Here is a 57,671-nt window from a genome sequence, read left to right as displayed (position 1 = left end):
CTGCCCCTCATAGACCCACAGCAGGCTGTCGCGCATCGGCGTGCGGAAGTCGGGCGTCCACAGGTCCGCGCCGCGGCGGTACTTGCCGTCCCAGCTGTGGGTGAACTCGTGCGGCAGCAGGTTGCGGTCGAGCGCCTTGTCCTTCCACTCCTTGAAATAGCCGAGGTCGACGCCGTCCTCGGAGCTGCGGTGATGCTCCAGGCCGTTGCCGCCCATCTCGTCGCTGATCGACAGCAGGAAGTGGTAGTTGTCGTAATGCTGTGCGCCGAACAGCTTCACCGCCTGGTCGACCAGCGCCTTGTGCTGGGCGATCATCTCGGGTGTGGCGGCGTCGATCTCCGCCTGGTTGTCGGCGACGACGTCGAGGTGGACGCGCGGGGACAGCGGCCAGGACTTGGCGTAGCGCCCGGCGATGGTGGGCGAATCCTGCAGCACGTCGTAGGTCGTCTGCTGATAGCTGTAGGTCGACCCGTTCGCCGTCGACGGCAGGCCCGAATAGGCGGTCCAGCCCGCCGGATACTTGACCGTCGCCTGGATGGGGATGCGCCGCGTGTAATAGCCCGCCGGATAGAGGCTCACCGCCTCCCACTGGATGTTGAGCATGTTCGGCGCGACGACGATGCGGCCCTGGTTGGGCGCGGTCGCGGAGAGGAACTGGAACGAGACGTCGAGCTGCTTCGCGCCCTCCGGCACGTCGAGGTGGAAGGCATAGACGTCGACCGGATCGCGCTTCCACGGGATCACCTTCCCACCCGCGGTGACCTTGAGGCCCGCGAGCTTCTCGATCTGCCCGCGCGGCGCATGGTTGCCGGGCAGCCATTTCGGCATGAGCAGCACGAAATGGCCGGCCTGAGCGACCGGCACCGTCTCCTTGACGCGATAGATCCCCTGCTCGGTATCGGTCGCGTCGACCTCCAGCCTGATGACGCCGCCCGGATAGTCGACGTCGCGCGCCTCGGGGATGGTGTCGGTGAACGGGGCGGTGGCGACCGGCGCCGAGTTCCTGATCTGGGCGACAGCGGACGGGGCGGCGGAGGCGAGGAGGAGAATCGCGAGCGGACGGAGCATCGAGAAACTTTCATATGAAACGGGATGCGCCGTTTCTTAGAGCAAGCTAGCCATGTTGCAATATCACCTGCCTCACCTCCTCTGGTCGTCACCCCGGCCTTGTGGCGGGGTCCACTGCACCGCAGGCATTGCAGCAGGAGGTTCGAGCTCTGGATGAGCCGCCCGGTGGACCCCGGCACAAGGCCGGGGTGACGATGGGGCAAGCGGCGTCCGCTTCAAAGGTTCACGGCTTGCTTACCATTCCGCGGCTAGAGCGGCGGCCATGTACCACGACGCCACGCTCGCCGCCCGCGCCAAGGCCGATCCGCGGCCCAAGTCGGCGGTCAGCACCGGCGTCGGCCTGGCGGGTCTCGCGGGATTGCTGGCCTGGACCGCGGTAGCGCTGTATTTCGAGATGCCTGGGCCGCTGTCGGCGCTCACCAACGTGGTCGCTGCCGGCGTCCCCATGGTGCTGTGGTCGATCTTCGTCGACAAGGTCCACCGCAACCCCTCGACCGGCATCGACTGGGACAATCCCCGCCCGCTCAGCGAGACGATCGACGTCAGCCTCGCCAAGATCGCCGGCCTGTGGCTCACCTGGGGCGGCATCGCCTGCGTCTATGCGCTCTCCCGCTTCTATTGGCAGGGGCCCTATGTCTTTTCGATGTGGTGCTTCGCGATGGCGGCGCCGGTGCTGTTCCTTGGCGCGATCCCCTGGGTGATCTGGTCGGACCGCTACCTCAAGCAGCCGCGCGACGGCGCCTGGACGCTCGGCGCCTGGCTGCTCAACCTCGACGAGCCCTATGAGCGCGAGGCGATCTACGCCCATCTGCGTGCCTGGGCGGTGAAGGGCTTCTTCCTCGCCTTCATGCTCGCGATCGTACCGGCCGGTTTCGGTGACTTCATCCGTGGCGACACCGCCAACCTCTGGCGCGATCCCGTGGCGCTGGCGCAATGGCTGATCACTTTCATGTTCCTGGTCGACGTCGCCTTTGCGACGGTCGGCTATATCCTCACCTTCCGCGCGCTCGATTCGCACATCCGCAGCGCGACCCCGCTCGCCGCCGGCTGGACCGCGGCGCTGATCTGCTATCCGCCGTTCGTGCTGATGGCCGACGGCGGCCCGCTCGACTATCACCCCGGCACGTCGGATTTTGTCCATTGGCTCTCCGGTCATCCCACGCTGATGGCGATCGTCGCCTTCGTCCTGGTCGGCCTCACCGCCATCTATGCCTGGGCGACGGTGGCGTTCGGTCTGCGCTTCTCCAACCTCACCCATCGCGGCATCCTGACGCACGGGCCCTATGCCTTCAGCCGCCACCCGGCCTATCTCAGCAAGAATCTGTTCTGGCTGATCTCGACCATGCCGATGCTGGCGACGACCGGCAGCTGGGTCGACGCGATGCGCAACACCGCGCTGATGCTGGCCGTGGCCGGTGTCTATTACTGGCGCGCCAAGACCGAGGAAGCGCATCTCGGCATGGATCCGGCCTACCGCGAATACAGCGAATGGATGGAACGCAACGCGCCGGTGCCCCGCTTCTTCGCCTGGATCACGGGCCGCAGCAAAACCCCTCTCCCATCGGGAGAGGAAGGGGCCCGCTCGGCATAGCCGAGTGGGAGGGTGAGGGTGACGTATCACCACCCGGTCACCCTCACCCTTCCGCCGCTACGCGGCTCCCTCCCTCTCCCGATGGGAGAGGGATTTTCAGTAGCTGAGCTCTCCGTACACCCCGCGCACGTCGCCGCCCCAGGCGCCGTGATAATGCTCCAACAGCATCTCGGCCGGCACCTTGCCGGTACGGACGATCTCGCGCAGCGGATCGAGGAAGCCGGTCTCGTTCGACCCCGACGCATCGAGCCGCGCCCTTGCCGACAGGCCGGCGCTGGCGATGTCGAGCACCTCGCCGGCGATGTCGCGCAGCCTGCCGCCGCCCGGCAGCGGCGCATCGAGCGCGAGCTTCGGCACCGCGTTCCGCAGCGCGTGCCGGTCCTCCATCGACCAGTGCTTGACCAAGTCCCACGCCGCATCGAGCGCGCCTTGGTCGTACAGCAGCCCCACCCACAGCGCCGGCAGCGCACAGATGCGGTCCCAGGGGCCCCCATCGGCACCACGCATCTCGAGGAAGGTCTTGAGCCTGACTTCAGGGAAGGCGGTCGAGAGATGATCCGACCAATCCTCGATCGTCGGCCGCTCGCCCGGCAGCACCTCGAGCTTGCCTTCGAGGAAATCGCGGAAGCTGAGCCCCGCCGCGTCGATGTACTTGCCCTCGCGGTAGACGAAGTACATCGGCACATCGAGCGCATAGTCGGCATAGCGCTCGTAGCCGAAGCCGTCCTCGAACACGAACGGCAGCATCCCCGTCCGCGCCGGATCGGTATCCGACCAGATATGGCTGCGGTAGGAGAGATAGCCGTTGGGCTTGCCTTCGGTGAACGGCGAGTTGGCGAACAGCGCGGTGCCGAGCGGCTGCAGCGCCAGCGCGACGCGGAACTTCTGCGCCATGTCCGCCTCGCTCGCATAGTCGAGGTTGGTCTGGATGGTGCAGGTCCTGAGCATCATGTCGAGGCCGAGGTTGCCGACCCGCGGCATGTGCCGCAGCATGATCGCATAGCGGCCCTTGGGCATGATCGGCAGCTCGGCGCGCGCCTTGTCCGGCCACATGCCGAGTCCGAGGAAGCCGAGCCCGAGCCGGTCGCCGACCGTCTTGACCTGGCGGAGGTGCCGCCCGGTCTCGGCGCAGGTCTCATGGAGATTGTCGAGCGGCGCGCCGGACAGCTCGAACTGGCCGGCAGGCTCCAGGCTGATCGAGCCGTCCCTACCGGTCAGCGCGATGACGTTGTCGCCCTCGATCACGGGCTGCCAGCCGAACTCGGTAAGCCCGTTCAACAGGTCGCGGATGCCGCCCGGCTCGTCATAGCTCGGTGCGCGATGGTCGCTGAGGCGGAATACGAACTTCTCGTGCTCCGTCCCGATCCGCCAGTGCGCCTTCGGCTTCTCGCCGCGCGCGAAGAACGCCGTCAGCTGATCCCTGCACTCGATCACGGGCGAGTTGCTGCTCGAAACGGTCTTCGTCGTCATGGCCGGGCATTACTCGGGGGCGAGGGTATGCGCTAGAGGCCGCAGCAGCGCTCATCGGAGGTTCAGCGAGAGGAGATGAAGCTGCGCCGTGAATGCTACGGGAGGACGGCAATGCGGTTCGAAGCGATCGCCCTGTGCGTGCTGCTGGTGCCGACCGGGGTATCGGCACAATCGGTCTACGGTCCGCCGCCACCGGGCGCGCGACTGCCCGGCATCTCGACGGCGACCCAGCCATCGATCGAGCGTGAGACGAGCCGAATCCGCAGCGACATCCGCCACGGGCGCGACAGCGGCGCCTTGACGAAAAGGGAGTCGCGCCATCTTCGCCGCGAGGCCGATCAGATCGACACGCTTGCCGGCCGCTATGGCGCCGACGGCCTTTCCGATTCGGAGAGCCGCGAGCTCGACATGCGCGTGCGCGCCTTGCGCGACATCACCAATGCCCAGCGGACCATGGGATCGGGCAGCAAGCGCTAAGGCAGACCGGCCGGGTTCAGGCGGCGGTGCCCCAATCGCCGGCCGCCGCCATCCACAGGCTCACCGCCGCCGCCGCCGCCGTATCGGCGCGGAGGATCCGCGGGCCAAGCCCGATCCCCACCGCGTCCGGCAGCGCCCGGATCGCTTCGCGTTCCTCGGGATCGAAACCACCTTCGGGCCCGATCAGGATCGCCGCTGGACCGGGCCGGCTCCGCATCGCCTCGACCGCCGGCACGCCGCCGGTCTCGTCGGCGAAGAACAGCGCTCGCGCCGCCGGCCAGTCGCGCAGCAGCGCGGGCAGCTTCACCGGCTCGGCGAGCTCCGGCACCGCGGTCCGCCCGCATTGTTCGGCGGCCTCGATCATGTGCGTGCCCAGGCGCTCCAGGTTGAGCCGGTCCACCACCGTCCGCCGCGTCACCACCGGCACCAGCCGGGCGACGCCGAGCTCGCACGCCTTCTCGGCGACCCAGTCGATCCGGCCCTTCTTGAGCGGCGCCGCGCACAGCCACAGGTCCGGCACCGTCTCCGCCTCGCGCAGCCGCTCGCGCACCGCCAGCGTCAGGTCACGCTTGCCGGGGCTCTCCGCCACCGCCAGCCATTCGCCCGAGACGCCGTCGAACAGCTTGACCGGATCGCCCGCCTTCAGCCGCATCACCGACAGGAGGTAATGCGCTTGCGCCCCCTCGACGCGCACGGCGGCGCCTTCGGAGAGCGGCGTCTCGACGAACAGTCGCGGCGTGGACTGCGGCGGCCAGGCGGGGGTGGCGGGCATGGATGCGGCTTAGCGCGCCTCGCAGTGCCGCCGCCAGCCCGATCAGGGCTTTCCTAAAGGGATTTGGTTTGGCAGCAGGACGGGCGATGACCGCCGAGATCGTCCCCGATACGGAGCACCGCGGCCTGGTCGGCGCGCTGCCGCCCGCCTTGCGCAACTTCGCGCTGCTGGCGCGGCTCGACCGGCCGATCGGCTGGTGGCTGCTGTTCTGGCCGGGAGCCTGGGCGGTGGCGCTGGCCGGCGGGGCGGTGGCGCGCTGGGACCTGATCCTGTGGCTGCTCCTCGGCAGCATCGCGATGCGCGGCGCCGGCTGCGTCTACAACGACATCGTCGACCGCGACCTCGACCGCCAGGTGGCGCGCACCGCCGTCCGTCCGCTGGCGAGCGGCGCGGTCTCGCTCAAGGCAGCCTGGGCCTGGCTCGGCCTCCTGTGTCTGATCGGCCTGGTCGTGCTGCTCCAGCTCCACTTGTCCGCGGCGGCGGTCGCGCTGGCCAGCCTCGCGCTGGTCGCCGCCTATCCCTTCATGAAGCGCATCACCTGGTGGCCGCAGGCGTGGCTCGGCCTGGTGTTCAGCTGGGCCGCGCTGGTCGGCTGGTTCGAGGTGGCGGGACGGCTCTCGGCGGGAGGGCTGCTGCTCTATGCCGGCAGCATCGCCTGGGTGATCGGCTACGACACCATCTACGCCCTGCAGGACATGGAGGACGACGCGCTGGTCGGCGTGCGCTCCTCCGCGCGGCGGCTGGGGCGGGCGGTGAAGCCCGGCGTCGCCGGCTTCTACGCGGTCGCGCTGCTGCTCTGGGGCGCGGCGATCTGGCAGGTGCGGCCCGATCCGCTGGCGCTGCTCGCGCTGCTGCCGGCGGCGCTGCACTTCGCATGGCAGGTCGCGACATTGGTGCCGGCCGACGGCGCCAACGCGCTCGCCCGCTTCCGGTCGAACCGCAACGTCGGCTTCCTGGTGTTCGCCGCCTGCCTCGTGGTCGGAACGGCGCTTTGACCTTCCGCGGCGCACTCCCCAGGGTCCAGACCGATAAACGGCAATGGCCGTGATCGCCCGGAGAGCTTCGCTGGCAAGGAGCGCGGCGCAGACGCGTAGCTGAAGCTACGCGCAAGCAAGCGACGTAGCCAGCGAGGCTCTCCGGGCGACCCCGAAGGGGCGGGCGGATTTTGGCGCATGGCGTCGTCCTTCGTCGGTCACGATGCTACCAGCATCGCTCCCTCCTCACTCCTAGCCCTGCACCAAAATTCGCTCCGTCACGGCCGTTGCCGTTTATCGGTCTGGACCCTAAGTCGCGTCGATGTTGAGTCCCAAGCAAGCCGCCGATCGCGCCGCCCAGGCCGTGGAGCGCGCCCGCGCCGCCGGCGCCGATGCCGCCGATGCCGTCTATGCCGGCGATGTCGCCAGCTCGGTCCAGGTGCGCATGGGCGCGCTCGAGGACGTCAGCCGGTCCGAGAATGCCGAGCTCGGCCTGCGCGTCTTCGTCGGCCAGCGGTCGGCGAGCGTCGCCACCTCCGATCTGTCGGACGATGCCCTCGCCGCATTGGTCGAGCGTGCGGTGGCGATGGCGCGGCTGGCACCGGAGGATCCGTGGGCCGGCCTCGCCCCCGCCGACCGGCTGATGAAGGGCACGCCGCCCGATCTCGACCTCGACGACGGCGGCGATCCCGCGCCCGACACGCTCAAGGCACAGGCGCTGGCGGTGGAGGAGGCGGCTCGCGCCGTCTCCGGCGTCTCGCAGAGCGACGGCGCCGGCGCGTCGGCATCGCGCTCGACGGTGGCGATCGCGACCAGTCACGGCTTCGCCGGCGGCTATCGGGTCAGCGGCTACAGCCTCTCCGCCTCGATGCTGGCGGGCGAGGGCGGGGCGATGCAGCGCGACTGGGCGAGCCATTCGGCGCGCCACGCCGCGCAGCTGGAGGCGCCCGAGCTGGTCGGCACCCGCGCCGGCGAGCGCGCGGTCGCCCGGCTCGATCCGGGCCGGATCGAGAGCGGCGCGATGCCGGTGGTCTTCGACCCGCGCGTCGCCAATGGTCTCGTCGGCCATCTCGTGGGAGCCATCGGCGGCGCCGCGATCGCCCGGCGCACCAGCTTCCTGCTCGACGCGCTCGGCACGCGCGTGTTCGCGCCCGGTGTCGTGATCGAGGACGACCCGCACCGCCCGCGCGGCCTGCGCTCCCGGCCGTTCGACGGCGAGGGGCTGCCGGTGTCGCCGACCCGCATCGTCGAGGACGGGATGCTCGAGACCTGGCTGCTCGATTCGGCCTCGGCGCGCCAGCTCGGACTCGAGCCGACCGGCCACGCCGCGCGCGGCGTCTCCGGCGCGCCGGGCGTGTCGACCAGCAACCTGGCGATGCTGCCGGGCAAGCTGCCGCCCGAGACGCTGATCGGCGAGATCGAGCGCGGCGTTTACGTCATCGAGCTGATCGGCCAGGGCGTAAACGGCGTCACCGGCGACTACAGCCGCGGCGCCTTCGGTTTCCTGATCGAGCAGGGCGAGATCACCCGCCCGGTGGCGGAGTTCACGATCGCCGGCAACCTCAAGGCCATGTTCCTGAACCTCACGCCCGCCAACGACCTCGAATACCGCTACGGCACCAATGCGCCGACGGTGCGGATCGACGGAATGACGATCGCCGGTGGCTGAGCTCGCCGACGCGGTCGCGGCGATCGCCGCGGAGGCGGGCGCACTCGCGCTCCGGCGGTGGAAGACCGACTTCCGCCGCTGGGAGAAGACGCCGGGCAGCCCGGTGTGCGAGGTCGACCTGGAGGTCGACGCATTGCTCCGCCGCCGGCTGGAGGCGCTGCTCCCCGACGCTGCCTGGCTGTCGGAGGAAACCGCGGACGACCGCGAGCGGCTGGCGGCACGGCGGGTGTGGGTGGTCGATCCGATCGACGGCACCCGCGACTATATCCGCGGCCGCCCGGGCTGGGCGGTGTCGGTGGCGCTGGTCGAGGACGGCCAGCCGGTGATCGCCGCGCTCGACGCCCCTGCCCGCAGCGAGACGTGGCGCGCCGAGGCCGGCCAGGGCGCACGCCGCAACGGCGCGGCGATCCGTGCCGCCGACCGCGCGGAGCTCGCCGGCGCCCGCGTGCCCGCCGACAGCTTGTCCAGGGTCGACCGCGACCTGGTGATGGTCGACAAGCCCAATTCGATCGCGCTGCGCATCGCCATGGTCGCCGCCGGCCGGGCCGACCTGCTCGCGACGATCCGCTGGGGCCATGAATGGGACATCGCCGCCGCGGTGCTGATCGCCCGGGAAGCGGGGGCGACCGTCACCGACGCGCTCGGCCGTCCGCTCGCCTTCAACACGCCGTCGAGCCAGGCCTTCGGCGTGCTCGCCACCGCGCCCGGCATCCACGCCGCCGCCGTCGACCGCCTCGCCGAACGGGCGAAAGCGGCGGTCGGGAGCTAGCGGCGGTCGACATTCAGCCTATGCCCTCTCCCCTCCTACAGGAGGGGAGAGGGTTGCGCAGACTTAGCGGCTGCGGAGCAGGCGCTTAGTCGGAGCTGGGAGAGGGGTGGGCGCTTGCGCAGCAAGCGCGCGAGGCTACGCCTCGCTCTACCCCTCTCCCAACCTCCGCTAGGCGCTAAAGCGCCAAGCTGCGGTATCCCTCTCCCCTATCAAGGGGAGAGGGCACGAGGCCCGATGTCGATGCCTCAACCGATCCGGATCGACAGCTCGACATCCTCGCCGAACGGCATCGACAGATACCCGTTCTCGGGCGCACACACATGCGCCAGATAATCCGGGCTGTAGTCGGCATTGTCGGCGACGATGAACGCGCCGGGCCTGAGGCGGCTCTCCACCAGGGCGAGGATGTCCGGATAGAGCCCCTTGGCACCATCGAGCAGCAGCAGGTCGATCGTGTCGGGAAGGCCGGTGCTCAGCGTCTGCAGCGCATCGCCTTCCCGGATCTCGACCAGGTCGATCAGCCCGCCCGCCGTCAGGTTCGCCCGCGCCCGCGCCACCTTGGACGGCTCGAACTCGCTGGTGATCAGCCGGCCGCCGCCATTGTCCCTGAGCGCCGCGGCGAGATACAGCGTCGAGAGGCCGAACGACGTCCCGAACTCGACGATCGTCCGCGCGCCGCCGCCCCGCGCCAGCATGTAGAGCAGCAGGCCGGTCTCGCGCGAGACGGCGAGGGGAAGGTCCTTCAGGCGCCCATAGAAATCGAGATAGTCGGTCTTGCTGCGCATCAGCCGCGACCGCTCCTCGTGCGAGAGCTCCGCCACGATTGGATTCGCCGCCGGCGACGTCTCGGCCGCCTCCTCGAACAGGCGATCCAGCAGCGGGGCGAGCGGAGGGATGGTAAGGATAGTCATCGAAGTCTCCAGTCCGGGGAAAGCGCAACCTTGCGCCGGAGGCAAAAATACGAATAATTCGTCAGGTTACCTATTCGCATTCCCAGGACGTCCGATGACCGATCGCCGAACCGCCTCGATCTCCTCGCGAAAACAGCCCAAGCAGGCGCGCTCGACCGAGCTCGTCGCCACGATCCTGGAGGCGGCGGTTCAGGTTCTGGCGAAGGAAGGCGCGCACCGCTTCACCACGGCGCGGGTGGCGGAGAAGGCGGGCGTCAGCGTCGGCTCGCTCTATCAATATTTCCCGAACAAGGCGGCGATCCTCTTCCGCCTCCAGAGCGACGAATGGCGGCAGACGACCGAGCTGCTGCGGCGCATCCTCGAGGATGCCGAACGGCCGCCGTTCGAGCGGCTGCGCTCGCTCGTCCATGCCTTCGTCCGCTCGGAGTGCGAGGAAGCGGAGATGCGTGTGGCGCTCGACGACGCCGCCCCGCTCTATCGCGACGCGCCCGAAGCGCGGGAGGCGAAGGCATCGGGCCGAGGCATCGTCAGGGCTTTCATGCAGGAAGCCCTGCCCGAGGCTTCGGACGCGACGCGCGCGCTGGCCGGCGACCTGATCACGACGACGCTGAGCACGGTGGGGAAGCGGTTCTCGGAAACCCCACGGACCCCGGCGGAGATCGCGGCCTATGCCGAGGCCATGGCCGACATGTTCTGCGCCTATCTCGAGCAGCTTCAGCGCCGCTGAAGCATGGCCTTCCTTTGGTCGATCCCATGCGCTGCGAGCCGGACCATCTGCCGGCAGAGCGCGGCCGACCATCGCCCCGCTTCTTCGCTTGGGGCGCTTCCTGCGTTCGTCAGAACCAGGCCCTGATCCCCAGAACGAGGTCGACACCGCCGGTATCGTCGCCGCGCGCACGGGCGAAATCGGCGGTCCGGCCGAGCCGGCGTTCCCAGGAGACGCCGACATAAGGCGCGAACTCGCGGATGCGTTCGTAGCGCAGGCGCAGGCCGAGCTCGGCGGTCGACAGCCCCGATCCGATCGCATTCTCGGGCACGTCCTGGAAAGCGAAGTCGAGCTCGGCGCGGGGCTGCAGGACCAGGTCCTGGGTGATGCGCTGGTCGTAATAACCCTCGGCCCGCGCCAGCACGTCGCCCTTGTCCGAGAGGAACAGACTGCCGCCGAGCTCGAACCAGTAAGGCGCAAGACCCTCGACGCCAATAACCGCATAGGTGCGCCGCGGACCCGGCCCGAGGTCCTGGCGGACGCCGGCCTGCAGGTTCCAATAGGGATCGATGGCGCGGCTGTAGAGCGCCTGCGCGTCGGCGCTCTCGACGCGGTCGCCGAAGCGCCCTTCGCCCTCGCTCTTGAGCCGGAAGCGATCGATGTCGCCGCCGATCCAGGCTCCGCCGTCCCAGCGATAGCCGTCGCCGCCCCGGCGCGGCTGGTACTCGGCGATGTCGATCATGACCTGGTGGAAGGTCCCGCCGCCATGCTCGCGGCGCAGGCCGCGCTCGGCGGCCGCCATCGCCTCGGCGCCGTAATAGCGGTCCGCCGCGCGATCGGCCGCCGGAGCGGGGGCCGGAGCGTTGCCCGGCGGCAGGTCCGTGCCCGACGGCGCCCGTTCCTCAGCAGACATCGCCGGCACGGGATGCCCCTGGTGGACATCGTCTCCGGCCGGCGTGGCGGGGGCGTCGGAGCCCTGCGTCGACGGCATGGCGTGACCGGCATGGGGGTCCTGCTCCGGCTGGGCGGCAGGCTTCGCGGGCATCTCCATGTCGGGCATGTCGTGGCCCGAATGGTCTTGCGCGCGCGCCGGAGCGGCAAGCGCCAGCGGCGCGAGGGTCAGCAGCAGCGCCTTTCTCACGCCCCGTCTCCCGCGAGCGGGCGCACGCGCACGACCTGCATCATCCCGGCATGCATGTGGTAGAGGAGGTGGCAGTGGAACGCCCAGTCGCCGGGCTCCGCCGTCACGTCCCAGCTGACCTTGCCGCCCGGCAGCACGTTGACCGTGTGCTTGCGCGGAGCATGGTCGCCATGCCCGGTGACGAGCTCGAAGAAATGCCCGTGCAGATGGATCGGGTGCGCCATCATCGAATCGTTGACCAGCGTCACCCGCACCCGCTCGCCGGCCCGCATCGCGATCGGGGCCTTCACCTCGGAGAATTTCTCCCCGTCGAACGACCACATGAAGCGCTCCATGTTGCCGGTCAGGTGGATCTCGACCTCGCGCGCCGGCGCCCGCACGTCGGGATTGCGCTCGAGCGCGACGAGGTCGCGATAGGTGAGCACCCGGTGATCGACGCTCTCCAGCCCCTGGCCGGGCTCGCCGGTGCGGTCGACCGGCATCGGCGAGATCGTCTGGACGCCGGGGCCTATCCTCACCTGCGGCGCGTTGGCGGGATCGCGCATCGCCATGCTCATCCCGGCCATGGCGGCATCCGGCGCCGATCCCGAATGATCCATGCCCGCCATGTCGCCGTGATCCATTCCGGCCATGCCGTCGTGGCTCATCGCGCCGTGGCTCATCCCGGACATGTCCATGCCCATGTCCTTCATCGTCGCGATCGGGCGTTTGCGCAGCGGCGGGACCTCGGCGGTCATGCCGGGACGTGGGGCGAGCGTCGCGCGCGCCATGCCCGACCGATCCGCCGCCTCGGCGACGAGCGTGTAGGCGCGGTCGTCGGTCGGCGTGACCACGACGTCATAGGTTTCTGCGACCGTGATCTGGAGCTCGTCGACCTCGACCGGCCGGACGTTCTGCCCGTCGGCCTGCACCACCGTCATCCGGAGGCCGGGGATGCGCAGGTTGAAGATGGTCATCGCCGAGGCGTTGACGAACCTGAGCCGCACCCGCTCGCCGGGTTTGAACAGCGCGGTCCAATTGTCCTTCGGCCCATGCCCGTTGACGAGATAGGTGTAGGTCGACCCGGTCACGTCGGAAATGTCGGTCGGGTCCATCCGCATGGCGCCCCATTCCAGCCGCTCCTTGAGCGGCTGGTCCTTCCCCGCGAGCAGGCCCGACAGCGTCTGGCGCTGCCGGTTGAAATAGCCGGGCTGCTGCTTGAGCTTCATGAAGATCGCATGCGGGTGCAGCTGGCTGTGGTCGGAGAGCACGATCACATGCTGCCGGTCATAGGCGACCGGATCGGGGCCCTCGGGCTCGATCAGGACCGGACCGTAATGGCCGAGCTGCTCCTGAAGGCCGGAATGGCTGTGGTACCAATAGGTCCCCGACTGGACGATCGGGAACTCATAGGCGAAGGTCGAGCGCGGCCCGATGCCCGGGAAGGAGATGCCCGGCACGCCGTCCATCTGGAACGGCAGGATCAGCCCGTGCCAGTGGACCGACGTCTCCTCGTCGAGATCGTTGACCACATGGAGCCGCACGTCCTGGCCCTCGCGCAGGCGGATCAGCGGGGCGGGAACCGTGCCGTTGATGCCGATCGCATGGCTCCGGCGGCCGTCGATCGTCATCATCTGGTGCGCGACGCGCAGCGTGATGTCCTCGCCCGAGACTTCCGGAAGCGATGCGGCGATCCCCGGCGCGTTGGTCCGGGCCCAGGCCGGCATCCAGGCGGCCAGCGCCAGTCCGCCGCCCATGCGACCGGCGCCCCGCAACAGCCGGCGCCGGTCCATCGTCATGTCCATTCCCGTTCCTCCGAGCGCCGGCGACGGCGGCCTCTCATTCCGGAGTCCGTCGATACGGTCTGACACAGTGTCAAGGTCAAGCGCCGCCCGGCCCTTGACCTTGACATGATGTCAATCCCTAGATCGGCCGGCATCGGAGGAATGCGATGACCCATGCCCACGTCCGCGATGCCCATGCCGGCCATTCCCGCTGCAGCGGGTCAAGGAACGTAGCGCCCGATGCACCGCCGGGAACGATCTACACCTGCCCGATGCACCCCGAGATCCGCCAGGTCGGCCCCGGCACCTGCCCGATCTGCGGCATGGCGCTGGAGCCGGAGACGGTCACGCTCGACAGCGGTCCCAATCCCGAGCTCGCCGACATGACGCGGCGCTTCTGGATCGGCCTCATGCTGACGCTGCCGGTGTTCGTCTTGGAGATGGGCGGGCACCTGACCGGCCTCGCCATGATGCTCGGCCGTCAGACCTCCAACTGGATCCAGCTCGCGCTCGCCGCGCCGGTGGTGCTCTGGGCCGGCGGGCCGTTCTTCGAGCGCGGCTGGGCGTCGCTCCGGTCGCGCAACCTCAACATGTTCACGCTGATCGCGATGGGCGTGGGCGTGGCCTTCGCCTACAGCCTCGTCGCCGTGCTCGCCCCCGACGTGTTCCCGGCCGCGTTCCGCGACGCGGGCGGTGCGGTGCCCGTCTATTTCGAGGCGGCCGCGGTCATCACCGTGCTGGTGCTGCTCGGCCAGGTCCTCGAGCTGCGCGCCCGCGAGCGCACCTCCGGCGCGATCAAGGCGCTGCTCGGCCTCGCGCCCAGGACGGCGCGGCGCATCCGCGACGACGGCAGCGACGAGGAGGTCACGCTCGACCGCATCCAAGTCGGCGACCGCCTGCGCGTGCGCCCCGGCGAGAAGGTGCCGGTCGACGGCGAACTGCTCGAAGGGCGCGTCGCGATCGACGAATCGCTGGTCACCGGCGAATCGATGCCGGTGACCAAGGAGCCCGGCGCCCAGGTGATCGCCGGCTCGCTCAACCGGACCGGTTCGTTCGTGATGCGCGCGGACAAGGTCGGCGCCGACACGCTGCTGTCGCGGATCGTCCAGATGGTCGCCGAGGCGCAGCGCAGCCGCGCGCCCATCCAGCGCATGGCCGACCGCGTCTCGGCCTGGTTCGTGCCGGCGGTGATCGCGGTGGCGGTGGTCGCCGCGGTCGCCTGGGCGCTGGTCGGCCCCGATCCGCGCCTCGGCCATGCGCTGATCGCCGCCGTCTCGGTGCTGATCATCGCCTGTCCCTGCGCGCTCGGCCTCGCCACGCCGATGTCGATCATGGTCGGCGTCGGGCGCGGCGCCCACGCCGGCGTGCTGATCAGGAATGCCGAGGCGCTCGAGCGGTTCGAGACGATCGACACGCTGATCGTCGACAAGACCGGCACGCTGACGGAGGGCAAGCCCGCGGTCACCCTGATCCGGCCCGCGCCGGGCGTCGACGAGGCCGAGCTGCTGCGGCTCGCCGCGAGCGTCGAACGCGCGAGCCAGCATCCGCTGGGCGAAGCCGTGGTACGTGCGGCCACCGATCGCGGGCTGGCGCTGGCGGAGGTCCGCGACTTCGACGCGCCGATCGGCCGCGGCGTGACCGGCATCGTCGAGGGCAGGCACCTGCGTCTCGGCGGACCCCGGTTCATGACCGAGCAGGGGATCGACACCGCCTCGCTCGCCGAGGAGGCCGAGCGGCTGCGCGGCGACGGCGCGACCGCGATCTTCGTCGCCGTGGACGGCGCGCTTGCCGGCCTGATCGGCATCGCCGACCCGATCAAGCCGAGCACCCCCGACGCCGTGCGGGCGCTCAAGGCCGAGGGCGTGCGCGTCGTGATGCTGACCGGCGACAACCGCACCACGGCCCGGGCGGTGGCGGCGCGGATCGGCATCGACGAGGTCGAGGCCGAGGTGCTGCCCGAGGACAAGGCCGCGGTCGTCCGGAGGCTGCGGACCGAAGGCCGCGCCGTGGCGATGGCCGGCGACGGCGTGAACGACGCGCCCGCGCTGGCCGCCGCCGACGTCGGCATCGCGATGGGCACCGGCGCGGATGTCGCGATCGAGAGCGCGGGCGTCACCCTGCTCAAGGGCGACCTCACCGGGCTGGTGCGCGCGCGGCGCCTGTCGCGTGCGGTGATGCGCAACATCCGCCAGAACCTGATCTTCGCCTTCGCCTACAACGCCGCCGGCGTGCCGATCGCCGCCGGTCTGCTCTACCCGCTGACGGGCATGCTGCTGTCGCCCGCAATCGCCGCGCTGGCGATGGCGCTGTCGTCGGTCAGCGTGATCGCCAACGCGCTCCGCCTGCGGCTGGTGCAGCTCTGAGCGCGGGAGTAGAAGCCGCCCCATGAACATCGGCCAGGCAGCGGAAGCGAGCGGCGTCTCGCAGCGGATGATCCGGCACTACGAGAAGATCGGCCTGATCCCGCCGGCACCGCGCCGGGACAGCGGCTATCGCGACTATTCCGATGCCGACGTGCACCGGCTGCGCTTCATCGCCAATGCCCGAGACCTCGGCTTCCCGATCGAGGAGATCGGAACGCTGCTCGACCTCTGGAACAACCGCGACCGGTCGAGCGCGGAAGTGAAGGCGCTCGCCATCGCGCGGGCCGATGCGCTGAAGCGCAAGGCGGCCGCGATCGAGGCGATGCGCCGCACGCTGGAGGACCTCGCCCGGCGCTGCCACGGCGACGGCCGCCCCGACTGCCCGATCCTGGAGACGCTCGCCGGGGAGTGATCCCGACCGCCGCCCTCGAGACCGTCTAGAGCGGCGGTCAGAAACCTGAGTCGTCATGCCGGACTTGTTCCGGCATCCACCTCTCCACGAAGACTGGCGCTGAGATTTCAGCTCGAATCTCGAAACCGGCGCTTGGCTGCCCGGTGGACCCCGGAACAAGTCCGGGGTGACAAACGATGGATCAGATTTCCGCAATCCGCTCCATTCTCACCCGAGCTTCCGGGCCCGCTCCCAGAAGCGCGCATTCGGCGTCACGCCGAGGCCCGGGCCCTCCGGCAGCAGAAAATAGCCTTCGCGGCAATCGAGCCGACCATCCATCAGGCTCGCCGAATGGTGGAAGATGCTGTGCTGATACTCGTGCCAGGGCAGGCTCAGCACGGTCGAGGAGGCGTGCAGGCTGGCCACGGCGAAGATGCCGGCGCCGATCGTCGCGTGGGGGATGACCTTGGCATGATGCGCCTCAGCCAGATGCGCGATCCGCATGAACTGGGTGATGCCGGTATGCCCCATCTCGGGCTGCACGATCGAGACGGCGCGCCGCTCGAGCCGGGCGAGCGCGTCATAGCTGGTGCGCCATTCCTCGCCCGCCGCCACCGGGATCGGCGAGCGCGCGGCGATGCTCGCCAGGCCGGCCACGTCCTCGGTCTTGCACGGCGCCTCGATGAAGGCGAGGTCGTAAGGCGCGAGACGCTCGGCCAGCGCGATCGCCTCGGCCGGCGTGTAGATCCAGTGGCAGTCGACCATCAGCGCGACGTCGGGCCCGAGCCCTTCGCGCAGCGCCGCGATCTCGCGCTCGACGCCGTCGTAGCTGACCACCGCGGCGATCTTCACCGCGCGATAGCCCCGGTCGACGAGGCTCTTCGCCAGATCGACCTTCTCCTTGAGCGTCGGCCGCGGCAGCCCCGAGGCATAGGCGGGGATGCGGTCGCGATGCCGGCCGCCCAGCAGCTGGTGGAGCGGCAGATCGGTCAGCTTGCCCATCAGATCCCACAGCGCGATGTCGACCGCCGCCATCGCGTCGAGCCAGAAGCCGCCGGTATAGCCGCGCACGCGCATCAGGTCGTAGAGGTCCTCCCAGATCGCCTGGACCTCGAACGGCGAGCGGCCCGCGACGAACGGCGCGATGAGATCGTCGACCAGCGCGAAGATCGCGCCGGGAGCGACCAGGCCATAGGTCTCGCCCCAGCCTTCCTCGCCCGACTCTAGCGTCACCCGCACCACGGCCGAGCGCATCTCGGTAGGGTAGATCGTCCGGTTGCCGCGGCGGACGACATAGCCGCGCGCGTTGACGCTCTCGCCCGGTCCGAGGCCGCCCAGGTAGGAATCGTCCTGCGGTATCGTGACCGAGAACACGTCGATCGCCTTGATGGCAGGTGCTTCGGTCACGTCGCTCTCCCCTTTTATCGCTGTCACGCTGAGGCTTTATTAGCAACATTCACGTTGTTCAACCAACTATGTAATCCATCCTCCGTCATTCCCGCGAAGGCGGGAATCCATTGTCGCTGAAGTCGGTGAGTCCCACCATGGTCAGCCAGAATGGATTCCCGCCTTCGCGGGAATGACGAATAGAGAGAGGCGCGCTTCCCCGTCTTTTAGCAAAGCATGTTGACATTGCAGGGCCCGGCCCGCCACTCCAGCTAGCGCTTCCTAAGCAACGACGGTGACGGCGACGAGAATGACGAGGAGAGCCAATCTGAAGGCGTCGGCCGGCGCGCAGCCGAACCAGAGCCTGATCGACGGGATCACCGTGCTCCAGGCGTTGGCGACCTCGACCGAGCCGGTCGGCTGCCGCGAGCTGGCGCGCCGGGTCGACCTCGAGACGACGCGCGTCAACCGGCTGCTCAAGACGCTGACCTATCTCGGCATCGCTCGCCAGACCAGCGACCGCAAGTACCGCCCCGGCTCCGGCATGACCGTGCTGGCGGCGCAGAGCCTGTTCGCCTCCGGCCTGTTGCGCCGGGCCTTGCCCGCGCTCGAGGAACTGCGCCGGTACGGCCATACGGTGGCGATGGGCGTGCTGTGGCGCGACAACGTCAGCTACTTGTTCCACGCGCCGCCCAACATGCCGGAGACCGACGCGGTCGGCCGCATCGGCCTCTATCCCGCGACGCAAGGCGGGATCGGCATGGCGCTGCTGGCGGCGCAGGACGATCTCGAGATCGAGGAGACCTACGACGGTCACGCCATCCCCGGCTATGCGAGCCTCGCCGATCTGCTCGCCGCGCTGAACCAGGTACGCGCCGCCGGCTATGCGCGCCTCCGGGTCAAGCAGGATTTCGAGCAGCACACGGTGGCGATCACGATCGGCACGCCGGTCCATGCCGCGATCGGCCTGTCGGGCTGGATCCCCGAGGCGGCGATGCCGGAGATGCTCGACGCGCTCCGCCGTGCCGCGCAGCGCATCGAGGAGAGCAGCGACGCGCGCGGCGTCGATCATGGACCGGTGGTGCCGGTGCTGGATTATCGGACGGCGGTTTAAGGCGGGTCGACATCCAACCTCATTACGCGAGCCAGCTAAGCCCCTCCCCTTCAGGGGAGGGGTTGGGGGTGGGGGAGTGCGGCAGGCTCTATCGCTTGAGGCAGGCCCCACCCCAACCCCTCCCCTGAAGGGGAGGGGCTTAGAATGTGATCGTGCGACCTGCTTGCTGCTTGAATTCGATCGGACCCGCCACCGGCCGAACCGGACAGCCCTTCAGCCTGTCGCCGCCCTTGCAATGTAGGATTTCGCCTGCTTGGCTCGCCCGGTCCGAGCCGCGCGAGCGCCGGTCCGCTCTTTGACCTCGTCGATTTCGTCCATGTCGCCCGGCCGTCGCGCCACTGTCGCGTTGGTGTCGCCTCGGTGTCGCGTCGGTGTCGCGCCTGTGCCGCGTTGCTGTCGCGTCCTTGGCGCGTCGCCGTCGCGATCTCGTCGCGTTAGCGCAGCGTCCAGACGGACCAGCTCGCAAACACGTGACTTGAGTCAATTTAGTCAACTTTTTTTGGAGATCACGACACCGGCGTCCTCGTCCGGACGGAGCCGTTTCTACCTATGACTTTCGTGACCTTCGACTGTTTTCCGCGGGTTTCCGGCACCTATCGTGAAGCCTCCAGAAAATGCCCCTCCAGCCGCGCAAGCACACGCGTCAACTCCGCATGATCCCCGGCATCGAACGCCGGCCCCGGCGCGCGGGTGAAGCAGCTTTCGATCACGCCGCGCCGCCGCAGCACTTCCTTGGTCAGCCGCCAGCGGAACACCGCCTGCATCATCAGGATCGGCAGCATCGCCTCATAGAGGTCGCGGACGCCGGCTTCGTCCCCGGCGCGATGCGCGGCGAACAGCGCAACGTGGATCTCCGGCGTCTCGGCGGCCGGCATCGTCCCGATCGCGCCGCGGGTCAGCTCGTCGGTGATGTAGCGCCCGCCCGCGCCGCCGAAGATGCCGGCGAGGTTCGGCGGCCGGTCGCCGAGCAGCGCGCTGATCCGCTGGCCGCACGGCATGTTCTCCTCCTTGACCCAGCGGATCGCGTCGGTCGAGCGCACGATCGCGCCGACCTGCTCGGTCGAGAGGCCGAGCCCCATCGGCGACGGGGCGTTCTGCACCATGATCGGCAGCGCTGCCCGTTCCCCCAGCGCGGCGTAGAAATCATGCTGGGCGGCGAGGTCGGCGCCGACCGCCGCCGGCGTCATCACCATCGCCGCGCGCGCGCCGGCTGCGGCGCCGGCGGTCGCCAGCCGCGCGCTCTCCTCGGGATCGGCGGTACTGGCGCCGACGATGAAGCCGGCGCGTCCGGCCACCGCCTCGCCGACCACCGCGATGAGCTGCTCGCGCTCCGCCAGCGTCAGCGTGTCGTACTCGCTCGCCAGGCCGGGGAAGACGACCCCGTCGACGCCGGCGGCGACCGCGAAATCGACGACGCGGCGCAGGCCGTCGGGGTCGATCGCGCCGTTGTCATGGAAGATCGTTGGCAACACCGGGAACACGCCGCCGATTTCTTCCGTCATTCTTCCTCCTTGATGCATTGGGGGCGCCGGCCGGTCAGAATTTGGCGCTGAAGCCGGCCGAGAAACGGCGGCCCTGGATGCCGTAGAAGGACGTGGCCTCCGACGATTCGACGTAGCGGCGCTGGACTTCGTTGGTCAGGTTCGCCGCATCGGCGAAGATGGTGAAGGGTCCGAACTCGTAGCGGATCGATGCATCAAGCGTGCGGTAGGGCGCATAGTAGATCGCCGTGCTGCCGGGTCCCACGCTGTCGAAGAACTTGTCGCGGTAGTTGTATGCGACGCGGACGCCGAAGCCGTATTTCTCGTAATAGCCGACCAGGTTGTAGTTGACCTTCGACAGCCCCTGGAACGGCAGCGACTGGCCGCGCCGGTCGAGCAGCGAGGTCGAGCTGTCGATGTAGGAGAAGTTGGCGATCACGCCGAACCCGTCGAGCGGCGAGGGGAGGAAGTAGAACGGCGCCTGCAGCAGCACCTCCACGCCCTTCACCTTGCCGCCTTCGCCATTGTAGGGGCGGGTGATGAGGAAGCCCTGGCCGGCGGGGTCGGCCGCGACCTCGCCCGGCGGGATCTCATAGGCCGCGCGGCTGTAGATGAACGACTTCACGTCCTTGTAGAAGCCGCCGACGGTCAGCGCCGCGCCGGGCGCGAAATACCATTCGAGCGCGGCGTCATACTGGTCGGCGCGCAGCGGCTCGAGCTCCGGATTGCCGGCGCTGCCGTTGAACGGCGTGAGCCGGTTGAGCGTCAGGTTCGGCGACAGATCGATGGTGTCGGGCAGGCCGAGCACCTTCGCATAGCCCAGGCGGAACACCAGCTTGTCGGTGATGCCGAGCTTGGCGACCGCGCTCGGCAGCCAGTCGGTGAAGCGCTTGTGCACGGTCAGCGGGTCGACCGCGCCGCTCGCCCGGCGGATCGATCCCAGCGCGCTGCGCGCGGTGTCGGTGTAGCGCAGGCCGATGTTGCCCGACAGCGGCATCGATCCGATCGAGGTCTCGAAGTTGAGCTTGGCATAGGCGGCCATCGTGTCCTCGATGACCTCGAACGTCTGGAGCGGATCGACTACGCGCGGCGTGCACAGCGCGCTGCCCGGCGCGATCGTCTCGCAGGCCTGCCCGGCCGGCAGCGTCCCCGGCAGCGCGGCGATGTAGCGGGTGGCGATGTCGGGCGCGTCGCCGCCGATCAGGCCGGCGAAGTCGCGGATGTCGTAGATCGCCGGGCCAGTCGCCACCGGGAAGGTGTTGCCCGGATTGGTGCTCGGGAAGGCGATCTGGCGGAAGGTCGATTCGCGCCGGGTGCTGAGCGACGAATAGCGCAGCCCCGCCTCGATCGACGACAGCAGGCCGCCTGCGGGCTTGAAGGTGAAGTCGAGCCTACCGGCGGTCTCCTCCGCCCGGCTCGTCACGAAATTGTCGAAGACGTTGGTGTAGCGGAACTGCGCCGGATTGGTGACGTCCAGCCCGGCCGGCGCCGTCACCGTCGGCACGCCGCCGTCGTTGATGTCGAAGCTGAACGGATAGCGCGACGAGCTCGACATGCGGACGAAGGTCTGCGTCGTGTCGATCGACGAGCGCGAATAGTCGAATTCCGGACGGACGGCGAAACGCCCGTCGTTGGTGCTCCACTTGAGCCCGATCCCGCCGCTGAACGTGTCGCTGGAGACCTTGAGCGCCTCGGCGTTGCTCTGCGCGGTCTGGTTGATCGTGCCGGCGGTCAGGATCTCGTCATCCGACAGCGTGTAGGAGACATAGTCCGAGGCGGTCGAGCTCAGCGGGACCGAGAACCAGTCGCGGTCGCGGTCGGTGTCGAGGTGCGAATAGGCGACGTCGGTATAGACCTCGAGATTGTCGGTCGGCTTCCACTGGATCGCGCCATTGCCGCCGATCCGCTTGCGCGTCTCGACGAGGTTCTGGAAGCGGAAGTCGGCGATATAGATGCCGGGGATGCCGTCGCCGTTGGGATCGTTGGCGTGCGGGTTCGCCGGCGTGTTGAAGCTGGTCGTCAGCGGCGTGTAGCCGGTGAAGGAGTTGAACGACTGCTCCGTCACCGGCTTCCTCGAATAGGTGACGTTGAGGAGGATGCCGAGCGTGTCGTTGGCGAAGGTGTTCGAATAGAGCGCCGAGGCGTCGTAGCCGAACTTCTCGCTCTGGTCGGCGTAGACGCCCGAGGCGCTGAGCGCGATCAGCTCGCCCTTGTGGTCGAACGGCTTGCGGGTGATGACGTCGACGGTGCCGCTCAAGGAGCCGTCGGCGCGGTCGGCGCCCTGCAGCTTGATCACGTCGAGCCGGCCGATCATCTCGGACGGGAACAGCGACAGCGGATTGTAGTCGGAATCGAGCACCGAATCGATGCCGCGCCCGCGCCCGAACGGGCCGACCAGCGTGCGGCCGTTGATCTCGGTCCGGTTCTGGCGGAGGCCGCGGATCGACACGCTGGTGCCCTCGCCCAGCGCGCGGCGGATCTGCACGCCGGAAACGCGCTGCAGCGATTCGGCGATGGTGTTGTCAGGCAGTTTGGCGACGTCGGTGGCGACGACCGAGTCGAGGAACTGGTCGTTCTCGCGCTTGACGTCGAGCGCCTCGGCGAGGCTGCGGCGGAAGCCGGTGACGATGATGTCGCCCGCCTGGTCGCCGCCCTGGTCGGCTGTTTGTCCCTGCGCAGGCGATTCGGCCTGCGCCTGTGCCTGCGAGGCGAACAACAACACGCCGAGGCAGGCCCCGGCAAGCAATGACGATTTCCCCATCTCCGCCCTCTCCCGATTTTGTTCTGTGGCGCGACATTGTTGCACATTTAGCTACAAGTCAAGCGGGGGTGCTCAGATCCTCCCCGGCACGGGGAGGGGGATCGCGACGCGAAGCGTCGTGGTGGAGGGGGCCATCCTCCCGCCGAATCGGCCGTAGCAGGCCCCCCTCCACCATTCGTCTGCGACGAATGGCCCCCCTCCCCGTGCCGGGGAGGATCTGATGAACTAACTATTACAGCAATAGAAAGAGGCTAACGCCGGGTGATGCCGGCGCCGCCGTCGATCCGATAATCGACGCCAGTGATCCACGACGCTTCGTCCGAGCACAGGAAGAGCGCCAGCGCCGCCACGTCCTCGGGCGCACCCAGTCGGCCCAGCGGATGCCGGGCGATATTGGCCAGACGCGCGGCCTCCGGGTCGGGCTGCGCCGCGAATCCGCCCCGCAGCAGCGGCGTGTCGATCGACGCCGGCCGGATCGTGTTGACCCTGACGTTCGCCTCGGCGAGCTCCAGCGCGAGCGTGCGGGCGAGGCTATCGAGGCCGGCCTTGGACGCGGCATAGGCGGCGAGACCCGGCGTCGCAAAGGTCGAGTTGATCGAGGAAACGAACAGGAAGGTGCCCCGCCGCCGCGCCTGCATGCCCGGGGCGAACGCCCGCGCGAGGCGCAGCGCTCCACCGACGTTCACGTCCATCGCCCGCGCGAGGAAATCGCTCGACGTTTCCAGCGTCGGCTTGCCCTCGGCGAAGGCGGCGGCGTGGACGACGATGCTGGGCGTCAGCCCGGCGGCGGCGATCGCCCCGGCCGCCGCCTCGACCGAGGTGTCGTCGCCGAGGTCGCAGCGCAGGACCAGGTCGCCCTCGTCCGCCTCGGCGAGATCGAGCGCGACGGTGGTGCAGCCTTCGGCCATGAACCGCCGGACGATGGCGCCGCCGATCCCTCCGGCCGCACCGGTGACGACCGCGACATGCCCTTCGAGACGCAGGCTCATGCGCCGACCTCCTGTTCCGCATGGATACGCCGCAACGTGCTGAACCCTGCGGCCGAAAGCCGCCGGTCGTCCAGCAGCTCGGCGGCCATGCCGAGCTGCGCGATCGCGGCTGTGAACAGCGGGGCTACCTCAGGCGCGCCGGTGACGAAGCAAGGGAGGCGCCGGGTCGCGGCGAAGGCGAGGTTCTCCCTGACGTCCGCGCCGATCAGCAGGCCCCAGAGATAGGCGCCCGCATCCGCTTCCGAGAAGCGGCGCGCCAGCACGGCGCTGCGGGCGGAGAAGAGCAGCCGGCCGAGTCCGCCGCCCTCGGCCGCACGCGCGACACCCAAGCGGAATGGCTCGCCATCCTGCGGCGGTGCCTGCATCAGCGGCGCCAGGATACTGCCCTGGGCGAGGACGCGGTGCAGCTCGACCGTCATCGAGGTGTGGAAGCGGGCGACGGCGCCGCCGGTCAGCTCGATCCACTTGCCGTGCTGCCCCGGCACCGACAGCAGTAGCGCATCGGACCCGATCTCCTGAAGCAGCCCCGCCGCCGCGACCTCCTCGCCGCGCAGCACGTCGTGATCGTCGAAACGCGAGGTGCAGGACAGACCGGGCAGGATCAGTGCGGGCACCTCGCCGATCCGAACCGCGCGGGCGCCGCGGACGATCGCTTTGGGTGTGGCGGGGCAGGGATGCTGGGGCACCAGCTCCCAGCCGATCTGCGATCCGATCATGCCGGCGAGCCACAGCTCGGGCGCGGCTTCGGGCCAGCGCGCGCGCAGCTCCGCCAGCCGGCGCGCCATGCCGCCGCGGTCGAGATCGGCGAGCCGGATGTCCTCGCGATGCTCGTCATGGATCCGGCCATCGGTATCAAGGAGCCGCGCCGACAGCCGCGCCGTGCCCCATTCGACGGCGATGAACGTCTCGGCGGTCATACCTCTCCCTCCCGATCGGCCAGCGACCGCCCGGTCGTGGCGAGCCAGGCGGCGATCACCCCGAGCGGATAGGCGACCGCGATGACCAGGAACATCGGCCGATAGGTGATCACCGCGACGAGTTGCCCCACGAGATAGGTCGATCCGATCGTCACCAGCCCGGTGACGATCGCGCCCGCGCCCATCACCTTGCCGATGTGGCGCGCGGGGAACAGGTCGACCGGCAAGGCGGTCTGGTTGGTCACCCAGGCGGTGTGGCAGAAGGCGACCACCGCGCCCAGCGCTAGGCTGACCGCGACGCTCGGCTCGAACGCGTTGAGCGCCCCCAGCGGCGCGACCAGCGCGACCAGCGCCATCGCCAGCACGCGCGCCCGCGCCGGGCGGACGCCGCGCTTGACGAACCAGTCCGAGAGGACGCCGCCGGCGACGGAGCCCAGGCCCGCGCTCGCATAGACCACCCAGCTCGTGCGGCCCATTTCCGCCACGGTCAGGCCGCGCTCCTCGACGAGATATTTGGGGAACCAGAACAGGTAGAAGAACCATACCGGGTTGGTGAGCGAGTTGGCGATGGCGTAGAACCACAGGCCGCGGCTGCGCAGCACGCGCGACCAGCCGGCCCAGCCGGCACCATCGGCTGGTTCGGGACGAATCTCCGCGCCGGCGACGATATCCTCCGGATAGACGGGCGGCGCCATGCCGGGCCGGTAGATCAGCCGCCAGCCGACCAGCCAGGCCAGTCCGATCACCCCCGACAGCACGAAGGTCGCCCGCCAGCCGAGCGCTAGCATCAGCGAAGTGATGAGGAACGGCGCCACCGCCGCGCCGAAATGCGCCGCGGCCGAATAGACGCCGATCGCCAGCGCGCGCTCGCGCTGCGGGAACCATTCGCGCACCAGCTTGGGCGAGGCGATCCAGTTGCCGGCCTCGCCGAGGCCGAGGGCGAAGCGGCTGGCGCCGAGCTGCCAAATGTTGGTGGCCAGCCCCGAACAGGCGCTGGCGAGCGACCACCAGCCGATGAACAGCGCCATACCCCAGCGCGCGCCGATGCGATCGAGGATGAGAGCGCCCAGCGGCGCGCCGAGCATGTAGGCGACCAGGAAGGCGTTGACGACCGCGGCATAACCGGGATCATCGATCCGAAGATCGCTCTGGACGGACCCCGCCATCAGCGCCAGCGTCTGCCGGTCGAGATAGTTGAGCAACGCCGCTGCGGCGAGCATGGCGCCGATCGCCCAGCGGTAACGTACCGGCATGGTCATGCTCTCGGGCTGCTCCCTCTCCGCCACCGATCACTATCGTGCGGCACCCGGCCTTGCTATGCTAATGTATCCGTTATAGCAACATTAAATATGACCTTCGCTTCGTCTCCTCTCGACGACATGCCGCGCCAGCCGGAACGGATATGGCGCGTCGGCGCCGGCCTAGCCGAATGTCCGGTGTGGCTGGAGGACCGGCGGCTGCTGGCATGGGTCGATATCGTCGGACCCAGCTGTCACCTGCTCGACCCCTCGACCGGCGAAACCTGGATGTTCAAGGTGCCGGCGAAGATCGGATCGGCCGCGCCCGCGCCGGGGGGAGCCACGCTGCTCGCGCTGGAGGATGGCCTATGGCGCCGCCATGCTGATGGCCGGTTGGAGCGTTGCGCCTCGCCGGACATGACCGGGGTGCATTTCAACGACGGCAAGTGCGATCCGGCCGGCCGGTTCTGGGTTGGGTCGCGCTCCAGCGATGGATCGCTCACAAAGGGCAAGCTGTTCCGGTTCGATCCCGACGGCAGGCTATACGAGATGGCGAGCGGCTTCGACGTGCCAAACGGGCTCGGTTGGAGCCCGGCGGGCGACGCCTTCTATCTCGTCGATACGGTTCCGCGGCTGCTCTATCGCTACGATTATGACCCGGCATCGGGCGCGATCGGGCGGCGGCGCGTCATCCAGGATTTCGCCGGCCAGGCAGGCAAGCCGGACGGCCTCGCAGTCGATGCCGCCGGCAATCTCTGGTGCGCGATGTGGGACGGCGGCGGCATTCTCGTGTTGTCGCCGGAAGGACTGCTGCTGGATCGATTGCCGACGCCATGCCCGCGCCCGACCAGCTGCGCCTTCGGTGGGGGAGAGCGGATGACCTTGTTCGTCACATCCGCGTCCTATGGTCTCGATCCGGCGGATTTCGGATTCGGGGATTCCGGCAGTATCTTCGCCTTCCGGAGCCCGATTCCAGGCACGCCGGTCGCGTCCATGGCCGGGTCAGGGAAAGCCAACATGACAAAGATGTAAGACTGCCATCAGCTTGGCTCCATCTTCCGTGCGATAGGGCGGGCGCGTTCCCACGATGCTCACAGGAGCCTTTCGGGCCGATGCGCACGCCTGTCTTCTTCGATCCCACCGGCCGCCGCAGCCGCTGGTCCAGGCGCGTGCTCGCCGTGCTGATCATGGTCGTGCTCGTCAGCGCGCTGGCGTTCGCGACCACTCTGGTCGCCGTTCCCCGCCAGCGCGATCTCGCGCTGCCGTTGCCGCAGCCTCATGCGGATCGGCTGCGCGGCACGCCGCCTCGCCATGGCCTCTCGGCCTGGCTTCCGGCCAAGACCGCGAAGAACCCCCATAGCCCGCTCAGCGTCGGCTTCTACGTGCCCGACGACGATGCGAGCATCGCCTCGCTGCGGCGTCATGTCGGTGCGCTCGACTGGGTCGTCCCGGCGCTGGTGTCGGTGTCCGGCCCGGACCACAGGGTCTCGGTCGAGCGCGACCCGCAGTTCGACCGCATGATCGCCGCGATGCCGAACCCGCCCAAGGTGCTGCCGATGGTCCAGAATTTCGGCAACGAAAAATGGGACGGTGCCGGCGCGGCGGCGCTGCTCCACGACCCCGCGCAACGCAAGGCGCTCGCGATGCGGCTTGGCACGCTTGTCGCGGCTCGCCGCGAAGCCGGGCTGGTGATGGATTTCGAGGCCCTGCCGCGCGGCGCGATGGGGGATTATCTCCGCTTCCTCCACCAGCTGAGGAGTGCCTTGCCCGCCGACGCGCAGATCGCGGTCACCGCCCCCGCCGAGAACCAGGACTGGCCGCTCGCGGCGTTCGCCCGCGTCATCGACCGGCTGATCTTCATGGCCTATGACCAGCATTGGCAGGGCGGCGAGCCCGGGCCGATCGCGCCGCAAGGCTGGTTCGTCCATCAGGTCGAGACGGCGTTGCGCACCGTCGGTCCCGACAAGCTGGTCGTCGCGCTCGGCAGCTATGCCTATGACTGGCACGGCGACGACACCGATGCGCTGTCGATCGAGGAGGCGTGGCTCGCGGCGCATGACAGCGCGGCGCCGGTCGGCTTCGATGCCTCCAGCGGCAATGCCGGCTTCGCCTATGACGAAGGCGGAAAGCACCACAGCATCTGGATGCTCGATGCGGCGACCAGCTGGAACCAGCTCCAGGCGCTCAAGCGGCTCGGCATCGACGATGTCGCGCTGTGGCGGCTGGGCACCGAGGACCCGGGGTTCTGGGCCGATCTCGGCGCCTTCCGCACCGGCGGCATGCCCGATCTGTCGACCCCGCGCTCGCTGCTCAGCACGGATGTGGAGGGCTCGGGCGAGATTCTGCGCATCACGGCGACACCCGGCGACGGCCACCGCACCGTGACGCGCGACGCCCAGGGCATGATCCGTGACGAGCGCTACGACGCGCTGCCGACGCCCTATGTCGTCCAGCGCGTCGGCGGCGGCGATCCCAAGCTGCTCGCGCTGACCTTCGACGACGGCCCTGACGCGACCTGGACGCCGAAGATCCTCGACGAGCTCGAGGCGGCGAAGGTTCCGGCAACCTTCTTCGTGATCGGCGAGAACGCGCTAGTGCATCCGGCGCTGCTCGGCCGCATCCTCGCCGATGGCGACGAGATCGGCAATCACAGCTACACCCACCCCAACCTCGCCGCGGTGAGCGCGACGCAGACGCGGCTCGAACTCAACGCGACGCAGCGGTTGGTCCAGGCCTATACCGGGCGCAGCATGACGCTGTTCCGCGCGCCTTATTTCGGCGACGCCGAACCGACCACCGCCGACGAGCTCGGCCCGGCGCTCCAGGCGCAGCAGGCTGGCTACACCGTCGTCGGGCTGCATGTGGATCCCAACGACTGGCAGCGTCCGGGCACCGATGCGATCGTCGATCAGGTCATCCGCCAGGTCCATGCCGCCACGCCGACCAACTCCGGCAACGTCATCCTGCTGCACGACGGCGGCGGCGACCGCGCCCAGACCGTCGCCGCGCTTCCCCGGATCATCGCCGCGCTCAAGGGCGAGGGCTACCGCTTCGTCCCCGCCTCCCAGCTCGCCGGCGTTTCGCCTGCGCAGGCGATGCCCAAGGTCGCGAGCGCCGATCTGTGGGCGGTGCGGATCGACGTCGCGATCTTCGTCGCGCTCGCCGCGCTGGCGGCGCTGCTCGCCTGGATCTTCTACGTCGCCATCGCGCTCGGGATCGCCCGCGCGGTGGTGATGGCCGGCCTTGCCTGGTTCCAGAGCCGCCGCGATCGCGCCCGGCCGCCCGCGTTCGAGCCGAGCGTGTCGGTGATCATCCCCGCCTATAATGAGGAACGCGTGATCGCCGCTTCGGTCGCGCGCGTGCTGGCGAGCGACTATCCCGCGCTTCAAGTGATCGTCGCCGACGACGGATCGAAGGACCGCACCAGTGCCGTGGTCGCCGCCGCCTTCGCCGGCGATCCGCGCGTCACGCTGCTCACGCTCGAGAATGGCGGCAAGGCGGCGGCGCTCAATCGCGCGCTGCTTCAGGCGACGGGCGAGGTGATCATCGCGCTCGACGCCGACACGCAGTTCGAGCCGCCGACGATCCGCCGCCTCGCGCGCTGGTTCGCCGACCCGAGGATCGGCGCGGTCGCCGGCGACGCGCGGGTGGGCAATCGCGTCAACCTGGTCACCCGCTGGCAGGCGGTCGAATATATCACCGCGCAGAATCTGGAGCGCCGCGCGCTCGCCGGGTTCGACGCGATGACGGTGGTCCCCGGCGCGGTCGGTGCGTGGCGGCGTGCGGCGCTCGACACGGTCGGCGGCTATCCCGAGGACACGCTGGCCGAGGACCAGGACCTCACCATCGCCATCCAGCGTGCCGGCTGGCGCGTGACCTATGATCCCGAAGCGGTCGCCTGGACCGAGGCGCCGGAAAGCTTCCGGGCGCTCGCCAGGCAGCGTTACCGCTGGGCGTTCGGCACGCTGCAATGTCTGTGGAAGCACCGCGCGATCCTGCGGACGCGCAAGCCGTCCGGGCTGGCGCTGGTCGGCCTGCCGCAGGCATGGCTGTTCCAGATCGCCTTCGCCGCGATCTCGCCGCTGATCGACCTGACGCTGGTCGTCTCGATCATCGGTACGGCACTGCGTGTGATCGAGCACGGCTGGGCGCAGACCCGCGGCGACGTCGGCGCCATGGGCCTCTACTGGCTGGTCTTCACCGCGGTCGATGTCGCGTGCGGCTGGATCGCCTATGCGCTCGACGGCAAGGGCGTGCGCTATCCCGCCCACCTGCTCGTCGCCCAGCGGCTGGTCTATCGCCAGATCATGTATTGGGTGGTGATCCGCGCGATCGCTTCGGCGATCGGCGGCTGGGTGGTCGGCTGGGGCAAGCTCGAGCGCACTGGCCGCGTCTCCGCCGCGGCGCCGGCAGGCGCATGAGGGTGCCGCGATCGATCCCGGCGCTGCTGATCGCTTTGGGCGCCCCTGTGGTCCCGGCGTGGGCTCAGGATGTGCCGGACCTTTCCGCTGACCGGATCACCATCGGCGTCGGTCCGGCCTTCGTACCGCGCTATGTGGGATCGGACCGGATGACGGTCGTCCCCGGCATAGCGGCGCAGGGGCAGGTGTCGCACCGGTCGTTCGAGACCGCCGGCACTTCGCTCAGCGTCGACCTGATCCCCGATGCGGACAAGCCCGGCTGGAAGTTCCAGGCCGGGCCGATGTTCAACCTGCGGCTCGACCGTACGGCGCGCATCGCCGAGCCGCAGGTCGCCGCGCTCGGCACCCGCAAGAGCGCTTGGGAGCCCGGCGCCTGGATCGGCCTTCAGCGCACCGGGGTCATGACCAGCCCCTATGATTCGCTGTCGGCGAGCATCTCCTGGCAACATGACGTGAGCGGCGCCTATGACGGCTCCGTCGTCAGTCCCGCGATCAGCTACGACACGCCGTTATCGCATCACGATTACGTCAGCCTCTCGGCCGGCGCCGATCATGTCGGCAAGCGCTTCGGCCGATATTATTACGACATCGACGACGCCGGCAGTGCCGCGAGCGGTCTCGGCGTCTATGACGGCGCGGACAAAGCGGGGTGGAAGGACTGGAATCTCGACCTGCTGACGATGCACATGGTTCGCGGTGAGCTGACCCGCGGCGTCGGCGTGTTCGGTACGCTGGGCTATTCGCGTCTCGTCGGCGCCTATGCGCGCTCGCCGATCGTCGCCGATGTCGGCAGCGCGAACCAGTGGAGCGGCGCGGTCGGCGTCAGCATCACCTTGTGAGGACCCCAATTCGTGAACACGGAAAGGACATGAGCCTGAACCTCCTGCTGGTCGAGGACGATGCGACCCTTGCCGCGATGCTGTCGGACGACCTGCGCGGCTATGATCATCGCGTGACGATCGTCTCCGATGGGGGAGAAGCGCTCGCCGCCGCTGGGCGCGATCAGTTCGATGCGGTGGTGCTCGACCGGATGCTGCCCTCAATCGACGGCGTTTCCGTCCTCCAGCGGATGCGGCGCGAGGGGTTGACGATGCCGGTCATCATGCTGACCGCGCTCGGCCGGCTGGCCGAGAAGGTCGAGGGGCTGGAGGCGGGCGCGGACGATTATGTGGTGAAGCCGGTCGACGCCGCCGAGCTCAACGCCCGGCTGCACGCGGTGCACCGCGCGCGCGGGTGGATCACCACCGATACCGACACGATCCGCGCCGGCGACGTCGTCGCCAGCCCGTCGCAGCACCGGGCCTGGCGCGCGGGCAAGGCGCTGGACCTCTCGAAGACCGAATTCAACCTGCTGTGCGAATTCGTCCGCAACGCCGATGCAGTGCTGACCCGGGCGATGCTCTACGAACGGGTGTGGGGATTCGATTTCGAGCCGACCACCAACGTCGTCGACGCGTTCGTGCGGCGGCTGCGGATCAAGCTGATGGCGGATGGAGGATCGGACCTCATCGCGGCGGTGCGCGGCGTCGGCTATGTGATGCGCGGTTAGGGTCGTGTCGCGGCTGCGTTCGCTGAGGGCGCTGACGCTCCTCTTCGTCCTCATCTTCCTGGCGGCGACCGCGGCTACCGGATTCGCCACCTATTTCGTCACCCATGCGACCATCGCCCGGCTGGTCGACCAGCGGATCATGGCGGAAAGCAACGCCGTTTCGGGCGGCACTTTTCCCGCCGACCGCGCCGCGGTGATCGCCAGCATCGCCGACTATTCGCACCGGCGCGACACCGGCGACCTCGGGTTCATGCTGACCGACGCCGCCGGGCGCAGGATCGCCGGGAACATCGCGTTCGACCGGCCGCTGCCGCTCGGTTTCTCGACGGTGGGAAAGGCCGACAGGATCAAGGGCCTCACCCACGGCCGCGCGCTCGTCCGGCGCATCGGCAACGGCCTGACGCTGACGACGGTCGCCGAAACCGAGCCGATCGACAATTACGACGGGGAACGCATCCGCATCTATCTGCTCGGCTTCGGTTCGATCGTTCTCATCGTCGTCGTCGGCGCGATCCTGTTCAGCGTGATCGTCCGCCGCCGCATTATCGCCCTGCACCGCACGGCCGATGCCATCATCGACGGCGACATGCAGCGGCGCGTGCCCGTCGACGGATCGGGAAGCGAGTTCGACGAGCAGGCGCAGGCGTTCAACCGGATGCTTGATCGAATTTCCGGGCTGATGGGCGAGATCCGCAATGTCTCCAACGACATCGCCCACGACCTCAGGACGCCGCTCGCGCGCCTGCGCGGGCGGCTGGCCGCCATCGCGCATCAGGCCGAGAGCGCGCCGGTCCGCGACGGCCTCGAGGATGCGATCGCGCAGAGCGACGCGATCCTGGCGATGTTCGCGGCGGTGCTGCGCATCGCCGAGGTGGAAGGAGGCGATCGTCGTGCAGCCTTCGAGACGCTCGACGTCGGCGACCTCGCGGCCGCGATCGGAACGGCGATGCAGCCGGCGGCGGAGGAAGAGCGCCATCTGCTGGTGGTCGGCGAATGCGAGCCCGCGCCGATCCAAGGGGATCGCCAGCTGCTCAATCACGCGCTGGTCAACCTGATCGAAAACGCCCTGCGGCATACGCCCGCCGGCTCGCGGATCGAGATGTCGGTGGCGCGATCGGGACTGGATGCGATCCTGACGGTCCGGGACGACGGCCCTGGCATCGCGCCGGAGCAGCGCGCGCTGGCGCTGCGGCGCTTCGGCCGGCTGGACAAGAGCCGCGCCCGGGGCGGCCACGGGCTCGGACTGCCGCTGGTGGATGCCATCGCGCGGCTGCACCGGGGCGGCCTGACCCTGGAATCGGCGGACCCCGGCCTCAGGGCCGTTCTCACGCTGCCGCTGGCTGGATGACAGGGTTCGGCCCGGGAAGGGGGCTGCGCTTCCCGGGCCGATCGGTTCCCGCCGTTGGGATCGGCGGCGTCAGAACCTCAGCGACGCCTCGGCGCCGAAAGTCCGCGGCGCGTTGAAGTTGCCATAGTCGCCAAGGACGCTGGCGATGCTGCCCGCGGTCGCGCCGGGGGTCGTCGGGGCGCCGGGCAGGCTGTTCGACGGGTCGCGGCGATAGACATATTGCTCGTCGAACAGGTTGCGGGCCCAGATGCTGAACGTCACCTTCTGGCCGGTATCCGACAACTGGATGTCGGCGAGCGACAGGCGTCCGTTGACGATGAACGACGGATCGTTGCGGGTGGCGAACTGGTCGAAGGTCTGGGTCGACTGCGCGTAGTTCGCGTCGAGGTGCAGCGCGATCGCCGTGTCGCCGCCGCCCACCGGCACCCGATAGTCGATCGAGCCGCTGGCGGCGTTGCGCGGCGTGAAGACGATGTAGAAGTTCTGGTACACGTTGGTCGACGTGATCAGCACCGGCGGAATGCGCGTGTAGGTATAGGCATAGGATCCGGTCAGGGTCAGGCCGTCGACCGGCTGCACCGTCAGGTCCGCCTCGATGCCGCGGATCTTGGTGGTTCCCGGCGCATTGATGGTCACGAGGTTGTTGAAATTGCCGGTCGCGGTCGGCTGGATCGAGCTGATGTCGACCTGGCTGTCCTTGCGGTCCATGATGTAGCCCGCCAGGTTGAACCGCGCGCGGTGATCCCAGAAATCGCTCTTCAGGCCGATCTCATAGGACTTCACGTCCTCGGGATCGAACGCCTGGTAGTTCGCGGTGCGCGAGCTGGCGCCGCCGGCGCGGTAGCCGGTCGCATATTTGGCATAGAGGTGCAGCGAATCGCTCGCGTCATAGGCGAGCGTCACCATCGGGTTGAAGCGGTTCCAGGTCTCGTCCAACGGCTGATAGCCGTTCTGCGCCGCCGCTGTCGGATTGGTATCGTAGTTGATGTTGCGCGAATAGTGCAGCACGCCGCGCTTCTTGTCGCGGGTGTAGCGGCCGCCGACGGTCAGGTGGAGCGCGTCGGTCGCGTTCCAGGTGAGCTGGCCGTAGGCGGCATAGCTCTTCGACCAGACCTCCGACGCGCGGTCGATCGAGCGGCAGCCCGGCTGCGACCCGAACCCGCCCGAACCGGTGCACGGATCGAGGATGACGTAGCGCGATCCGACGACGGCGCCGGTGGCGTCGGTGATCGCGACGATGCCGTTGGAGTTCGGCGTCGCGGCGTCATCGCTGACATGCTCGTTGAAGTAGTAGAGGCCGGCGACATAATCGATCGACCCTAGCGAACCGACTGCCTGGAACTCCTGGCTGAACTGATGCTGGTCGAGGTCGGCGAGGCTGTAGCGGCTGAACGCGCAAGGCGCGGCCGCGGTGCAGGCGGCGGTCAGCGCGATTGCGGGAACGCGGTGCGCGCCGCCCGAATTGTCCCACTGCGTCGCCGAGACACCGCGCCATGCGGTGATCGAGCGGAGCTCGAGCTCGGACCCCAGATTCCACTTGAGGATGTTGGTAAACCCGTGGGTCTTGTCGACGCTCGGCTGCTGCGGCACGCCGATGTCGGCGGTCTTCATGCGCGAGTCGCCGTTGACGACGACGCCGGGCAGCAGCGGCTTCACCGCGCCGGTCAGGCTGGTATAGTTGGTGCCGGGCAGGAAGCAGCCCGGCGCCGCCGACTGCGCGCCCGCGACGCATCCGTTGGGATTGTAGTTCAGCAGCTGGCTGTAGAAGGGCGTGTTGGCGTCGTAGCCGACGTCGTAGGAGAAATCATCCGTGACCCCGTCGATCGGCTTCCATCGCGCGGCGGCGCGGAAGCCGTGGCGGTCGTAATAGTTCCAGCCGGTCTGACCGGCGAGCGGATCCTTGGTGGTCGCGTCCTGATGCTGGATGACGCCGTCCAGCTTGACCGAGACGCCGGCGAACTCCGGCAGGTCGAGGTGGAGCTCGGCGTTGTAGCCGCCGTAATTGCTGATACCCGCGGTCGCGCGGCCCTCGAACTTGCCGCTCGGCGCCTTGGTGACCATGCTGAGCGCGCCGCCTTCGGTATTACGGCCGAACAGCGTGCCCTGCGGCCCCTTCAGCACCTCGATCCGCTCGAGGTCGAACAGTGCCGCGTTAAGGCCGTGCTGGCGGCCGAGGTAGACGCCGTCGATATAGATGCCGACGCCCTGCTCGCGCGCGGGCTGGTTGGCGTCGAGCGGCACGATGCCGCGGATGCCGACGGTGAGCGCGCTCTGCCGGGCCTCGAAGGTCGCGACGCGCAGACTGGGAACCCCGCCGTCGGCGAGATCGTACAGGCTCTGGACGTGGCGGTCCTTGATCGTGTCCGCGTTGACCACGGAAATCGCGATCGGCGTCTTCTGGAGGTTCGTCTCGGTCTTCGTCGCGGTGACGACGATGTCCTCCAGTCCCTGTCCGGACGTCTGGGCCGCGTCGCCGGCGGCATCCGGCGCAACCTTTGACGACTGACCCTGCGCGAGCGCGGGCGATGCCAATAGTGCCAACGCGGCGCTTCCGAGCAGATAGGGTAGGCGGATACGGTTTCGGCAGGACACTGAGGAACTCCCTGAACATGATCGTCGTTCGTGGGGTCCCTAGGAGTTAAACAGGTCATTTATGTTACAATCTTTGTAACATAAAAGATGTCATTCTTTCATTTTCGTTTCATTGAAGAATAGATGTTATCAAGCCAAAAATACTTTACGAGTTTATCACTCTTGATAATGGATAATTTGTTAGAATAATTGGCAGGAGAATATCAGTTCCGAGAGATAATAGTAGTTATCTTTGGATATATTCTAGTATGGCTGCTGACATTCAACTCCGCGGAGGGTGCGGCCTCCTTTCAATTCTTCCCTGGTCGGGGAAGGATATCAAATGTCGATCAGTCCGGACCGGCTATCACGCCGGGCAACGATGGCATGGATGATTGAATCAGAGGGGTGGCCGGATGTCGACATCTCCGGCGCGGTCGTCGTGCCCTATGGCTATGCCAGGCCCGCCGGCCGCATCCGGGTCCGCGAAGCCGCACATCCCGTGCCGGATGCCAACAGCGAAGCCGCGGCAAGGGAGATGCTCGAGCTGGTGCAGGGCCTGACCGGCGACGATCTGGTGCTGTCCCTCATCTCCGGCGGCGGTTCGGCGGTGATGTCGCTGCCCGCGCCGGGGCACGCTGGCCGACAAGCAGGGCGATGGCTTCCCTTCAGAGTTGCTCCCGTCGTCAATGCTCGCGGAAGGACGACCAGAAGCTGTTGAGCAGGGGCTCGATCATGTAATCGAGCGCGGTCCGCTTGCGCAGGGGAATCAGGATCTGCGCGGGCATCCCGGCGCGCAGGACGAAATCGTCGCCGCGGACTCGGTCGATCAGGCGGAGCTGCTCATAGGGTACCACGATCTCGCCGGTGAAATAGCTCTGGCCCGACTTCTCGTCGGTGAAGCTGTCCGCAGAGAGCCGCGTCAGGCGGCCTTCGAGATTGGGCAGGCTGCGTTCGTGCAGCCCCGAGAACTTAACCAGCGCGCGCTGCCCGACCGAGAGGTCGTCGGCATCGTCCGGCGCAATGCGGGCCTGGACGACGAGCGGGGTGCGTTCGGGGACGATGTCCATCAGCTTCTGCCCCGGCGCGATAACGCCGCCCGGCGTGAATACCGACAGGCCGACCACGGCGCCGGTCGCCGGCGCGCGGATGGCGGTACGCTCGAGCTGGTCGCGCGCCGCCATCCATTTCGGCAGGATTTCGCCAAGGCTGGTCTCGACCTCGCGAAGGTCGGAGGCGGTGCGCTCGCGGAAGCTGCGTTCGGCTTCGAGCACCTGCAGCTCGCTCTCGCGCGCAGCGCCGCGGGTCTGGGCGACGCTGGCGCTGTATTGGCCGCCCTGGCCCTGCAGCTCGGCGCGCGCACGCTCGAGTTCGCGCATCCGCGTCTGCGAGACGAAACCCTTCTCGGCGACCGGACGCAGGGCGGTGATCTGCTCGTCGATGAGGCGCAGCTGTTCGCGCGCCGAGGCCGCTTGCTCGCCATAGCCGCGGCCCTGCTCGCCCGACTGGGCGACGCGCTGGCCGAGCGCTCCGCGCTGCGCGGCGAGCACGGCGGTGCGCGCGGTAAGTTCGGTCTGTTGGAGGCGCAACGCGGTCGCCGCCTCGGCCTTGTCCTCGGGCGAGAGCGACGCGAACTGAGGTGGCGGCGCGATCCGCGACTGGCCGAGCTGCTCGGCCTCGAGCCGCGCGCGTTGCGCGAGCAGCCGGATCGACTGCGACGCGAGTGCGCGTTCCTGTGCACGGACCTCGGGCGCGGCGAGCTCGATCAGCAGTTGGCCGCGCTCGACGCGCTGACCTTCCCGGACATGGATTCTGCCGACGACGCCGCCGTCGCGGTGCTGGACCGATTGCCGCTGGCCGGAGACGACGAGTGATCCGGGTGCATAGGCCGCAGCATCGAGGCGGACGAAGGCAGCCCAGCCGAGGAACAGCACGAAGAACAGCGCCGCGATCACCAGGCCGGTGCGGATCTCGCCGCGCGGGTCCGCCACCGCCGTCGAGGCGGGCGCGACCGACGTCGCGGGCGGAAGGAGCAGGGCCTCGCTCATCGTGCCGCCGCCTGCGCCGGCATCCGCCGCACGTTCTGCGGCGCGATCTTGGGAAGGACCTCGTCGCGTGCGCCGAACATCTCGACCCGGCCGTCGCGCAGCACCACGATCTTGTCGATCACCGGCAGGATACCGAGCTTGTGCGAGACGACGAGGATGGTCCGCCCTTCAGCCTTCAGCGCGGCGAGCGCGGAGATGAGGGCGGCATCGCCTTCGCCGTCGAGATGGGCGTTGGGCTCGTCAAGCACTAGGATCGCGGGATCGCCGTAGACCGCACGCGCGAGGCCGATCCGCTGCGCCTGGCCGGCGGAAACGCCCCGACCGCCGAGCTTGAGCTGATGGTCATAGCCGTCCGGCAGGTGTCGGATCAGCGGATCGGCGCCGACCTTCTCCGCCGCACGCACCACCGCCGCGTCGATGGCGACGCGGTCGGCATCCAGCTCGCCGGCGAAACGGGCGATGTTCTCGGCGACGGTACCTGCGAACAGGACCGAATCCTGCGGCAGATAGCCGACATGGCGAGCGAGCTCTTCGGGGTTCCAGTCGCGCGTGTCGGCGCCGTCGAGGCGGACCGCACCGCGGTCGGCGGCCATCGCGCCGGCAATCACGCGGACGAGTGTCGACTTGCCCGCCCCGCTCGACCCGACGATCGCGACGACCTCGCCTGGCGCGATCCGCAGCGACACGCCGTTCAGGATGGCGCCGTCACGCGTGTCGTTGAGGACCGTGACGCCGTCGAGCACGATCTCCCCGCGCGGCGGCGGCAGGCGCGTGGGCTCGCCCGCCGCGTCGATGTTGTCGAGCAGCAAGCCCAGGCTGTGATAGCTCTGCCGCGCCTGGACGATCGTCTTCCATGTCCCGATCAACTGCTCGATCGGGGCGAGCGCGCGGGCGATCAGGAAGGAGGAGGCGAAGATCGCGCCCCCCGAGATAAGGTTGTCGACCGCCAGCAGCGCGCCGAGCCCGAGCGCGAGCGACTGGAGCGCGAGGCGCACGAACTTGGTCGCGGTGAGGAAGCCGCCGGTGGCGAAGCTCGCCTCGGTCTGGGCGGTCAGCATCGCTTCGCGCTGGCGGAGTTGACGGGCCACCACCGCGCGACGCATCCCGAGCGCGCGGATGCTGTCGCTGGAGGCCAGCAGCGTGTCCTGGCTGGCATAGGAGGTGCTCGCGATCGCCTGGGCGCGGTCGAGCCGGGTTCGCGTCGCCCTGGCATTGGCCCAGGCGAGCAGCGGCAGCGCCACGCAGCCGAGCACGGCAAGCGCACCGACCCAGGGATGCACGAGGAAGCAGACGAGCAGGTAGATCGGGATCCACGGCGCGTCGAACAGCGCCAGGATGCCCGTGCCGGTCAGCGCGCTGCGCATCGTGTCGAACTCGCGCAGTGCCTGGCGCGCAACCGGCAGATCCGGCCGGCCGAGCGTCGCGTCGAGGATCAGCGGCGCGAGCGTGGCGTCGAGCTGGACGCCGGCACGGACGAGCAGCCGACTGCGGATCCTGTCGAGCAGCGAGAGCGTCGCCAGCGCGAACAGCAGCACTAGAGTGATGAAAAGCAATGTCTGCAGGCCCTGGGTGGGCACCACCCGATCATAGACCTGCAGCATGTACAGCGTCGGCGCGATGTAGAGCAGGTTGATCAGCGCGCTGAAGCCCGCCGCGGCAAGGAAGTGCCGGCGACACAGCGCGAACGCCGCACGCATCGCTTGTCCCGCTGCCGCCACCTTCACGCTGCCGCTCCCCCAGCAAGCCACGCCGCGCGACCGGCCTGGCCGCGCGACGAAGGCAGTATCGGGGCGAATTGCCTTGGAATCAAATCAGAATCCGTGGCTCAGCTCGATCGGCTTCCAATGACCGAACAGGTCGTCGACGAAATCGCCGAAGTCGTCGAGCACGCCGCCGAGGCCAGGCTGATGGTCCGAATATTCGTCAGGCCCGGCAAATTTGACCAGCTTTGGATCGCCGACCCCGAGCAAAGTGACGCTGGTGCCGAGGCTCAGCGTCAGGACCAGGTCCTTCGTGCCGTCGCGGTCGACGTCCTTCACACTGGTGCCGCGGACGGTGACGCCGTCGTCGAGGATGATCCGGTCCTCGGCGGTGTCGAAGTCGCCGATCGTGTCGCTGCCTTCGATGCGGCCGAAGTGGAAGCTGTCGGCACCCGCCCCGCCCCACAACATGTCGTTGCCGAGGCCGCCGAACAGCACGTCCCGGCCGTCGCCGCCCGAAAGCGTGTCGTTGCCGAGATCGCCGAACAGCACGTCGTTGCCGGTCCCGCCGCCCAGCTTGTCGTTGCCGAGCCCGCCGTCGAGCCGGTCGTGGCCGTCGAGCCCGTTCAGCGTGTCATTGCCGAGGCTGCCCGAGAGCCTGTCCTCGCCGGCGGTGCCGTTCAGCGTGTCGGCGAAGATCGAGCCGGTGCGCGTGATCCCGTCGGCGATGCCGGTGACGTTGACGCTCACCGTCGCGGTGCTGGCGAGGCCGTTGCCGTCGGTGACGGTGTAGCTGAACGTATCGACCGCGACGGCGCCGCTCGCCAGCGCGTCGAACGCATCGGCGTCGGCGACATATTGCAGCGTCTGGTGCGCTGGGTCGAAGATGAGATGACCCAGCGTGCCGGTGGCATCGACCGCGCTGATCGAGAGCGCCTGGCCGACGTCGACGTCGCGATCGTTGCCGAGCAGCGTCGCCCAGAGGTTTGCGCTCGTCGCATCCTCGTTGACCGCGACCGTATCGGCACCCGCGACCGGGGCTTCGTTGACGTTGCCGACCGCGATCGTGAAGGTCTGCTGGATGCTGGCGCCGGCGCTGTCGGTCACCTTAACGACGATCGCGTAGCTGGCGATCGTCTCGTGATCGAGCGGAGCGGTGGTGGTGATCACGCCCGTCGCCGCATCGACCGCGAACAGCCCGCCCGCATTGTCGAGCAGCGCATAGGTCAGCGTGTCGTTGGCGGTGTCGGTGGCCGAGAGCGTGCCGACCACGGTGCCGGCCGGCAGGTTCTCCGCGACGCTCGCATGGTCGAGCGCCAGGTCGGTCGGCGCCATGCCGAGCTTCAGCAGCGCGAGCTGCGGATCGTGGTCGGTCGGGCGGCTGCCGGTGATCTGCGAGTTGAGATGCACCGAATCATATTGCGCGCCGCCGAGCAGGCCGCCGGTGACGAGGATGTTGTCAATCTGCTGGGCATTGCCCTCGAACAGGTAGCTGTAGCGCTCCTCATCGGGCAGCAGCGTGTTGAGGTTGGTCAGCACGCCGCCCTTCGCCGGATCGGTGAGTTGGGTCTGGGCATCCTCGAAGTAGAAGCCGTTCCAGTCGCCGAGCACCGCGATGTTCATCGCCGGATCGTCGGCGAGATGCTCCTGGATATAGGCCTTGACCCCCGCCGCCTGCGCGGTGCGGGCGGCGTCGCCGGCATTGTCGGCGGGCTGATTGTTGCCGAGCAGCGGATCGCTGCCGAGGCGTGAAGTGAGGTGGACATTGATCGTGGTGATCGTCTGGCCGGCGAACCCGAACTGCGCGACCAGCGGGCTGCGGGTGCCGGCATAGGCCGTGCCGGTGATCAGCTCGGCGCTGCCGTCGATATAGTCAACGCGGTCGAGATTATAGAGATAACCGTTGCGGATGTTGCCGCCCGGCTCGCCGCCGGTTGAGCCGGCCACGGTCGGCGCGACCTCGACATAGGCATAGTGCAGGCCCGACGCCTCGTAGATCGCGTCGATCAGGCCCTGCGCCGTGACCGTGCCCGATAGGTCCGGACCCGAGCCGGCGCCGTCCGCGTCCTGGACCTCCTGGACCGCGACGATGTCCGGCGCCTTGAGGCTGTAGACGATGTCGTTCGCCAGGATGTCGAACTTGTTGTCCGACGTATCGAGATTCTCGAGGTTGTAGGTCGCGATCGACAGGTGGTTCGCGTCGCCGGCGAGCGTCGAGCTTTCCCGGCCGAGCGTCGCGTCCTTGGTGACGGTGACCGCTTCGGTCGCGATCACCTCATATTGGTCGAAGGAATAGTTGACGACGCCGGTGACGCTGCTCAGCTGGTCGCCGATCGTGTAGCCCGGCGCGAAGCCGGAGAAGATCGCGCTGTCGTCGTCGATCTGGATCTTCTCGGGATTGTAGTCGCCCGGCGCGATGGTGATGCCGCCGCGGTCGTTCATGCCGGTGGCGCCGGCGCCGTGCGAGGCGACGACGTCGGTCTCGCCGAACGCGTTGGTGTTCGACACGGCCTGCGGCGCGTCGATGGTGACGCGCATCCCCTCGAGCGATTCCCAGAAGTCGAGACCGTCGTGCGCGGGGTCAAAGCTTGTGAAGTTGTCGTCCTCGATCACCTCGCTCGGCGGCAGGATGCCGCCCGCGCCGATCAGCACCGCAGCCGGCAGCGCGTTGCCCGTGCTCTCGACATTGATCGTCGGCGCGGTGATCTCGGTGACGGTGAGCCCCTGCGCGTCGCCCGCGAACTCGGACACGGTGCCGCTGACCGACAGGCCGTCGCCGACATGGACGGTGGGCGCCGAGCCGGTGAAGACGAAGACGGCGTCGGAGGTCGCGGCGTTGCCGTCGCCCTCGGCCGACTGGAGATAGAAGCCGTTGCTGTCGACCGCGGTGACGATGCCGGTGGTGGTGACGCTCTGGCCGACATAGGCCGACTGGTGGCCCTCGCCCTGAATCGCGCCGATCGACAGCGCGATCGGGTCGTCGTTGGTGATGATGCCGACCGCATGGGCATCGTCGACGACCACGTCGCCGGTGGTGGCGCCGAGCGTGACCGACAGCGTCTCGTTGGCCTCGCCGATCGTGTCGCCCTTGATCGGGATCACGATCTGCTTCGAGGTCTCGCCCGCCGCGAAGCTGATCGTGCCGGCGAGCGCGGCGCCGGCAGCGAGGTCGTCGGCGGTGGCGGTGCCGTCGAGATTGACCGCATAGCCGACGCTCGCCGCGAGCGCGGTGCCGCCCGCGCGATGGACGGTGAACACCAGGTTCGAGACGCCGTCGTCACCCTCGACCGTGCGCGCGTCGTCGATGCGCAGGTGGCCGGTGCCGGTCGGCGGCAGGAAGGTCTGGCCGGCATTGACGCTGCCGAAGCTGTCGTCGGCGCCTTCGACCCAGGTGAAGTCGGCCGCGCTCGAGCCGGTGCCGGTGAGCTGCAGCGACAGCCCGGCACCCGGCGCCGGCTCCTCCGACACGCCGATGTCGGTGCTGGTCACGCCCGCAGCCGGGGTGCCGGCGGCGGCGGTGAAGGTGCCCTCGTAGGACAGCAGCTGGATCACGGTGCCGTCGGGCGCGATCAGCGCGACGCCGTCGGCGGCGCCGTTCTGCAGCCCGTTCACCGGATAGCTGAACGAGACGGCGCCGAAGCCGTTGCCCTCGTCGTCGATCACCCCCGACAGAGCGGTGGTGGTGTAGCTCGGCGCGGCGTCGGGGGTGTTGCTGCCGTTGTAGAGAACCAGCTTGTAGCCGCTGAGGTCGGTCCCGGCGATACCCGCGATCTCGATCGCCTCGCCGACGTCGGTGCCCGAATTGTCGTAGTGGATCTCGTTGATGAAGACGTTGGCCGGTGCGGCGGGCGGCGCCGCGTCGTCGTTGGCGATCGTGCCCGTGGCGCTCGCATCACCCAGCGTCGCGCCGCCCTGCGGATTGCCGAGCGTCACGGTGAAGGTCTCGTTGCCCTCGAAGCCGGTGTCGCCCTGGACGGCGATGCGCACCTCGGCGGTGGTGGCGCCGTCCGCGAAGGCGACGGTGCCGGTGGTCGGGATGCCTGCGGCGAAGTCGTTCGCATCGGCCGCGCCGGCACCGCTCCCGAGCTCCAGCGACGAGGTCGCCGAAACGGCACCCGCACTGCCCTCCGCGCGCGTGACGGTGAAGATGATCTCGTGCGTGCCGCTGTCGCCCTCGGCCACGGTCGCGTCGGCGATGCCGAGCATGCCGGCCGACGGCGGAACGATGCCGCCGAAGCTCTGGCCGACGTTGACCGCGCCCGGCGTGTCGTCGGCGATCAGCGACCAGCTGAAATCACTCGCCCCGGTGCCGCTGCCGGTGAGATCGATCGAGGTGCCGGCCTGCGCGCCGTCCTCGTAGACGCCGACATTGGTGCTGGTCATGCCCGCGGCGGGGCCGTCTGCGGCGGTGAAGCTGCCTTCCCAGCTCAGGAACTGGACGACCGTGCCGCTCGCGTCGACCAGCGCGACGCCGTCGGGCTCGCCGGCGGCGCCGCTGCCGCCGTTCTGGATGCCGTTGGCCGGATAGGCGATGCGGATCGCGCCGAAGCCGTTCTGCTGGTCGGCGATAGTGCCGCTCAGCGTGACCGTGTTGTAGGCGGTGCGCTGCGAGGGATTGCCGTTGTAGAGGACGAGCTTCCAACCGGTCAGGTCGGTGCCGGCGGCACCGGCGATCTCGACGAACTCCCCGGCGTCGGTGCCGGCATTGTCATAATGAATCTCGTTGATGAACGCGTTGGCTGGCATCGAAATTCCTCCCCCTCAGGAATGCTGCGAACCGCTCGGGCCTTCGGCGAGCGTACCGGTGATCCGCCGTCGCTAGGTCCGGTCTATGACAAGGATATTGCGCTCCCTCGCTTGTCGAATAGTCTGACGATGCACCGCGACGCAGCCGGCGAGAAGAGCTCCGAATTGGAGGAGGCAAACGGCTGGTCGCTCGAATCGGGCCGCTCGTCGCCCGGCGCCGGAGGTCATGGCATGGTTGGACGATAACCGCTTGTCCCGACACGCTTTGTTGCCGCACCGCGGCATCAAATCCCGCTTGACCGCGATCATCGGCGGGTTCTAGCCTTCGCTTCTGTCATTCAGCCGCACCCGCGCGCGGGCCGGCCAATGGAGCGGGTTATGCGATGGGGGTGCGCGGAATCCCGGGTCGCCTTCTGGTCGGGTCGATCGCATTGATCGGCGCGGCTCCGGCTGAGGCGCATCCGGCGCAGCGCGAGCCGACCACGCCGCCGCTTTCCGCGCAGGGCATCGCCAGCGTCCGCATCCTCTGCCTCGTCGAACCGCAGGACGGCAGCGCGCCCGCGATCCGGACCAAGCTGTGCGATCAGGTCCGCGACGCCGCGTCGCGCGGGGCGCCGGTTCCGGTCTCGACCGTCGGGTTCGGCGATCCGGCCGTGCTCGACCGTTCGACCCTCACCATCCTGGTCCACGCCGCCGTGCAGCGCGTCGGCGGCGAGCCGCTGCTGCTGCTCGGCATCCGGCCCTATCGCAGCGCTACCGAAGCGACGCTGCTGTTCGGGCCGCCGCCGGTGGCGATCCCGTTTGCCGGCGGCGACCCCGCCGCGCCTGAAATCCGCGCCGCCATCGACGGCGCACTCCGGCAAAGCCTGCCGTGGCGGAGTCCGGACTGACAGATCACCAACGGCCAACAGAGGGGAGTCCAATGGCCAAGGTCAACGCGAAGGCGATCAGCGTGCAGCAGGGTTCGAGCGACCATCTCGAGCCATATCGCGACACCGACCTGCCGGTGGTGGATGTCGGCGACACGATCGCCCTCTACGGCAACGTCGACGGCCAGGGCGGCAGCATTTCGGGCAAGCCGGTGTGGTCGCTCGACCAGATCATCGCCAACCTCAACCGCACCTCCTACCCCGGCACCGGCATCGACAGCCCGCACTGGACCACCGACGAGGACAGCTTCGGCGCCCGCCCGCGCAGCGGCGACGCCACGGTGCTCACCTTTGGCTTCCACACCGCGGAGACGATGTTCGCGGAGCCCTATGTCTATGAGGAGAACGGGCAGCTCTACGGCACCGTCGAATATTTCGGCTTCCAGGAATTCTCCGAGGCGCAGAAGGATGCCGCGCGCGAGGCGATCGGGCTGTGGGACGACCTGGTCTCGGTCCGCTTCGAGGAGACGACGGCGGACAAGGCCGACATCACATACGGCAACTACACCAACCAACCCGGCACCCAGGCCTATGCCTATCTGCCGTACAACTACAGCGCGCCCGACACGCTCGCGGCCGGCGATGTGTGGGTGAACGGCCTCCAGGCGAGCAACCTGCAGCTCGACTATGGCTATTACGGCATGCAGACGCTGGTGCACGAGACCGGGCACACGCTCGGCCTGCAGCATCCGGGCGCCTATAACGCCGCGCCGGGGCTCTCGATCACCTATCCGAACAATGCCGAATATTATCAGGATTCGCGGCAATATACCGTCATGTCCTATTTCAATTCGGAGTTCACCGGGGCCGGGCACATCGACTGGAACCGGCTGAGCTGGGTTTATTCGGCGACCCCGCTGATCCACGACATCGCCACGATCCAGGCGATGTACGGCGCCGACATGACCACCCGCGCCGGCAATACCGTCTACGGCTTCAACAGCACCGCCGATCGCGATGTCTACGACTTCTCCGTCAACACCATGCCGGTGCTGGCGATCTGGGACAGCGGCGGCAACGACACGCTCGACTTCTCCGGCTGGGACAGCAATTCGGTCATCAACCTCAATCCCGGCCAGTTCAGCAGCGGCGGCGGCAGCGGCGTCGTGCCGCTCGAGGTGCTCAAGGCGCGCGGGCTGCTGCCGGCGAGCTACACCGAGGAACAGTATCTGGCGCTGCGCACCCGCTACAATGCGGTCGACGGGATGCTGCACGACAATATCTCGATCGCCTATGGCGCGTGGATCGAGAATGCGGTCGGCGGCGGCGGGGACGACTATATCGTCGCCAATGCCGTCGCCAACGTGCTGACCGGCAACGGCGGGACTGACACCGTCAGCTATTATCAGGCGACGGCCGGCGTGACGCTGTCGGCCGCGGCGATGCGCGGCCTCTCGGGCGACGCGGCCGGCGACCGCTATGTCGGGATCGAGCATTTCGAGGGGAGCGGCTTCAACGACACCCTCCTCGGCGGCACCGCGAACGACTGGCTGTCGGGGCTGGCCGGCAACGACCGTATCGACGGCGGCAACGGCCGCGACACTTTGTTCGGCGGCGACGGCAACGACACCCTCGACGGCGGCAACGACAACGACACCCTCGACGGCGGTGCCGGCAACGACACGCTGCGCGGCGGCAACGGCGCCGACACGCTGAGCGGCTGGGACGGCAACGACACGCTGGAGGGCGGCAACGACAACGACACGCTCGACGGCGGTACCGGCGACGACGTGCTGATCGGCGGGAACGGCCGTGACGTACTGATCGGCGGCGCGGGCGTCGACGTCCTCGACGGCGGCAACGACGACGACACGCTCGACGGCGGCGCGGACGATGACACGCTGAACGGCGGCAACGGCCGCGACGTGCTGAGCGGCGGCGACGGCAACGACGTCCTCAGCGGAGGAAGCGACGCCGACACCATCACCGGCGGCCTCGGCAACGACGCGCTGGCGGGCGGCAACGGCAGCGACATCCTGATCGGCAGCGACGGCGACGACCGGCTCGACGGCGGCAGCGACAACGACCGGCTGTTCGGCGGTGCAGGCGACGATATCCTGACCGGCGGCAGCGGCAACGACGTCTTCGTCTTCGCCGATCTCGGCGGGACCGATTCGATCACCGACTTCCGGCGCGGCGACCGCATCGACCTGATCGCGATCGACGCCGTCGCCGGCGGCGGCGACGACGCCTTCCACTGGATCGCGTCGCAGGCGTTCAGCGGCACCGCGGGCGAGCTGCGCGCCTATAATGACGGAGGGTCTTTTGCCCTCGCGGGTGATGTCGACGGCGACGGGGTCGCCGACTTCATTATTCACTCGAATGCGTGGATCACCCAGGCCGACGTCCTGTTTTGAGAGGCCCCAGGGTCGGATCGACATTCAAGCATGTCGCACGGCTAGGCCTAAGCCCTTCCCCTGAAAAAGAGGGGGTTAGGCCTAGCCGCCCTAACGGCTCAGGGCTTGAGCTTCTCGACCATCTCGGCGTGGTTGGCCGGCGTCACCACCCAGTCGCCGGCATCGTCGTAATCGAACTTGATCGTGACCTTGGGGCCGGGGCGGGTGAGCTGAACCAGGCAGCGCGTCCAGCGCTGGCCGCCGGCCGCCATGGTATCGGCAAGCTCGACCGCGCGGTCGATCACGTCGAAATCGTCGGGCGTCTCCGCTTCCCAGTCGTTGTCGGGAAGATAGACGAAGCCGTACATCCGCTTGCGCTGGGCGACCTCGATCACCAGCGCGATCCCCGACCAGTCGCGGCCGGCATAGTTGCGGTCGGCGACGATCTTCTGCCCGATCTCATTGACCAGCGCATCGGCGCGTGCCTGATCGAATGCCACGCTGCTCATCGCCACCATCTCCACGGGCGCCGCCGGTGGGGCGCCGATCACTTGCCGAGCATCTTGCGGATGTCCGCCGTCGAGACGCGGTCGAACGTCTGCCCTGCCGCATTATCGAACAGTTCGCTGTTCTTGAAGACCCGTTTGCCGGCCTCGTTGAACACCTCGTAGACCACGCCGACCTGCGCCGGCCGGTCGGCGGTGCCGCCCTTCAGCGCGACGTTGACCTTCACCGTGGCGCCGGCCTCGATCCAGGCGGCCCACTCGTTCTCCATCGTCTTATAGGCGGAGCGGTTGAAGTTGAAGTTCTGCGGGAACATGTTCCGCTCGCCCTGGTCGGGCATGAAGCGGTGGCCGATGATGTGGCCGGCATCGTCGTCGTCGAGCCCGCGCTCGCGCACGCGGTCCTGCGCGGAGAGCTCGTCGCTGCTGCGCTTGGTGCCGGTGGGCTGGACCTCCGACAGCGTCGCGGAGGCCGAGGTGGGGCGGCCGTTGGCGTCGATCGTCCAGGTGACCTCGTTCCTGCCGACGTGCGCCGTGTGGACGCCGGCAGCGGCGACATCGTCGACCTTCTTCGCCGCCGGCGAATAGAGCTCGTCGATCTGGCGCTTCATGCTCGACAGCGTGTCGCGCGCCGATTGCGGCAGCCGGTCGAGGATCGCGTTCGGCGCCGCGCCGATCGCGTCGGAGATCTTGCCGAGCGCCGGCCGGATCGCCTGGGCGAAGGCGCTGTCGGTCCTGGCGATCTCGACGGCGTTCACCACCGTCTTGCCCCAATGACCGAGCTTGCCGAGCTTGGCGGCGTCGCCGAGGTAGGGGATCATGCTGACCGCCGAGATGCCGGCGCCCAGCCAGTCGCCGCGGAACAGCGAGATGATGCCGTTGGCGCCGTCGGAGATCGGCGTCGGATCGAACAGGCCGGCGACGTCGAGCCCCATCTGGGTGAGGTCGAGCGCCAGCTCCTTCTGCGCTGGGGTGAGGCCGGCGGGCGCGGTGCCGCCGGCGCGCTGCTGCGTGGAAATGGCGTCGGGCAGCAAGCGGTCGAGCTCGCCCTGCTGCACCGGCGACAGATCCTTGCGCGCCGCCTCGATCGCGTCGGCGGCGCCCCTGGGATCACGCAGCGAGAGCTCGGCCAGGTCCCTGGTCAGGCCCTCGACGTCGACGCCCTTGCCCGTCCTGTTCGCGACGACCAGCGCCTCGCCGAGGCCGGTGGTGTTGCTCAGGGCCTTCGTCGCGTCGGTGACGCCGTTCACTCCGCCGACCATTGTCTCACCCTCGCTTGCGTGTCCCGGGAGCCGTGCCGATCAGACGAGAAGGATCGGGCGATAGGCGGCGCTCGCGCTCGCCTCGGCCGAGCCGCTCATCCCGGACTGATAGCCGGCCGCGAAGGCGCCGAAGAGCAGGAAGGATTCGATCATCTGGCTGGCTTCGGCCAGGCTCGGCATCTGGCTGCCGGGGCCGTAGATCTGGCCGGGCTTGGTGAGGTTGGCGTCCGCCTGGGTGACTTTCGTGCCGAGCTCGGTCTGCCAACCGCCCGCCGCCTCATGCACGGTGAAGCCGTCGCGGGTCGCCGCATCGAGCGCGTAGCCGTTGGTCGAGACGTTGACCGAGAGGTCGCCGAGCTGGTTCTGGCTGATGCCGTCGATCACCACCGCATTGTCGCCCTTGGTCACCACCACCTGGCTGGCGAGATATTCGTTGGGGTTCTTGGCATAGGGCTCGGTGTTGATCGTGATCTTGGTGCCGTTGTCGAGCTGGAAGGTGGTGGTGCCGTAGAAGTCGAACTGGCGCTTGCCGTTCACGTCGACGTGCGGGTCGCCCCAGATCTTGGTGCTCTCGCCGGTCTTTTCGTTGAAGATCGTCATCTGGCTGTTGCGCTCGTCGATCTCGAGGCGATAGCCATCGCCAAGGTCGACCTTGGCCGTGCTCTGGCCGGTGAGCTGGGCGGTGAAGCCGCCGCTCGGCTGCAGCGCCCCGAGGTCGGTCGAACCCTGGGCGAGCATCCCGAACTGGATCGCGAAAGCCGACGGCAGCGATGCGAAGGCGAGCGGGCCCGCGTTCAGCGGCCGGAAGTAGCTGCCCATCACGCCGGCGGCGAGGATCAGGCCTGCGCCGTTCACCGCGGTGTTGAAATTGGCGGCGAGCTGGGCGCTCTGGCCCGGGTTGATCGTTGTCATGCCCTGTCCTCCATCTCCATGGGCCAAAGGCGGCCCGCCTGATGATCGAGGAAGTGACACAGCCCGTCGCGACGGACACTCAACGTATCGCTTAGATCGCCTAAACGAATCGTCTAGGGACAGGCCGGCGGGCGAATGGCATCAGGACGCATAAGCTCGCGCGATTTGCGGGCGCCCGAGGAGCCAGATGACCGACCCCGCCGGCAACATCGCGCGTACCCCCAGCCTCGCCACGACGCAGGCGGTCGCGGCGCGGCTGCGCGAGGCGGCGAGCAGCGAGTTCCAGGCGCAGCATGTCGTCCCGGCGCGCGAGGGGCTGGTCTATCAGCAGCCGCAGCCGCCGATCCAGTTCGACCAGGTCGCGCCCGTGCCGCAGGGCATCGGCGGCGTAGGGGCGCCGGCGCCGCGCGAGCTCGCGCTGATGGCGGCCGACGTCTACAACGATGTCGCCAGCCCGCCGCCCGGCTATCGCGTCGCGAACGATGCCGATCTCGCCCGGCTCGGGCTCAGGACGCAGGATCTGTCCTCGCCGCAAAGCTCGTTCCGTGCCCGCGTCTATGTGAAGGGCGAGGGGGACGCGGCCGGTTATGTCGTCAGCTTCCGCGGCACCACCGACGCAAGCGACTGGAAGGCGAACCTGCACCAGGGCGTCGGCCTGCCCTCGGATCAATATGCCCATGCGCTGCTGATCGCGAAGGCGCTGGCGCGCAATCCCAACGTGAACGTGACGCTGACCGGCCATTCGCTGGGCGGCGGTCTTGCCTCGGCGGCCGCCCTGGGAAGCGGGCGCGACGCCGCGACCTTCAATGCCGCAGGCCTCAGCTCGGCGACGATCCAGCAGGCCGAGCAGATCCGTACCGCCGCCGGCATCGGCCGCGCGGCGGAGATCGCGGCCTTCTACGTCAAGGGCGAGGTGCTCTCGGCGGTGCAGGACGGCGGCGACCGCGTGGTCGGGGCGATCTTCGGCGGCGTGATTGGCGGTATCCTGGCCGACGCACCGGAGGCCTATGGCGCGCGCCACCCGCTCGACGCGGTACGGCCGGCGGGGACGCATTGGTATCAGGACAATCCGGTCGCGCGCCACGGCATGGACTGGATGCTGAGCAGCCTGCCGGCCAATTGATCGTTCTCCCGCCTCCGGGCTACAGCAGGGCATGACCAGCCGTCGTCTGACCGGCATCGCGGCGATGCTGGCGTTCACGCTCACCGGGGGATGCAGCATGGCTGCCAAGAGCGCCTGTTTCACCAAGCGAGCGGTGGTGCTGCCCGATCGCACGCGGGTGCTCGCCAACGTCAGCAACGGTGCGTCAGGGCGCACGCTGGCCGAGGCCGTGCTCGACGGGCGGATCGAGGATGCCCGCGCGATCATCGCGCGCGACCCGCGGCTGCTGACGACGGTGGTGACGCACGATCCGCGCATGACCACGCCGCCCGACGGCCAGTTCGGCGACCTGCTGACGCTGGCGGTGTCGCGCTGCGACAGGGACGGCATCGCGATGCTGCTCGAGGCTGGGATGCCGGCCAACGGCGTGCGACCGGGCAATGCGCTGACGCTGGCGCTGCTCGCCGACACGCCGGAGATGGCGGAGATGCTGTTCCAGGCCGGCGCCTCGCCCGATCCGCAACGGCTACCGGACGGCGAGGATGCGATGCGGCAGATGATCGCCTTCTCGCACATCGGCGGGGTGATGACCTTGCTCCGCCATGGTGCCGATCCGCGCTGGCACGACCAGTTCGGCATCGATCGGGTAAGGATGGCCATGGACGCCGAGCAGGCCGACATCGCCGAGCTGCTGGTCGGGAAGGGCGGGACGCTGTGGAGCGTCGCCGGCGACGGCAGCATGGCGGTGCACGAGCTGCTCACCGAGCCGGTGGCGTTCCGGACCGGCGAGCTCAAGGCGGCGCGGGCGCGGCTGGTGGAGCGCGCCAAGGCCAGCCCGATCGGCTGGCCGCCTCCCGACCGCGCGACGGTCAAGCGCATGGTCGCGTCAGGCGCCTGGCCGACGGCGGAGATGGCGCGCGCGGGGATGACGGTGGCGCCGGAGGTGCTCGCGAAGCTGCGGGGGAGCCACTAACGCATCGGCTGCCCGGCGGCCGACCAGAGCGCGTCGAAGGTCAGGTCGTCCACCGGCACCCGCTTCATCGTGCCGAACGGGGCGATGCCGGCACAATTAACGACCCTGACCGAATCCACCGCGCTGGCCTGCTCGGGCGCGATCGCCGCCTGATCGTCGGTCGCGACGATCGCCGGCACGCCGGGGCGTGCTCCTCTTCCGCGCGGCGGCGCGATCAGGAAGGTGCCGCGCGGCCCCGGCGCCAGCGAGGAGACATCGATCGTGCACACGCCGCCCTTGTCCGTCTGAGCGACGCCACGAACGTCGGCGCGCCGATTGCGGCCGACGTCGACCAGCAGATAGGAGGGCGCGAGCCGGAGCAGGACCCGGAGCGCCTGCGGCCAGCCGGGGTCGGCGGTGACGGCGGGCGTGATCGCCAGGCTTTCGCTGACGAACAAAGCCTTGCCGGTCAGCCGCGCGGAGGAGGGCACGGCTTGCGTCTCGCCAGATGATGCGGCGGCGGGAGCATTCGCCAAGGCGCGAACCAGCAACGGGATCATCGGGCCGGTGATCTCGGTCCGTCGCGTGCCCCTGCGCGCCACCAGCGCTGTCGGCAATGTCGCGCTGTCGAGCTGGGCGAGATCGTCGACCGCAATCTCGGCGCCCTCGAAGCGCGCGCCGGTCAGCGTCGCTCCCCAGAAAGAGAAGCCCTGAAAGACTGCATTGGAGAAGTCGGCGCCGGCGGCACTGATGCCCTGGCGGTCGAACGGGCAGCCGTCCGCCTCGGTCACGCCGCACTGGAAGCGGAAGCCCGAGAAATTGGCGCCGTCGATCTTCCAGCCGGACAGGCTCGCGTTCCAGCCGCCGTCGAGCCGTCCCCCGCGGAAGTCGGCGCGCGTGGCGTCGGCGCCGGCGAGCGTCGTCGTGCGGAACAGGACGCCCGGCATCACGGTGCCTGCCAGCTTGGCGCCCGAAAGATCGCTGACCATGAAGCCCATGCCGGGTGCATTGACGCCCCGCCAGTCGCTGTTCGCGAGCTTGCTACCGCGGAAGCAGATCGACGACAGTCGCGCCTTGCGGAAATCCCAGCCCGCGAAGTCGCCGCCGTCGATCACGATCACGCGGCCGTCCTTGGCGCGCTTGCGTAGCCGCTCGATCGCGCTGACCTTCCTCAGTGCCTTGCCGTCGACGGGTTCCGGCAGCGTCGCACCGGTCCCGTCGACCGCGCCCGCCTGCGCCGCGCAGCCGGCGGCGGCAACCGGGACGGGGGCGGCCTGCTGCGCGAATGACAAGGCGACGATGATCGATAGTCCGCTCATGGTTCCTCCCTGCTTCGACTCGTCGCACGATCATCGGCAGCGCGCCCTAAACGATTCGATTAGAGACACTTGGCCGTCGTCGTGACAGGTTCGCAGCGTAAGTCATGGAGGCGGAAATGGTCGAATCCGTTACGGCGACGCGCCCGCAGACCCTGAGCACCGGCGATACCTCCCGCTACACCGTCCAGCGCGGTGATACGCTGTCGCAGATCGCGGCGTCGCACGGCGTCTCGCTGAACGCGCTGATCGCGGCCAACCCGCAGATCCGCAACCCGAACCTGATCTTCGCCGGCCAGGCAGTGACGATCCCGGCCGGCGGGAGCGGCTCCGGCGGAACCTATACGGTGCAGCCGGGCGACACGCTCTCGGGCATCGCCCAGCGCTATGGGCTCGACTGGCACGGCCTCGCGCTCGACAACGGGCTCGCCAATCCGAACCTGATCTTCCCCGGGCAGACGCTCCGGCTCGACGGCGCATCCACACGCGGCACCGGCGGCACCGGCGAGGTCGACGCGCCGGGCGGCAGCGCCGGTGGACGCAACGCCGCCGACGTCGCCAAACAGTATCTCGGCCGCAACGCGAGCGACCTGCGCGGCGACCGCAGCGACAATCTGCCGATGAACGCCAACGTGCCGACCAACGTGTGCTGCGCGAACTTCGTGTCGGCGGTGCTGACCGAAGCGGGACAGCTTCCCGGCAACCTCCACACCGATTCGGTCGCGCAGCTCAACTCGACCCTGCGCTCGCGCGGCTGGACCGAGGTGAGCCCGCAGCAGGCACGGCCGGGCGACGTCGTCATCATCCAGGGCGGCGGCGTCTCGCACACCGAGATCTATGCCGGCAACGGCAAGATGATCGGATCGAACAACGTCAACGCCGACGGGTCGCAGAAGGTCAGCTACAACAACCTGTCCTGGGCACTGCAGCATGGCGCCAAGATCCTGCGCGCGCCGGCGAGCGCGCAGCCCAAGCCGGAAGCGACGGGCGGCACGCAGGGCAGTGGTAATGTCGGACAGCCGGCGGCGACCCGTCAGGGACGCATCGACCAGGCGATGAACTACTTCATGGGCCAGGGCTGGACCCGCGCCCAGGCGGCGGGGATCGTCGCCAACCTTGATGCCGAGAGCGGCATGGAGGCCAACATCCGCCAGCACGGCGGCGGGCCGGGCTACGGTCTCGCGCAATGGGAGGGGCCGCGCCAGGCGGACTTCCGCGCCTGGGCCGGGCACGACATCCAGAGCTCGACCTTCGAGGAGCAACTCCGCTTCGTGCAGCATGAGCTCACCACCTCGGAGCGGGGCGCCGGCAATCGGCTGCGGGGCGCGACGAGCGCCGCCGATGCCGGGGCGATCGTGTGCCGCTATTACGAGCGGCCTGCGAACATCGCCGGAGACTCGGCTCACCGCGCGCAGCTCGCCACGCGGATCTTCCAGAACTGATCCGGTGCTGGCGCTGCTGGTCTGGCTCACCGCCGCGCAGACGAGCGAGCAGGCGACGTGCGCGTTCGACACCGCGCCACCCGAATCCTGCACCGTGGCTTTCACCGTGCGCACCGACGGCACCACCGAATTGCGGGCGAAGGCTATCAAAGGCGAGCACCAGGCCGTGTTCATCGGCCGGCGGCAATCGGGCTGGTGGGCGGGCACGCTCGATGGCGCGGAGGCGATGGGGTATGAGCTCAACCGCGGCAACGTGACCTTCGCCACCCGCGCGCTCGACCGGACGTTCCAATATTACACCGCAGGTCACGAGCACGGCAGCTATTGACGCCGCCGCTCAGGGAAACAGCGCGCGCGGAGCCTTGTGCTTCGCCGGCCATTCGGCCCAGGCGACGTCGGTCGGGCCGATCCCGTAATCGACGACGCGCCAATGTCCCCCGGCACGCCGGAGCAGCGCTGCATAATCCTTCGACACCATGCCTTCCGATTCCGCCGAGGCGAGGGGCGTACCCGCGTAGGAGATCGGCCGGCCGCCGCTATCCTGCATCTCGGCGATCAGGAACGCCCAATCGCCGTCGCGGCGGAGGGTACGCACCTTGAACTTGACCGGCCTGCCGAGGTGCTGCGCGACGGGCTGGCGGGCGATGTCGAGAATCGCGGCGCGATCCGCCTCGGCGACCGTCACGGCCTGGGCGGAAGCGACGGTGAAACTCGGAAGGTCGGCGCCGGACATCATCGCCATCCCTATCATCTCCTAAGCGATTCGTTGAGAGCGCAAAGCTGCCGGACGCGCTATCTACGGCAGCATGTTGCAATTGCCGGACGAGTTAGGGCGATGATCAATCCCATCAACGGCGGGCGTGCCGACGCGGTCTCGCTGCGCGGCATCGAAGGCAAGCGCAGCGGCGGTGCCCAGGCCGCTGCGGCGATGAACACGATCAGTGCCCGCATCGCCGAGACGATGGCGCGCGAGCTGAAGCTGACACCGGTCGATCCGCGCGGCGGCTATGCCGGGGGCTCGGCGAGCGATGCCTATGGTATCGAGGAGATCGCGGCGGAGCTTTCCCGGTCGCTCGGCGGCAGCCCAGCCGATCAGGGTCGCCTGTCCCGGGCGCTGCACCAGTTCGCGGAAACGGTGGCGACGCTGGTCGCCGCGCGCCCGCTGAGCAGCACGGTGTCGAACGTCGTGTCCTCGCTGGGCGTCGACCTCAATGACGGGAAGCCTACGACCGAAGAGGCGCTGACGATGATCGAGGCGGCGACCGTCCGCCTGCGGCCGGACGGCTATTCATGACCGAGCCGGTCGGACTGTCGACGATCGGCGGCCTCGGCCCATCACTGCCTGAGGATGGCGCGATGGTGGCGAGCGTGGTGCTCGTCGACCCGATCGCGGCGCCCGCCGATAGCACCGCCGTGGTGCCAGTGGCGGCGGACATCGCCGTCTTCGTCGCGCCTTCATCCGATCTGCCGGCCATATCGGGCCCGCCCGCCTTCGAGGTGAAGGCGATTGCGATCGGCGGCATCCTGTTCGATCTGTCGGACGGTTATTCGCTGTCGATCGACGAGAGCCAGTCGGCAGTATTCGTCCTCAATGCGGCGACCGGGGAATCGCTGCTGGTCTGGGGCGCCGGGAACATCGCGCTCGACGGCGCGGACGCCGCGCGTTTCTGGGGCACCACCACCGTCGAGCTCGCCAACGGCACCAAGATCACGCTCGAGACCCAAGCGGACACCACGATCGCGGACCTTTACCGGCTCGACAAGCTGACGGTGACGCAGGGCGAGCGGGCGATGGTGATCACCGGCATATCGGAAGAGACTTTGGGCGACCTCAAGGTCGACCAGGGCCTCGATGGCGAGACGATCGACGACCAGACGCGCGACGGGCTCGTGATCGCGCGGGACGGCGACGGCTGGAGCGACGAGCTCGGCAACGCCGTCACCCAGGCGATCCTCGATCAGACCCGACCCGGCGCGCTCTATGGCCCCGGCAAGACGACCTTGAGTCTGGGCGAAATCTTCTCGATGCTTTTCCGGGCGGTGAGCTACGGTCAAGTCTCCTCACTGATCCTGACGACGAGCAAGAACCTTTCCGCCGACTTCGGCGGCCGCGATGCCGAGAATCGCATTCGGCGGACCCTTGCCCTCTATGCCGCCGGAACCGCGCGCCTGCCTGACGCCTGAACCCCGATCCGGCCGACCCTGACCTCGCGCCGGAGCAGCCGTTCGCCGAGCTGCTCGCTCCATTGCGCGGCGGTCGTCGGCGGTACGGCCGTGCCCGCGATCAGGACGACGTTGACCTGCCCGGCGGGGTCGCGCCCGAGCACCGCGCCCTCGATCCGGTAGTTGCCGAGCGGCAGCGCGAGATGAACCTCGGGCTCGGCACCGGTCTTCGCCACCTCGGCGATCGCGGCGGCGATGCGGTCGAGCTGGGCGTGGAAGGCGGGATCGACATCGCCGGCCGGGCTGGCCGTCTCCGCCACGGGTACGCCGACGAAATCGCGCGGCATGATCGCGGCGAAGGGGCCCGCGTCCGTCAATGGCTCCTTCTTGCTCCCGGCCGTTTTCGCGGAGGTGCGGGCG

The 57,671-nt window shown here is 68.8% G+C and carries 45 protein-coding genes (2 of these 45 cut by a window edge); 23 read left to right on the top strand and 22 right to left on the bottom strand.

The genetic code is table 11. The features are described from left to right. Positions 1-1,068 carry the 5' portion of a M61 family metallopeptidase gene (locus tag AC2YHA_RS10450; RefSeq protein WP_487401449.1) on the bottom strand. The gene continues 852 nt to the left of window position 1, outside the view, so 1,068 of the gene's 1,920 nt are visible here — the first part of the coding sequence; it begins with the start codon at positions 1,066-1,068; its stop codon lies beyond the left edge, outside the window. 262 nt (positions 1,069-1,330) lie between these two features. Here AC2YHA_RS10450 and AC2YHA_RS10445 point away from each other — a divergent pair, with 262 nt between their 5' ends. Next, complete coding sequence (locus AC2YHA_RS10445; protein WP_487401448.1) at positions 1,331-2,659, top strand: methyltransferase family protein; 1,329 nt, start codon at positions 1,331-1,333, stop codon at positions 2,657-2,659. 96 nt (positions 2,660-2,755) lie between these two features. Here AC2YHA_RS10445 and AC2YHA_RS10440 read toward each other — a convergent pair whose 3' ends face one another. Beyond that, positions 2,756-4,129, bottom strand: a complete 1,374-nt coding sequence (locus tag AC2YHA_RS10440; RefSeq protein ID WP_487401447.1) for a glutamate--cysteine ligase — start codon at positions 4,127-4,129, stop codon at positions 2,756-2,758. A gap of 111 nt (positions 4,130-4,240) precedes the next feature. Between AC2YHA_RS10440 and AC2YHA_RS10435 the strand changes: the two genes are divergently transcribed. Next, a complete protein-coding gene (locus AC2YHA_RS10435) occupies positions 4,241-4,606 on the top strand; it encodes a hypothetical protein (RefSeq protein WP_487401446.1) in 366 nt (121 codons plus the stop codon). Between the two features lie 16 nt (positions 4,607-4,622). On the opposite strand, the gene AC2YHA_RS10430 is transcribed toward AC2YHA_RS10435, so the two are convergent. Then, positions 4,623-5,378 (bottom strand): 16S rRNA (uracil(1498)-N(3))-methyltransferase, encoded by a 756-nt coding sequence (locus AC2YHA_RS10430; protein WP_487401445.1) that lies wholly within the window; start codon positions 5,376-5,378, stop codon positions 4,623-4,625. 86 nt (positions 5,379-5,464) lie between these two features. Between AC2YHA_RS10430 and ubiA the strand changes: the two genes are divergently transcribed. The 3 genes from ubiA (at position 5,465) to AC2YHA_RS10415 (ending at position 8,790) form a co-directional block, all read left to right on the top strand. Beyond that, positions 5,465-6,373: a 4-hydroxybenzoate octaprenyltransferase gene (gene ubiA / locus AC2YHA_RS10425; protein WP_487401444.1), complete on the top strand. Its 909-nt coding sequence runs from the start codon at positions 5,465-5,467 to the stop codon at positions 6,371-6,373. A gap of 301 nt (positions 6,374-6,674) precedes the next feature. After that, the gene (locus AC2YHA_RS10420) at positions 6,675-8,021 is read left to right on the top strand and encodes a TldD/PmbA family protein (protein ID WP_487401443.1); all 1,347 of its coding nucleotides are present in this window, start codon (positions 6,675-6,677) and stop codon (positions 8,019-8,021) included. After that, positions 8,014-8,790 carry a 3'(2'),5'-bisphosphate nucleotidase CysQ gene (locus AC2YHA_RS10415; RefSeq protein ID WP_487401442.1) on the top strand — a complete coding sequence of 259 codons (777 nt, stop codon included), beginning with the start codon at positions 8,014-8,016 and terminating at the stop codon, positions 8,788-8,790. Before AC2YHA_RS10420 ends, AC2YHA_RS10415 begins: the two co-directional genes overlap by 8 nt. 245 nt (positions 8,791-9,035) lie before the next feature. On the opposite strand, the gene AC2YHA_RS10410 is transcribed toward AC2YHA_RS10415, so the two are convergent. Further along, on the bottom strand, positions 9,036-9,701 hold the full coding sequence (locus AC2YHA_RS10410) for an O-methyltransferase (protein WP_233785467.1): 666 nt from the start codon (positions 9,699-9,701) through the stop codon (positions 9,036-9,038). A gap of 94 nt (positions 9,702-9,795) precedes the next feature. On the opposite strand from AC2YHA_RS10410, the gene AC2YHA_RS10405 reads away from it, so the two are divergent. Continuing rightward, on the top strand, positions 9,796-10,428 hold the full coding sequence (locus tag AC2YHA_RS10405; RefSeq protein WP_487401441.1) for a TetR/AcrR family transcriptional regulator: 633 nt from the start codon (positions 9,796-9,798) through the stop codon (positions 10,426-10,428). Positions 10,429-10,537: 109 nt separating this feature from the next. On the opposite strand, the gene AC2YHA_RS10400 is transcribed toward AC2YHA_RS10405, so the two are convergent. Together AC2YHA_RS10400 and AC2YHA_RS10395 are read right to left on the bottom strand one after the other, a co-directional pair. Beyond that, positions 10,538-11,548, bottom strand: a complete 1,011-nt coding sequence (locus AC2YHA_RS10400; protein WP_487401440.1) for a copper resistance protein B — start codon at positions 11,546-11,548, stop codon at positions 10,538-10,540. Further along, positions 11,545-13,332, bottom strand: coding sequence for a copper resistance system multicopper oxidase (locus AC2YHA_RS10395; protein ID WP_487401439.1), 1,788 nt, complete (start codon positions 13,330-13,332; stop codon positions 11,545-11,547). Before AC2YHA_RS10395 ends, AC2YHA_RS10400 begins: the two co-directional genes overlap by 4 nt. Positions 13,333-13,583: 251 nt before the next feature. Here AC2YHA_RS10395 and AC2YHA_RS10390 point away from each other — a divergent pair, with 251 nt between their 5' ends. Beyond that, on the top strand, positions 13,584-15,674 hold the full coding sequence (locus tag AC2YHA_RS10390; protein ID WP_487401731.1) for a copper-transporting P-type ATPase: 2,091 nt from the start codon (positions 13,584-13,586) through the stop codon (positions 15,672-15,674). Positions 15,675-15,696: 22 nt separating this feature from the next. Next, positions 15,697-16,086, top strand: a complete 390-nt coding sequence (gene cueR / locus AC2YHA_RS10385; RefSeq protein ID WP_487401438.1) for a Cu(I)-responsive transcriptional regulator — start codon at positions 15,697-15,699, stop codon at positions 16,084-16,086. A gap of 207 nt (positions 16,087-16,293) precedes the next feature. Here the strand turns inward: cueR and AC2YHA_RS10380 are convergent, their stop codons facing one another. Beyond that, positions 16,294-17,472, bottom strand: coding sequence for a mandelate racemase/muconate lactonizing enzyme family protein (locus tag AC2YHA_RS10380; protein ID WP_487401437.1), 1,179 nt, complete (start codon positions 17,470-17,472; stop codon positions 16,294-16,296). A gap of 289 nt (positions 17,473-17,761) precedes the next feature. On the opposite strand from AC2YHA_RS10380, the gene AC2YHA_RS10375 reads away from it, so the two are divergent. Next, entirely contained in the window at positions 17,762-18,565 is an 804-nt protein-coding gene (locus tag AC2YHA_RS10375; protein ID WP_487401436.1) for an IclR family transcriptional regulator, read from the top strand. A 593-nt stretch (positions 18,566-19,158) separates the two neighbouring features. On the opposite strand, the gene AC2YHA_RS10370 is transcribed toward AC2YHA_RS10375, so the two are convergent. The 5 genes from AC2YHA_RS10370 to AC2YHA_RS10350 all read right to left on the bottom strand — a co-directional run bounded on the left by AC2YHA_RS10370 (position 19,159) and on the right by AC2YHA_RS10350 (position 25,972). Beyond that, a complete protein-coding gene (locus tag AC2YHA_RS10370; RefSeq protein WP_487401435.1) occupies positions 19,159-20,067 on the bottom strand; it encodes a dihydrodipicolinate synthase family protein in 909 nt (302 codons plus the stop codon). 34 nt (positions 20,068-20,101) lie between these two features. Then, entirely contained in the window at positions 20,102-22,807 is a 2,706-nt protein-coding gene (locus AC2YHA_RS10365) for a TonB-dependent receptor (protein WP_487401434.1), read from the bottom strand. A 251-nt stretch (positions 22,808-23,058) separates the two neighbouring features. Further along, entirely contained in the window at positions 23,059-23,796 is a 738-nt protein-coding gene (locus tag AC2YHA_RS10360) for an SDR family NAD(P)-dependent oxidoreductase (RefSeq protein ID WP_487401433.1), read from the bottom strand. Further along, positions 23,793-24,713 (bottom strand): 2-dehydro-3-deoxygalactonokinase, encoded by a 921-nt coding sequence (locus AC2YHA_RS10355; protein WP_487401432.1) that lies wholly within the window; start codon positions 24,711-24,713, stop codon positions 23,793-23,795. Before AC2YHA_RS10355 ends, AC2YHA_RS10360 begins: the two co-directional genes overlap by 4 nt. After that, positions 24,710-25,972 carry an MFS transporter gene (locus AC2YHA_RS10350; protein ID WP_487401431.1) on the bottom strand — a complete coding sequence of 421 codons (1,263 nt, stop codon included), beginning with the start codon at positions 25,970-25,972 and terminating at the stop codon, positions 24,710-24,712. Before AC2YHA_RS10350 ends, AC2YHA_RS10355 begins: the two co-directional genes overlap by 4 nt. A gap of 90 nt (positions 25,973-26,062) precedes the next feature. Between AC2YHA_RS10350 and AC2YHA_RS10345 the strand changes: the two genes are divergently transcribed. From AC2YHA_RS10345 to AC2YHA_RS10325, 5 genes are all read left to right on the top strand, one after another. Continuing rightward, positions 26,063-26,983: an SMP-30/gluconolactonase/LRE family protein gene (locus AC2YHA_RS10345; protein ID WP_487401430.1), complete on the top strand. Its 921-nt coding sequence runs from the start codon at positions 26,063-26,065 to the stop codon at positions 26,981-26,983. A gap of 80 nt (positions 26,984-27,063) precedes the next feature. Further along, positions 27,064-30,372 carry a trifunctional glycoside hydrolase family 18/polysaccharide deacetylase/glycosyltransferase family 2 protein gene (locus tag AC2YHA_RS10340; RefSeq protein WP_487401429.1) on the top strand — a complete coding sequence of 1,103 codons (3,309 nt, stop codon included), beginning with the start codon at positions 27,064-27,066 and terminating at the stop codon, positions 30,370-30,372. 2 nt (positions 30,373-30,374) lie between these two features. Then, complete coding sequence (locus AC2YHA_RS10335; RefSeq protein ID WP_487401428.1) at positions 30,375-31,211, top strand: MipA/OmpV family protein; 837 nt, start codon at positions 30,375-30,377, stop codon at positions 31,209-31,211. A gap of 29 nt (positions 31,212-31,240) precedes the next feature. After that, on the top strand, positions 31,241-31,921 hold the full coding sequence (locus AC2YHA_RS10330) for a response regulator transcription factor (protein ID WP_487401427.1): 681 nt from the start codon (positions 31,241-31,243) through the stop codon (positions 31,919-31,921). A 4-nt stretch (positions 31,922-31,925) separates the two neighbouring features. Next, positions 31,926-33,269 carry a sensor histidine kinase gene (locus AC2YHA_RS10325; protein ID WP_487401426.1) on the top strand — a complete coding sequence of 448 codons (1,344 nt, stop codon included), beginning with the start codon at positions 31,926-31,928 and terminating at the stop codon, positions 33,267-33,269. Positions 33,270-33,338: 69 nt separating this feature from the next. Here the strand turns inward: AC2YHA_RS10325 and AC2YHA_RS10320 are convergent, their stop codons facing one another. Further along, positions 33,339-35,861, bottom strand: coding sequence for a TonB-dependent receptor (locus AC2YHA_RS10320; protein WP_487401425.1), 2,523 nt, complete (start codon positions 35,859-35,861; stop codon positions 33,339-33,341). Positions 35,862-36,183: 322 nt separating this feature from the next. Here AC2YHA_RS10320 and AC2YHA_RS10315 point away from each other — a divergent pair, with 322 nt between their 5' ends. Continuing rightward, a complete protein-coding gene (locus tag AC2YHA_RS10315; RefSeq protein ID WP_487401424.1) occupies positions 36,184-36,561 on the top strand; it encodes a DUF4147 domain-containing protein in 378 nt (125 codons plus the stop codon). On the opposite strand, the gene AC2YHA_RS10310 is transcribed toward AC2YHA_RS10315, so the two are convergent. From AC2YHA_RS10310 to AC2YHA_RS10300, 3 genes are all read right to left on the bottom strand, one after another. Next, positions 36,527-37,888, bottom strand: coding sequence for an HlyD family type I secretion periplasmic adaptor subunit (locus AC2YHA_RS10310; protein ID WP_233785486.1), 1,362 nt, complete (start codon positions 37,886-37,888; stop codon positions 36,527-36,529). The two genes, AC2YHA_RS10315 and AC2YHA_RS10310, sit on opposite strands and share 35 nt — an antisense overlap. Beyond that, positions 37,885-39,585, bottom strand: coding sequence for a type I secretion system permease/ATPase (locus AC2YHA_RS10305; protein WP_487401730.1), 1,701 nt, complete (start codon positions 39,583-39,585; stop codon positions 37,885-37,887). The genes AC2YHA_RS10310 and AC2YHA_RS10305 overlap by 4 nt, the downstream gene beginning before the upstream one ends. A 114-nt stretch (positions 39,586-39,699) precedes the next feature. After that, positions 39,700-44,334 (bottom strand): cadherin domain-containing protein, encoded by a 4,635-nt coding sequence (locus AC2YHA_RS10300; protein ID WP_487401423.1) that lies wholly within the window; start codon positions 44,332-44,334, stop codon positions 39,700-39,702. Positions 44,335-44,723: 389 nt separating this feature from the next. Between AC2YHA_RS10300 and AC2YHA_RS10295 the strand changes: the two genes are divergently transcribed. Then, positions 44,724-45,224, top strand: a complete 501-nt coding sequence (locus AC2YHA_RS10295) for a hypothetical protein (RefSeq protein WP_487401422.1) — start codon at positions 44,724-44,726, stop codon at positions 45,222-45,224. 32 nt (positions 45,225-45,256) lie between these two features. Continuing rightward, complete coding sequence (locus tag AC2YHA_RS10290) at positions 45,257-47,620, top strand: M10 family metallopeptidase C-terminal domain-containing protein (protein ID WP_487401421.1); 2,364 nt, start codon at positions 45,257-45,259, stop codon at positions 47,618-47,620. A 98-nt stretch (positions 47,621-47,718) separates the two neighbouring features. On the opposite strand, the gene AC2YHA_RS10285 is transcribed toward AC2YHA_RS10290, so the two are convergent. Genes AC2YHA_RS10285 through AC2YHA_RS10275 form a run of 3 tightly spaced genes read right to left on the bottom strand, consistent with a single transcriptional unit; the run spans position 47,719 to position 50,276 of the window. Beyond that, the gene (locus AC2YHA_RS10285) at positions 47,719-48,150 is read right to left on the bottom strand and encodes a hypothetical protein (protein ID WP_487401420.1); all 432 of its coding nucleotides are present in this window, start codon (positions 48,148-48,150) and stop codon (positions 47,719-47,721) included. Beyond that, positions 48,147-49,364, bottom strand: a complete 1,218-nt coding sequence (locus AC2YHA_RS10280; RefSeq protein ID WP_233785491.1) for a DNA/RNA non-specific endonuclease — start codon at positions 49,362-49,364, stop codon at positions 48,147-48,149. The genes AC2YHA_RS10285 and AC2YHA_RS10280 overlap by 4 nt, the downstream gene beginning before the upstream one ends. 39 nt (positions 49,365-49,403) lie before the next feature. Continuing rightward, positions 49,404-50,276: a DUF1521 domain-containing protein gene (locus AC2YHA_RS10275; protein WP_233785492.1), complete on the bottom strand. Its 873-nt coding sequence runs from the start codon at positions 50,274-50,276 to the stop codon at positions 49,404-49,406. Between the two features lie 187 nt (positions 50,277-50,463). Between AC2YHA_RS10275 and AC2YHA_RS10270 the strand changes: the two genes are divergently transcribed. Further along, positions 50,464-51,399 carry a Tle-like phospholipase domain-containing protein gene (locus AC2YHA_RS10270; RefSeq protein WP_487401419.1) on the top strand — a complete coding sequence of 312 codons (936 nt, stop codon included), beginning with the start codon at positions 50,464-50,466 and terminating at the stop codon, positions 51,397-51,399. 31 nt (positions 51,400-51,430) lie between these two features. Next, positions 51,431-52,351 carry an ankyrin repeat domain-containing protein gene (locus tag AC2YHA_RS10265; protein WP_487401418.1) on the top strand — a complete coding sequence of 307 codons (921 nt, stop codon included), beginning with the start codon at positions 51,431-51,433 and terminating at the stop codon, positions 52,349-52,351. Here AC2YHA_RS10265 and AC2YHA_RS10260 read toward each other — a convergent pair. After that, on the bottom strand, positions 52,348-53,649 hold the full coding sequence (locus tag AC2YHA_RS10260; RefSeq protein WP_487401417.1) for a pentapeptide repeat-containing protein: 1,302 nt from the start codon (positions 53,647-53,649) through the stop codon (positions 52,348-52,350). The genes AC2YHA_RS10265 and AC2YHA_RS10260 overlap by 4 nt on opposite strands. A gap of 116 nt (positions 53,650-53,765) precedes the next feature. Here AC2YHA_RS10260 and AC2YHA_RS10255 point away from each other — a divergent pair, with 116 nt between their 5' ends. Further along, entirely contained in the window at positions 53,766-55,088 is a 1,323-nt protein-coding gene (locus AC2YHA_RS10255; protein ID WP_487401416.1) for a phage tail tip lysozyme, read from the top strand. A gap of 4 nt (positions 55,089-55,092) precedes the next feature. Then, positions 55,093-55,416, top strand: a complete 324-nt coding sequence (locus AC2YHA_RS10250; protein WP_233785497.1) for a hypothetical protein — start codon at positions 55,093-55,095, stop codon at positions 55,414-55,416. Positions 55,417-55,425: 9 nt separating this feature from the next. Here AC2YHA_RS10250 and AC2YHA_RS10245 read toward each other — a convergent pair whose 3' ends face one another. Beyond that, complete coding sequence (locus tag AC2YHA_RS10245; RefSeq protein ID WP_487401415.1) at positions 55,426-55,830, bottom strand: hypothetical protein; 405 nt, start codon at positions 55,828-55,830, stop codon at positions 55,426-55,428. A gap of 93 nt (positions 55,831-55,923) precedes the next feature. Between AC2YHA_RS10245 and AC2YHA_RS10240 the strand changes: the two genes are divergently transcribed. Beyond that, on the top strand, positions 55,924-56,382 hold the full coding sequence (locus tag AC2YHA_RS10240) for a hypothetical protein (protein ID WP_487401414.1): 459 nt from the start codon (positions 55,924-55,926) through the stop codon (positions 56,380-56,382). Further along, positions 56,379-57,272 carry a DUF1521 domain-containing protein gene (locus AC2YHA_RS10235; RefSeq protein WP_487401413.1) on the top strand — a complete coding sequence of 298 codons (894 nt, stop codon included), beginning with the start codon at positions 56,379-56,381 and terminating at the stop codon, positions 57,270-57,272. The genes AC2YHA_RS10240 and AC2YHA_RS10235 overlap by 4 nt, the downstream gene beginning before the upstream one ends. Here the strand turns inward: AC2YHA_RS10235 and AC2YHA_RS10230 are convergent. Continuing rightward, positions 57,236-57,671 carry the 3' portion of a hypothetical protein gene (locus AC2YHA_RS10230; protein WP_487401412.1) on the bottom strand. It continues 119 nt past the right edge of the window, so only the last 436 of its 555 coding nucleotides appear in the window; the start codon falls outside the window, past its right edge — the gene reads right to left on this strand; the stop codon is at positions 57,236-57,238. The two genes, AC2YHA_RS10235 and AC2YHA_RS10230, sit on opposite strands and share 37 nt — an antisense overlap.

It is taken from the genome of Sphingomonas sp. SRI_018 (assembly GCF_057586275.1).
This window is presented reverse-complemented; position numbering and strand designations above follow the sequence as displayed.

Bases quoted from the DNA above. Each gene is read 5' to 3' on its own strand.
- AC2YHA_RS10300 (WP_487401423.1), bottom strand. From the start codon at position 44,334: ATGCCAGCCAACGCGTTCATCAACGAGATTCATTATGACAATGCCGGC.
- AC2YHA_RS10235 (WP_487401413.1), top strand. From the start codon at position 56,379: ATGACCGAGCCGGTCGGACTGTCGACGATCGGCGGCCTCGGCCCATCA.
- AC2YHA_RS10315 (WP_487401424.1), top strand. From the start codon at position 36,184: ATGTCGATCAGTCCGGACCGGCTATCACGCCGGGCAACGATGGCATGG.
- AC2YHA_RS10420 (WP_487401443.1), top strand. From the start codon at position 6,675: ATGTTGAGTCCCAAGCAAGCCGCCGATCGCGCCGCCCAGGCCGTGGAG.
- AC2YHA_RS10240 (WP_487401414.1), top strand. From the start codon at position 55,924: ATGATCAATCCCATCAACGGCGGGCGTGCCGACGCGGTCTCGCTGCGC.
- cueR (WP_487401438.1), top strand. From the start codon at position 15,697: ATGAACATCGGCCAGGCAGCGGAAGCGAGCGGCGTCTCGCAGCGGATG.
- AC2YHA_RS10390 (WP_487401731.1), top strand. From the start codon at position 13,584: ATGCACCCCGAGATCCGCCAGGTCGGCCCCGGCACCTGCCCGATCTGC.
- AC2YHA_RS10265 (WP_487401418.1), top strand. From the start codon at position 51,431: ATGACCAGCCGTCGTCTGACCGGCATCGCGGCGATGCTGGCGTTCACG.
- AC2YHA_RS10375 (WP_487401436.1), top strand. From the start codon at position 17,762: ATGACGAGGAGAGCCAATCTGAAGGCGTCGGCCGGCGCGCAGCCGAAC.
- AC2YHA_RS10430 (WP_487401445.1), bottom strand. From the start codon at position 5,378: ATGCCCGCCACCCCCGCCTGGCCGCCGCAGTCCACGCCGCGACTGTTC.
- AC2YHA_RS10395 (WP_487401439.1), bottom strand. From the start codon at position 13,332: ATGGACATGACGATGGACCGGCGCCGGCTGTTGCGGGGCGCCGGTCGC.
- AC2YHA_RS10345 (WP_487401430.1), top strand. From the start codon at position 26,063: ATGACCTTCGCTTCGTCTCCTCTCGACGACATGCCGCGCCAGCCGGAA.
- AC2YHA_RS10355 (WP_487401432.1), bottom strand. From the start codon at position 24,713: ATGACCGCCGAGACGTTCATCGCCGTCGAATGGGGCACGGCGCGGCTG.
- AC2YHA_RS10255 (WP_487401416.1), top strand. From the start codon at position 53,766: ATGGTCGAATCCGTTACGGCGACGCGCCCGCAGACCCTGAGCACCGGC.
- AC2YHA_RS10260 (WP_487401417.1), bottom strand. From the start codon at position 53,649: ATGAGCGGACTATCGATCATCGTCGCCTTGTCATTCGCGCAGCAGGCC.
- AC2YHA_RS10440 (WP_487401447.1), bottom strand. From the start codon at position 4,129: ATGACGACGAAGACCGTTTCGAGCAGCAACTCGCCCGTGATCGAGTGC.
- AC2YHA_RS10290 (WP_487401421.1), top strand. From the start codon at position 45,257: ATGGCCAAGGTCAACGCGAAGGCGATCAGCGTGCAGCAGGGTTCGAGC.
- ubiA (WP_487401444.1), top strand. From the start codon at position 5,465: ATGACCGCCGAGATCGTCCCCGATACGGAGCACCGCGGCCTGGTCGGC.
- AC2YHA_RS10350 (WP_487401431.1), bottom strand. From the start codon at position 25,972: ATGACCATGCCGGTACGTTACCGCTGGGCGATCGGCGCCATGCTCGCC.
- AC2YHA_RS10280 (WP_233785491.1), bottom strand. From the start codon at position 49,364: ATGGTCGGCGGAGTGAACGGCGTCACCGACGCGACGAAGGCCCTGAGC.
- AC2YHA_RS10405 (WP_487401441.1), top strand. From the start codon at position 9,796: ATGACCGATCGCCGAACCGCCTCGATCTCCTCGCGAAAACAGCCCAAG.
- AC2YHA_RS10435 (WP_487401446.1), top strand. From the start codon at position 4,241: ATGCGGTTCGAAGCGATCGCCCTGTGCGTGCTGCTGGTGCCGACCGGG.
- AC2YHA_RS10310 (WP_233785486.1), bottom strand. From the start codon at position 37,888: ATGAGCGAGGCCCTGCTCCTTCCGCCCGCGACGTCGGTCGCGCCCGCC.
- AC2YHA_RS10275 (WP_233785492.1), bottom strand. From the start codon at position 50,276: ATGACAACGATCAACCCGGGCCAGAGCGCCCAGCTCGCCGCCAATTTC.
- AC2YHA_RS10365 (WP_487401434.1), bottom strand. From the start codon at position 22,807: ATGGGGAAATCGTCATTGCTTGCCGGGGCCTGCCTCGGCGTGTTGTTG.
- AC2YHA_RS10305 (WP_487401730.1), bottom strand. From the start codon at position 39,585: ATGCGTGCGGCGTTCGCGCTGTGTCGCCGGCACTTCCTTGCCGCGGCG.
- AC2YHA_RS10330 (WP_487401427.1), top strand. From the start codon at position 31,241: ATGAGCCTGAACCTCCTGCTGGTCGAGGACGATGCGACCCTTGCCGCG.
- AC2YHA_RS10245 (WP_487401415.1), bottom strand. From the start codon at position 55,830: ATGGCGATGATGTCCGGCGCCGACCTTCCGAGTTTCACCGTCGCTTCC.
- AC2YHA_RS10370 (WP_487401435.1), bottom strand. From the start codon at position 20,067: ATGACGGAAGAAATCGGCGGCGTGTTCCCGGTGTTGCCAACGATCTTC.
- AC2YHA_RS10445 (WP_487401448.1), top strand. From the start codon at position 1,331: ATGTACCACGACGCCACGCTCGCCGCCCGCGCCAAGGCCGATCCGCGG.
- AC2YHA_RS10340 (WP_487401429.1), top strand. From the start codon at position 27,064: ATGCGCACGCCTGTCTTCTTCGATCCCACCGGCCGCCGCAGCCGCTGG.
- AC2YHA_RS10360 (WP_487401433.1), bottom strand. From the start codon at position 23,796: ATGAGCCTGCGTCTCGAAGGGCATGTCGCGGTCGTCACCGGTGCGGCC.
- AC2YHA_RS10410 (WP_233785467.1), bottom strand. From the start codon at position 9,701: ATGACTATCCTTACCATCCCTCCGCTCGCCCCGCTGCTGGATCGCCTG.
- AC2YHA_RS10270 (WP_487401419.1), top strand. From the start codon at position 50,464: ATGACCGACCCCGCCGGCAACATCGCGCGTACCCCCAGCCTCGCCACG.